This window comes from Inquilinus sp. OTU3971 (assembly GCF_038440215.1).
The window spans coordinates 1-55150 of sequence record NZ_JASATH010000019.1 but is presented as its reverse complement, the minus strand read 5'-3'; the positions used below and the strand labels follow the sequence as shown (position 1 = coordinate 55150).

53 protein-coding genes (1 of these 53 cut by a window edge) are annotated in these 55150 nt (G+C 69.8%); 27 read left to right on the top strand and 26 right to left on the bottom strand.

What is annotated here, in order from left to right:
• From oppB to AAHM41_RS07365, 5 genes are all read left to right on the top strand, one after another.
• On the top strand, positions 1-172 hold the final stretch of the coding sequence (gene oppB, locus AAHM41_RS07385; RefSeq protein ID WP_342235879.1) for an oligopeptide ABC transporter permease OppB. The gene continues 749 nt to the left of window position 1, outside the view; the window shows 172 of its 921 coding nt (coding positions 750-921); its start codon lies beyond the left edge, outside the window; its stop codon occupies positions 170-172.
• 10 nt (positions 173-182) lie between these two features.
• Complete coding sequence (locus AAHM41_RS07380) at positions 183-1100, top strand: ABC transporter permease subunit (protein WP_342235878.1); 918 nt, start codon at positions 183-185, stop codon at positions 1098-1100.
• Positions 1101-1119: 19 nt separating this feature from the next.
• A complete protein-coding gene (locus AAHM41_RS07375) occupies positions 1120-2232 on the top strand; it encodes an ABC transporter ATP-binding protein (RefSeq protein WP_342235877.1) in 1113 nt (370 codons plus the stop codon).
• Positions 2233-2240: 8 nt separating this feature from the next.
• Positions 2241-3281, top strand: a complete 1041-nt coding sequence (locus AAHM41_RS07370; protein WP_342235876.1) for an ABC transporter ATP-binding protein — start codon at positions 2241-2243, stop codon at positions 3279-3281.
• 360 nt (positions 3282-3641) lie between these two features.
• The gene (locus AAHM41_RS07365) at positions 3642-5105 is read left to right on the top strand and encodes a calcium-binding protein (protein ID WP_342235875.1); all 1464 of its coding nucleotides are present in this window, start codon (positions 3642-3644) and stop codon (positions 5103-5105) included.
• 70 nt (positions 5106-5175) lie between these two features.
• Here the strand turns inward: AAHM41_RS07365 and AAHM41_RS07360 are convergent, their stop codons facing one another.
• The 4 genes from AAHM41_RS07360 to AAHM41_RS07345 form a co-directional block, all read right to left on the bottom strand.
• Positions 5176-5748: a DJ-1/PfpI family protein gene (locus tag AAHM41_RS07360; RefSeq protein WP_342235874.1), complete on the bottom strand. Its 573-nt coding sequence runs from the start codon at positions 5746-5748 to the stop codon at positions 5176-5178.
• Positions 5749-6282: 534 nt separating this feature from the next.
• Positions 6283-6996 (bottom strand): DUF1345 domain-containing protein, encoded by a 714-nt coding sequence (locus tag AAHM41_RS07355; protein ID WP_342235873.1) that lies wholly within the window; start codon positions 6994-6996, stop codon positions 6283-6285.
• A gap of 27 nt (positions 6997-7023) precedes the next feature.
• A complete protein-coding gene (locus AAHM41_RS07350; protein WP_342235872.1) occupies positions 7024-8181 on the bottom strand; it encodes an aminotransferase in 1158 nt (385 codons plus the stop codon).
• 22 nt (positions 8182-8203) lie between these two features.
• A complete protein-coding gene (locus AAHM41_RS07345) occupies positions 8204-8830 on the bottom strand; it encodes a hypothetical protein (protein ID WP_342235871.1) in 627 nt (208 codons plus the stop codon).
• Between the two features lie 129 nt (positions 8831-8959).
• Here AAHM41_RS07345 and def point away from each other — a divergent pair, with 129 nt between their 5' ends.
• On the top strand, positions 8960-9472 hold the full coding sequence (def, locus tag AAHM41_RS07340) for a peptide deformylase (protein WP_342235870.1): 513 nt from the start codon (positions 8960-8962) through the stop codon (positions 9470-9472).
• Between the two features lie 154 nt (positions 9473-9626).
• On the opposite strand, the gene AAHM41_RS07335 is transcribed toward def, so the two are convergent.
• The 7 genes from AAHM41_RS07335 to AAHM41_RS07305 all read right to left on the bottom strand — a co-directional run bounded on the left by AAHM41_RS07335 (position 9627) and on the right by AAHM41_RS07305 (position 19980).
• Positions 9627-11624: a hypothetical protein gene (locus AAHM41_RS07335; protein WP_342235869.1), complete on the bottom strand. Its 1998-nt coding sequence runs from the start codon at positions 11622-11624 to the stop codon at positions 9627-9629.
• Between the two features lie 66 nt (positions 11625-11690).
• Positions 11691-12239 carry a thioesterase family protein gene (locus AAHM41_RS07330; protein ID WP_342235868.1) on the bottom strand — a complete coding sequence of 183 codons (549 nt, stop codon included), beginning with the start codon at positions 12237-12239 and terminating at the stop codon, positions 11691-11693.
• 23 nt (positions 12240-12262) lie between these two features.
• The gene (locus tag AAHM41_RS07325; protein ID WP_342235867.1) at positions 12263-14062 is read right to left on the bottom strand and encodes an acyl-CoA dehydrogenase C-terminal domain-containing protein; all 1800 of its coding nucleotides are present in this window, start codon (positions 14060-14062) and stop codon (positions 12263-12265) included.
• Positions 14063-14075: 13 nt separating this feature from the next.
• Positions 14076-16406 (bottom strand): 3-hydroxyacyl-CoA dehydrogenase/enoyl-CoA hydratase family protein, encoded by a 2331-nt coding sequence (locus tag AAHM41_RS07320; protein WP_342235866.1) that lies wholly within the window; start codon positions 16404-16406, stop codon positions 14076-14078.
• A 139-nt stretch (positions 16407-16545) separates the two neighbouring features.
• Positions 16546-17685 carry a thiolase family protein gene (locus tag AAHM41_RS07315; RefSeq protein WP_342235865.1) on the bottom strand — a complete coding sequence of 380 codons (1140 nt, stop codon included), beginning with the start codon at positions 17683-17685 and terminating at the stop codon, positions 16546-16548.
• A 60-nt stretch (positions 17686-17745) separates the two neighbouring features.
• The gene (locus AAHM41_RS07310) at positions 17746-18171 is read right to left on the bottom strand and encodes a MerR family transcriptional regulator (RefSeq protein ID WP_342235864.1); all 426 of its coding nucleotides are present in this window, start codon (positions 18169-18171) and stop codon (positions 17746-17748) included.
• Between the two features lie 87 nt (positions 18172-18258).
• Positions 18259-19980 carry a long-chain-fatty-acid--CoA ligase gene (locus AAHM41_RS07305; protein ID WP_342235863.1) on the bottom strand — a complete coding sequence of 574 codons (1722 nt, stop codon included), beginning with the start codon at positions 19978-19980 and terminating at the stop codon, positions 18259-18261.
• Between the two features lie 140 nt (positions 19981-20120).
• Here AAHM41_RS07305 and AAHM41_RS07300 point away from each other — a divergent pair, with 140 nt between their 5' ends.
• Both AAHM41_RS07300 and AAHM41_RS07295 read left to right on the top strand, forming a co-directional pair.
• A complete protein-coding gene (locus AAHM41_RS07300; RefSeq protein WP_342235862.1) occupies positions 20121-21929 on the top strand; it encodes an ABC transporter ATP-binding protein in 1809 nt (602 codons plus the stop codon).
• Between the two features lie 8 nt (positions 21930-21937).
• Positions 21938-22099 (top strand): hypothetical protein, encoded by a 162-nt coding sequence (locus tag AAHM41_RS07295; protein WP_342235861.1) that lies wholly within the window; start codon positions 21938-21940, stop codon positions 22097-22099.
• Positions 22100-22103: 4 nt separating this feature from the next.
• Here the strand turns inward: AAHM41_RS07295 and AAHM41_RS07290 are convergent, their stop codons facing one another.
• Positions 22104-23201 (bottom strand): alkene reductase, encoded by a 1098-nt coding sequence (locus AAHM41_RS07290; RefSeq protein ID WP_342235860.1) that lies wholly within the window; start codon positions 23199-23201, stop codon positions 22104-22106.
• 85 nt (positions 23202-23286) lie between these two features.
• Positions 23287-23859, bottom strand: coding sequence for a TetR/AcrR family transcriptional regulator (locus AAHM41_RS07285; protein ID WP_342235859.1), 573 nt, complete (start codon positions 23857-23859; stop codon positions 23287-23289).
• 116 nt (positions 23860-23975) lie between these two features.
• Here AAHM41_RS07285 and AAHM41_RS07280 point away from each other — a divergent pair, with 116 nt between their 5' ends.
• Complete coding sequence (locus tag AAHM41_RS07280; RefSeq protein WP_342235858.1) at positions 23976-24359, top strand: Hpt domain-containing protein; 384 nt, start codon at positions 23976-23978, stop codon at positions 24357-24359.
• On the opposite strand, the gene AAHM41_RS07275 is transcribed toward AAHM41_RS07280, so the two are convergent.
• Together AAHM41_RS07275 and AAHM41_RS07270 are read right to left on the bottom strand one after the other, a co-directional pair.
• Positions 24301-25131 carry a phosphate/phosphite/phosphonate ABC transporter substrate-binding protein gene (locus AAHM41_RS07275; RefSeq protein WP_342235857.1) on the bottom strand — a complete coding sequence of 277 codons (831 nt, stop codon included), beginning with the start codon at positions 25129-25131 and terminating at the stop codon, positions 24301-24303. The genes AAHM41_RS07280 and AAHM41_RS07275 overlap by 59 nt on opposite strands.
• Positions 25128-26039, bottom strand: a complete 912-nt coding sequence (locus AAHM41_RS07270) for a fatty acid desaturase (RefSeq protein WP_342235856.1) — start codon at positions 26037-26039, stop codon at positions 25128-25130. Before AAHM41_RS07270 ends, AAHM41_RS07275 begins: the two co-directional genes overlap by 4 nt.
• Positions 26040-26175: 136 nt before the next feature.
• Here AAHM41_RS07270 and AAHM41_RS07265 point away from each other — a divergent pair, with 136 nt between their 5' ends.
• The 5 genes from AAHM41_RS07265 to AAHM41_RS07245 all read left to right on the top strand — a co-directional run bounded on the left by AAHM41_RS07265 (position 26176) and on the right by AAHM41_RS07245 (position 29617).
• A complete protein-coding gene (locus AAHM41_RS07265) occupies positions 26176-27030 on the top strand; it encodes a helix-turn-helix domain-containing protein (protein ID WP_342235855.1) in 855 nt (284 codons plus the stop codon).
• A 75-nt stretch (positions 27031-27105) separates the two neighbouring features.
• Positions 27106-27351, top strand: coding sequence for a type II toxin-antitoxin system VapB family antitoxin (locus AAHM41_RS07260; RefSeq protein ID WP_342235854.1), 246 nt, complete (start codon positions 27106-27108; stop codon positions 27349-27351).
• Complete coding sequence (locus AAHM41_RS07255) at positions 27351-27779, top strand: type II toxin-antitoxin system VapC family toxin (RefSeq protein ID WP_342235853.1); 429 nt, start codon at positions 27351-27353, stop codon at positions 27777-27779. The genes AAHM41_RS07260 and AAHM41_RS07255 overlap by 1 nt, the downstream gene beginning before the upstream one ends.
• Before the next feature lie 112 nt (positions 27780-27891).
• Positions 27892-29103, top strand: coding sequence for an MFS transporter (locus AAHM41_RS07250; protein ID WP_342235852.1), 1212 nt, complete (start codon positions 27892-27894; stop codon positions 29101-29103).
• A gap of 40 nt (positions 29104-29143) precedes the next feature.
• A complete protein-coding gene (locus AAHM41_RS07245) occupies positions 29144-29617 on the top strand; it encodes an ASCH domain-containing protein (RefSeq protein WP_342235851.1) in 474 nt (157 codons plus the stop codon).
• 39 nt (positions 29618-29656) lie between these two features.
• Here AAHM41_RS07245 and AAHM41_RS07240 read toward each other — a convergent pair whose 3' ends face one another.
• Entirely contained in the window at positions 29657-31081 is a 1425-nt protein-coding gene (locus AAHM41_RS07240) for a sigma-54-dependent transcriptional regulator (protein ID WP_342235887.1), read from the bottom strand.
• Positions 31082-31206: 125 nt separating this feature from the next.
• Between AAHM41_RS07240 and AAHM41_RS07235 the strand changes: the two genes are divergently transcribed.
• The 3 genes from AAHM41_RS07235 (at position 31207) to AAHM41_RS07225 (ending at position 35636) form a co-directional block, all read left to right on the top strand.
• Positions 31207-32652: an aldehyde dehydrogenase family protein gene (locus AAHM41_RS07235; protein ID WP_342235850.1), complete on the top strand. Its 1446-nt coding sequence runs from the start codon at positions 31207-31209 to the stop codon at positions 32650-32652.
• A gap of 208 nt (positions 32653-32860) precedes the next feature.
• Complete coding sequence (locus tag AAHM41_RS07230) at positions 32861-33613, top strand: SDR family oxidoreductase (RefSeq protein WP_342235849.1); 753 nt, start codon at positions 32861-32863, stop codon at positions 33611-33613.
• Positions 33614-33749: 136 nt separating this feature from the next.
• Positions 33750-35636 carry a potassium transporter Kup gene (locus AAHM41_RS07225; protein ID WP_342235848.1) on the top strand — a complete coding sequence of 629 codons (1887 nt, stop codon included), beginning with the start codon at positions 33750-33752 and terminating at the stop codon, positions 35634-35636.
• 156 nt (positions 35637-35792) lie between these two features.
• Here AAHM41_RS07225 and AAHM41_RS07220 read toward each other — a convergent pair whose 3' ends face one another.
• From AAHM41_RS07220 to AAHM41_RS07210, 3 genes are all read right to left on the bottom strand, one after another.
• Positions 35793-37547: a TRAP transporter large permease gene (locus AAHM41_RS07220; protein ID WP_342235847.1), complete on the bottom strand. Its 1755-nt coding sequence runs from the start codon at positions 37545-37547 to the stop codon at positions 35793-35795.
• The gene (locus AAHM41_RS07215; protein ID WP_342235846.1) at positions 37544-38212 is read right to left on the bottom strand and encodes a TRAP transporter small permease subunit; all 669 of its coding nucleotides are present in this window, start codon (positions 38210-38212) and stop codon (positions 37544-37546) included. Before AAHM41_RS07215 ends, AAHM41_RS07220 begins: the two co-directional genes overlap by 4 nt.
• A gap of 83 nt (positions 38213-38295) precedes the next feature.
• Entirely contained in the window at positions 38296-39456 is a 1161-nt protein-coding gene (locus AAHM41_RS07210; RefSeq protein ID WP_342235845.1) for a TRAP transporter substrate-binding protein, read from the bottom strand.
• A gap of 259 nt (positions 39457-39715) precedes the next feature.
• On the opposite strand from AAHM41_RS07210, the gene AAHM41_RS07205 reads away from it, so the two are divergent.
• The 5 genes from AAHM41_RS07205 (at position 39716) to AAHM41_RS07185 (ending at position 44114) form a co-directional block, all read left to right on the top strand.
• A complete protein-coding gene (locus AAHM41_RS07205) occupies positions 39716-40420 on the top strand; it encodes a CoA transferase subunit A (RefSeq protein WP_342235844.1) in 705 nt (234 codons plus the stop codon).
• Between the two features lie 14 nt (positions 40421-40434).
• Positions 40435-41079: a CoA transferase subunit B gene (locus AAHM41_RS07200; protein ID WP_342235843.1), complete on the top strand. Its 645-nt coding sequence runs from the start codon at positions 40435-40437 to the stop codon at positions 41077-41079.
• 10 nt (positions 41080-41089) lie between these two features.
• Complete coding sequence (locus AAHM41_RS07195; RefSeq protein ID WP_342235842.1) at positions 41090-41992, top strand: polysaccharide deacetylase family protein; 903 nt, start codon at positions 41090-41092, stop codon at positions 41990-41992.
• Between the two features lie 66 nt (positions 41993-42058).
• Positions 42059-43222, top strand: a complete 1164-nt coding sequence (locus AAHM41_RS07190) for a GNAT family N-acetyltransferase (protein WP_342235841.1) — start codon at positions 42059-42061, stop codon at positions 43220-43222.
• Positions 43223-43286: 64 nt separating this feature from the next.
• On the top strand, positions 43287-44114 hold the full coding sequence (locus tag AAHM41_RS07185; protein ID WP_342235840.1) for a tellurite resistance TerB family protein: 828 nt from the start codon (positions 43287-43289) through the stop codon (positions 44112-44114).
• An 88-nt stretch (positions 44115-44202) separates the two neighbouring features.
• Here the strand turns inward: AAHM41_RS07185 and AAHM41_RS07180 are convergent, their stop codons facing one another.
• Positions 44203-45192 (bottom strand): 2-hydroxyacid dehydrogenase, encoded by a 990-nt coding sequence (locus AAHM41_RS07180; protein WP_342235839.1) that lies wholly within the window; start codon positions 45190-45192, stop codon positions 44203-44205.
• Positions 45193-45302: 110 nt separating this feature from the next.
• On the opposite strand from AAHM41_RS07180, the gene AAHM41_RS07175 reads away from it, so the two are divergent.
• From AAHM41_RS07175 to AAHM41_RS07165, 3 genes are read left to right on the top strand one after another with little or no spacing between them, the layout of a single operon-like run.
• Positions 45303-46073, top strand: coding sequence for a CDP-alcohol phosphatidyltransferase family protein (locus AAHM41_RS07175; RefSeq protein WP_342235838.1), 771 nt, complete (start codon positions 45303-45305; stop codon positions 46071-46073).
• Positions 46070-46816, top strand: a complete 747-nt coding sequence (locus AAHM41_RS07170) for an FkbM family methyltransferase (protein WP_342235837.1) — start codon at positions 46070-46072, stop codon at positions 46814-46816. Before AAHM41_RS07175 ends, AAHM41_RS07170 begins: the two co-directional genes overlap by 4 nt.
• Positions 46816-47568 carry a RibD family protein gene (locus AAHM41_RS07165; RefSeq protein WP_342235836.1) on the top strand — a complete coding sequence of 251 codons (753 nt, stop codon included), beginning with the start codon at positions 46816-46818 and terminating at the stop codon, positions 47566-47568. The genes AAHM41_RS07170 and AAHM41_RS07165 overlap by 1 nt, the downstream gene beginning before the upstream one ends.
• On the opposite strand, the gene AAHM41_RS07160 is transcribed toward AAHM41_RS07165, so the two are convergent.
• Genes AAHM41_RS07160 through AAHM41_RS07150 form a run of 3 tightly spaced genes read right to left on the bottom strand, consistent with a single transcriptional unit; the run spans position 47565 to position 49986 of the window.
• Complete coding sequence (locus AAHM41_RS07160; protein WP_342235835.1) at positions 47565-48608, bottom strand: glycosyltransferase family 4 protein; 1044 nt, start codon at positions 48606-48608, stop codon at positions 47565-47567. The genes AAHM41_RS07165 and AAHM41_RS07160 overlap by 4 nt on opposite strands.
• On the bottom strand, positions 48605-49009 hold the full coding sequence (locus AAHM41_RS07155; RefSeq protein WP_342235834.1) for a 6-pyruvoyl trahydropterin synthase family protein: 405 nt from the start codon (positions 49007-49009) through the stop codon (positions 48605-48607). The genes AAHM41_RS07160 and AAHM41_RS07155 overlap by 4 nt, the downstream gene beginning before the upstream one ends.
• Positions 49010-49011: 2 nt before the next feature.
• A complete protein-coding gene (locus AAHM41_RS07150) occupies positions 49012-49986 on the bottom strand; it encodes a zinc-dependent alcohol dehydrogenase (RefSeq protein WP_342235833.1) in 975 nt (324 codons plus the stop codon).
• A gap of 168 nt (positions 49987-50154) precedes the next feature.
• On the opposite strand from AAHM41_RS07150, the gene xylB reads away from it, so the two are divergent.
• Positions 50155-51624 (top strand): xylulokinase, encoded by a 1470-nt coding sequence (gene xylB, locus AAHM41_RS07145; protein ID WP_342235832.1) that lies wholly within the window; start codon positions 50155-50157, stop codon positions 51622-51624.
• Complete coding sequence (locus AAHM41_RS07140; RefSeq protein WP_342235831.1) at positions 51621-51809, top strand: hypothetical protein; 189 nt, start codon at positions 51621-51623, stop codon at positions 51807-51809. Before xylB ends, AAHM41_RS07140 begins: the two co-directional genes overlap by 4 nt.
• Positions 51810-51973: 164 nt before the next feature.
• Here the strand turns inward: AAHM41_RS07140 and AAHM41_RS07135 are convergent, their stop codons facing one another.
• The 3 genes from AAHM41_RS07135 to AAHM41_RS07125 form a co-directional block, all read right to left on the bottom strand.
• Complete coding sequence (locus AAHM41_RS07135; RefSeq protein ID WP_342235830.1) at positions 51974-52837, bottom strand: EamA family transporter; 864 nt, start codon at positions 52835-52837, stop codon at positions 51974-51976.
• 46 nt (positions 52838-52883) lie between these two features.
• Positions 52884-53525, bottom strand: a complete 642-nt coding sequence (locus AAHM41_RS07130) for a LysE family translocator (protein ID WP_342235829.1) — start codon at positions 53523-53525, stop codon at positions 52884-52886.
• A gap of 290 nt (positions 53526-53815) precedes the next feature.
• A complete protein-coding gene (locus AAHM41_RS07125; RefSeq protein WP_342235828.1) occupies positions 53816-55021 on the bottom strand; it encodes an ABC transporter substrate-binding protein in 1206 nt (401 codons plus the stop codon).
• Positions 55022-55150 lie beyond the last annotated feature (129 nt).

Here is a 55150-nt window from a genome sequence, read left to right as displayed (position 1 = left end):
GCAGATCTTCGGCATCCCCGGCATCGGCCGCTATTTCGTGCAGGCCTCGCTGAACCGCGACTACACGCTGGTGATGGGCACGGTGATCTTCTTCGCCGTGCTGATCATCCTGTTCAATCTCATGGTCGACCTGCTGTACGGCGCGCTCGACCCGCGCGTGCGCTACGATTGAGGACGCGGCGATGACCGACGCCACCATCGGAACCCTTCCGCCCCCCGCCGCCCAGCCGATCAAGGGCCGCAGCCTGTGGCAGGACGCCTGGCGGCGCCTGCGCGGCAACAAGGCGGCCATCGCCAGCGTGGCGATGCTCGCGATCATCGCGATCGCCTGCATCGTCGGGCCTTATCTCCTGCCCTGGGGGCTGGACGAGGTCGACTACACCGCCTTCACCGCGCCGCCGAGCTTCGCGGCCGCGGACGACGGCACGGCCGCGCATTATTTCGGCACCGAGGCCAACGGCCGCGACCTCTTGGTCCGCACCCTCTATGGCGGCCAGATCTCGCTGATGGTCGGCATCGTCGGCACCCTGGTCAGCCTGATCATCGGCGTGGCCTACGGCGCCACCTCCGGCTTCCTGGGCGGACGCGTCGACAGCATGATGATGCGCGTCGTCGACGTGCTGTATTCGCTGCCGTTCATGTTCTTCGTCATCCTGCTGATGGTGTTCTTCGGCCGACACATCTTCCTGATCTTCGTCGCCATCGGCGCGGTGAACTGGCTCGACATGGCGCGCATCGTCCGGGGCCAGACCCTGTCGATCAAGCGCAAGGAATACATCGAGGCGGCCCATGCCTGCGGCGTGTCGAGCTGGGGCATCATCCGCAAGCATGTGATCCCGAACACGCTCGGCCCCGTCATCGTCTACATGTCGCTGACCGTGCCGCAGGTGATCCTGCTGGAGAGCTTCCTGTCCTTCCTCGGCCTCGGGGTGCAGGAGCCGATGACGAGCTGGGGCGTGCTGATCTCCGAAGGCGCCCGCAGCATGACCATCGCCTGGTGGATGCTGGTGTTCCCGGCCGTGTTCCTGGCCGTCACCCTGTTCTGCCTCAACTTCATCGGCGACGGGCTGCGCGACGCCCTCGACCCGCGCGATCGCTGAGCCCCGAGGCCAACGCACAATGACCGCAACACTCGTGACCACCCCGACCCCGAGCGCCGGCACCGTGGCCTCCCCCGCCGCCCAGGCCGAGACCATCCTGGCGATCCGCAACCTCGTCACCCGCTTCCGGACCGGCGACGGCCTGGTCGCCGCGGTGAACGGCATCTCGCTCGACATCGCCGCCGGGGAAACCCTCGGCGTCGTCGGCGAGAGCGGCTCGGGCAAGAGCCAGCTGTTCATGTCGGTGATGGGCCTTTTGGCCTCGAACGGCAGCGCCACCGGCAGCGTCCAGTACCGCGGGCAGGAGATCCTGGGCCTGCCGCCGGCGAAGCTGAACCGCTTCCGCGGCTCGAAGATGTCGATGATCTTCCAGGATCCGATGACGTCGCTGAACCCCTATCTGCCGATCTCGCGGCAGATGACCGAGGTGCTGGTGCAGCACAAGGGGATGAACCAGGGCCAGGCGCTGAAGCGCTCGATCGAGATGCTGGACCTGGTCCGCATCCCGGAGGCCAAGCGCCGCATCGGCATGTATCCGCACGAATTCTCGGGCGGCATGCGCCAGCGCGTGATGATCGCCATGGCCCTGCTGTGCCAGCCCGACCTGCTGATCGCGGACGAGCCGACCACCGCGCTGGACGTCACCGTGCAGGCCCAGATCTTGGACCTGATGCGCGACCTGAAGCGCGAGTTCAACACCTCGATCGTGCTGATCACCCATGACCTCGGCGTCATCGCCGGCCTCGCCGACCGGGTGATGGTGATGTATGCCGGCAACGTGATCGAGACCGGGTCGGTGCGGGACATCTTCTACAACCCGCAGCATCCCTACACCGAGGGGCTGCTGCAGAGTATGCCGCGGCTGAATTCCGACCGGCACGCCGAGCTGCCGTCGATCGGCGGCCAGCCGCCGAACCTGCAGAACCTGCCGCCCGGCTGCAACTTCCAGCCGCGCTGCCGCTACGCCCATGCCCGCTGCGTGGCGGAAGAGCCGCTGCTGCGCCCCTGCGGCGGCGACCTCGAAGCCAGCGGCGTGCGGCGGGCCAAGGCCTGCCACCTGACCCAGCTGCCTTTGACCGAGGCCGATCGCGCGATCATCGATGCCGATCGCGCCGCCCGGACCCGTCATTGAGGCCCGCCATGACCGACACCCTCCCGCCGGACGGCAAGAAGACGATCCTGTCGGTGCGCGACCTGCGCGTGCATTTCTCGATGCCGAAGCGGCACATGTGGTCCAGCCACCGCGACAGCCTGAAGGCGGTCGACGGCATCAGCTTCGACCTCAAGGCCGGCGAGACCCTGGGCATCGTCGGCGAATCCGGCTGCGGCAAGTCGACCCTCGGGCGCGCCGTGCTGCAGCTGATCCCGCCGACCGCGGGCCAGGTGGTGTGGATGGGCGAGAACATCGCCAATCTCGACAGCCACGCGATGCGTGAGAAGCGGCAGGACCTGCAGATCATCTTCCAGGACCCGCTGGCCTCGCTGAACCCGCGCATGACCGTGGGCGAGATCATCGGCGAGCCGCTCGACGTGTTCGAGGGCAAGCTGAGCAAGAAGGAGCGCCGGGCCAAGGTCGAGGAGATCATGGGCCTGGTCGGGCTGCGGCCGGAGATGATCAACCGCTACCCGCACGAATTCTCCGGCGGCCAGGCGCAGCGCATCGGCATCGCCCGGGCGATGATCCTGAACCCGAAGCTGATCGTGTGCGACGAGCCGGTCTCGGCCCTCGACGTCTCGATCCAGAGCCAGATCGTCAACCTCTTGATGCGGCTGCAGCGCCAGTTCGGCCTGTCGCTGATCTTCATCAGCCACGACCTGTCGGTGGTGCGCCACATCAGCCACCGGATCATGGTGCTGTATCTCGGCAAGCTGGCCGAGATCGCCGACCGCGACGACATCTACGACAATCCGCGCCACCCCTACACCCAGGCGCTGATCTCGGCGGTGCCGCTGCCCGACCCGGATGCGGAGCGCAGCAAGAAGCGGATCGTGCTGACCGGCGACCTGCCGAGCCCGCTGAACCCGCCCACCGGCTGCTATTTCCGCACCCGCTGCCCGAAGGCGCAGGACCTGTGCGCCCAGGTGGCACCGCAGCTGATCGACGTCGGCAGCCCCGGCCACCAGGCCGCCTGCCACTTCTGGGACACCCCGACCCCGGCCCGGCGCGACGAGGCGGCGTAAGGAAGGAGACACTGTCTCGATCGGCCCCGCTGCGTCACGGCGGGCTGATCGGGGCAGTTCCCCACCGGAGAAATGTTCTCCTCCGAACGAGGCAGCGGCGCCGCATGGCCGCTCATGAGGCCTGCCCGCCATCGGCCGTTCGACGTAGCCGCGGTGAAGAATCGCGACAAAGCGTATTTTCCTAAAATGCTTTCGATCTAACGGACATTGCCCGATCAGGGCTTTGAGTGATCCCCCTGCACAGAATGGTATGTAGGGACTTATCCCTCGCTCGTGACATCAAGGACAATGCTCCGACGACGCCGCCCCGCCCTGCGCGCAACGGCCCGGAGGGGAGCGCAACTGCTCGGCGAGGACATGATGGCGGACTTCCCGACACCCGATGACGACGTGATCATCGGCACCGCAGGCCCGGACACGATCGATGCGCTGGCCGGAGACGACTCTGTCGAAGGGCTGGACGGCGACGATAGTCTGTCCGGAAATGACGGCAATGATTTCATGCTCGGCGGCGGCGGCAGGGACAGCATGCTGGGCGGCAATGGCGACGACTACCTGAATGGCGGCGATGGTGATGACCGTCTCTACGGCGAGGCCGGCAACGACACGCTGATCGGAGGGGCCGACAACGACCTCATCGATGGCGGTGACGGCAATGACTATTTGGAAGGCGGCCTCGGCGACGACATCATCTATGGCGGCCTGGGCGCCGACCAGATCTATGGCGGCGACGGGCTGGACATCATTATCGGCGGCGCCGGCGGCGACACGCTGGACGGCGGGGCGGGCACCGATCTGCTGAGCGGCTATGAAGGCGACGACCTCCTTCTGGGCGGGGCGGGCGACGATGTGCTCGGCGGCGGCCTCGACCAGGACGTCCTCTATGGCGGCGACGGCAAGGACTCCGTCGACGGCGGGGCGGGCGACGACGAGCTTCACGGCGATGCCGGCGACGACGGGCTTTCCGGCAGCACCGGCAACGACCGTCTGTTCGGTGAGGCCGGCAAGGACACCATCCTGGGCGGCGACGGCGCGGATACGATCGACGGCGGTGCCGACAACGACACCGTCGATGCCGGCGCCGGCTGCGACCAGATCGACGGCGGCGCGGGCAACGACACCATCCGCGGCGGCACCGGGACAGACACGCTGACCGGGGGCGACGGCAACGATACCCTCGTCGGGCAGAGCGGTGCCGATGTCATGACCGGCGGTGTCGGCAACGATGTCTACTATGTCGACGACCGCTGCGACGTCGTGAACGAAAAGCCCGGCGAAGGCAGCGACTGGGTCGTGACCTGTTTCTCGACCACCTTGGACAGCACGGTCCAGAACATCGAGAACCTGCAGTTCTACGGGCTGTGGGGCCTGACCGGGATCGGCAATGCCGGCGCCAACCGGATGGTCGGCAACGACGGCAACAATGCCCTGGCCGGGATGGCCGGCGACGATATCCTCGGCGGCGGCCTGGGGGCAGATCTGCTGGATGGCGGTGCCGGCAAGGATACCCTCACCGGCGGGTCGGGCGCGGATAACTTCCGCGTCATGAGCCCGGCAGAGTCCGCGGTCGGCGCCAGCCGCGACGTGATCACCGACTTCGTCTCCGGCGAGGACAGGATCGTCCTGTCCTATATCGATGCCAACACCGGCGTGTCGGGCAACCAGGCCTTCAGCTTCATCGGTGGCGCCACGTTCAGCGGCCATGCCGGCGAGTTGCGCTTCGCCGGCGGGATCGTCAGCGGCGACGTCAATGGCGACGGACTTGCCGATTTCGAGATCGGCGTGGCCGTGCCGGCGCTGAACGGCGCCGACTTCGTGCTCTGAGGCCGGCCCGAAAACGGAAAGGGCGCCGGAAAACCGGCGCCCTTCGAACCTGGGTCCTGGTCCCGGAGGATCAGGCGGCCGCGGCCAGCGAGGCGGCGACGGTCGTGAAGTGCTCGACCACCGAGCCCTTGAACGCGGCCATGTCGAGGTCGTCGCGGGCGGTGATCAGGTTGCCGTCGACCACGACGGTGTCGTCGACCAGCTTGGCGCCGGCGGCCTCGAGCGTCTCGCGAACGCTGTCATTGGCGACCACGGTGCGGCCCTGGGTCCGCTCGGACAGCGCCAGCAGCTGCGGCGCGACGCCGAGAGCGGCAATCGGCTTGCCGGCATCGGCGAAGCCGCGGAGGATGCGCTTGGTGTGCGGGTTGGCGGCCAGCTTGGCCACGCCGCGCTCACCGCCCGGGATCAGGACGGCGTCGAAATCCGCGGCCAGCGCGTTCGACAGCGGCACGTCGACGGCGAAGTAGTGACCCCACGCCTTCTCGTGCCAGCCATTGACCAGCCCCTGCTCGGTCGAGACGATCTTCAGGGTGGCGCCGGCGGCGAGCAGGGCCCGCTGCGGCTCGGTCATCTGGACTTCCTCGAACCCGTTCGACACGAGGATGGCGATCGTCTTGCCGGCGAGAGGCTTGTCGTTCTGCATGTATTATTCTCCCTTGCTGAAGCCGGTCCCGGCGGATCCCCTCCGGACCCACATGGTAGCCTTACGGACGCGCACGAGGCGCCGTCCTGCGCTGCAGGTCGCGTGTCGCGGGGCAGCGGCAAAACCATGCCGGGATGGTGATTGAATTCGATCGTAGAAGTGGCGGCAGGGACGTCGAAAGTCAATGCCGGAGACCCATCGCATGGGTGCATTGCACAATGCTGGGGCTCGGCCCGCTTCCGAAACCATCGGCCCGACGCAAAACCGCCGCCCTGGAGGGCGGCGGTCCGTGAGTTCAACGTCGGTGAGGCGCCGGTCTTGAATGCCGGCACTCGTGGATCACCGCGACGAAATGGTCGGTGTCAGGCCGGCAGACCGGAGGTTGCCGACATCGCCCGATCCGACGCACGTCCCATCAGGGCCGCCGCGGAGATCATGGTCACCGGAGCGCTAGACATCGGATCACCTCCTTTCGTTTGTTGCACCTGCGATAAAGGTCGGGCGAATGACCGATTCTGTCAAGGGCGGGATCGGTCAGTTCGCCAGGCCGGCCGCGATATTGACCGCGAGCGCCAGGATCACGGTGTTGAAAATGAAGGACAGCACGCCGTGGCCGAGGGTCAGCCGGCGCATATAGGAATCCGTCACCTGCACGTCCGAGACCTGGGCCGTCATGCCGACAACGAAGGAATAGTAGAGGAAATCCCACAATCCCGGCTCGTCATCGCCCGGGAATTCCAGCCCGCGCGCATCCCGGCGCTTGCCGCGCTCACCGCCGGCCTTGCCGTAGTAGAGATGGGCGTAGCGGAAGGCGAAGACGGTGTGCAGCGTGGCCCAGCCCAGCGCCACGCCGGCGACCGCCAGGACGAGATGCAGCGGCGCCGGCCCCTGAGCCTGGTTCAGCAGGCTAAAGATCGAGGCCACGCCGAGACCGGCCGCGATCATCGTGATCAGCACGATCAGCGGCAGGCCCTCATCGTCGATGTCGGCGCGGTGCCGGAAGGAGGCGGGCGTCGCATGCCGCGCCAGGACCGCGGTCCAGGCGAGGTACAGGCCGAAGAAGGCATCGCCGGCGACGACGACGGCGATCGGCCCGCGGGCGCTGCCGCCCAGGGCGAACCAGAGCGCCACGCCCAGCAGCACGCCGGCATAGAAGCGGGTGTGGTGCCGCAGATGGTTGCGGATCGGGCCGAACAGGGCAGCCTCCCTTCGCAGGATCGCTGCCGCGAGGAAGGCATTCCCGCGCACGGCTGTCCAGGCCGACTCGGCCCTCGTCTAGCCGAAGCGCCTGGCCAGCCGTGCCAGCGCTTCGTCGAGCACCGAATCCTGCTTGGCGAAGCAGAAGCGGGCGACGGTCGACAGCGGAGACTCGGCATAGAAGGCCGAGACCGGAATGGCGGCGACCCCGACCTCCTCGATCAGGTGCCGGCAGAAGGCCTGGTCATCGCCGTCGAAGCCGGTCGAGCCGATGTCGAGGTTGACGAAATAGGTACCGTCGCAGGGCAGCACCGCCAGCCCGAGCCGCGCGAGGCCGACGGCGAAGCGGTCGCGCTTGCCCTGCAGCTCGGCGACGAAGCCGTCATAATAGTCGTCGCCCTTGGCCAGGCCGTAAGCGACGGCGGCCTGCAGGTTGGGCGGCGTGGTGAAGGTCAGGAACTGGTGCGCCTTGCCGAGCAGCGTCGCCAGCGCCGGCGCAGCGGTGACGTAGCCGACCTTCCAGCCGGTCAGCGAGAAGGTCTTGCCGGCCGAGCCGATCTTCAGGCAGCGCTCGCGCATGCCGGGCCGGGCGATCAGCGGCTGGTGCCGCCGGCCGTCGAACACCAGATGCTCGTAGACCTCGTCGCAGATGACGGTGGCGTCGGAGCCTTCGACGAACTCGGCCAGGAGGTCGAGCTCGGCTTCCCCGAACACCTTGGCCGCCGGGTTCAGCGGGTTGTTGAACAGCACCGCCTTGGTCCGGGCTGAGAAGGCGCGGGCCAGTGCCGCCCGGTCGAAAGACCAGTCGGGCGGCGTCAGATGCACGAATTTCGGCACGCCGCCGGCCCGGCGGACCAACGGCAGATAGGCGTCGTAGAGCGGCTCGAACAGCACCACCTCGTCGCCCGGCTCGATCAGCGCGAACAGTGCCGCCGCCAGCGCCTCGGTGGCGCCGGAGGTGACCACGACCTCGCTGTCGGGGTCGACCTCGAGCCCGTAGAAGCGCTTGTCATGCGCCGCCACGGCCTGGCGCAGCTCGGGCAGGCCGAGCATCGGCGGGTACTGGTTCCAGCCGTCGGTGACGGCGGCGGCCGCAACCCGCAGCACATCCTCCGGCCCCTTCCCGTCCGGAAAGCCCTGGCCGAGGTTGACCGCGCCGTGCTGCCGCGCCAACCGGGACATGACCTCGAACACCGTGGTGCCGAGGCCGGAGAAGATGGCGTTTCCGGGCTTCATCCTGGGACTCGGGCCACCCGTGTCAGTGCCGGGTTGCCGGGGAGTCGTCGAACTCCTCGTCCTCCGGCCCCTCCTCGACCACGTCGAGCATCTCCTCGAACCGGTCGAGCAGGTCGGAATAGTCGCGGTTGGCCCGCAGGAACTTGCGGAACGCCTTGTCGTTGCGGATGTCCGCGTCGAACCAGGCGTCGGCGGCGCGCTGATGCTCCGGATGGGCCGAGAGGTGGTAGAAGGCGGCCTGCTCGACGGCGACGATCTCACGCTCGTCCAGCATTTCCAGCACCGCGCCGACATAGGTCGGCAGGCCGGTCAGGAAGGCAATCTCGTTGGCGGCGGCGGCCAACTCATCCTCGTCCAGCGGCTCGTCCGGCGCCTCGCCGGCGGCGGCCGCAGCGGCCTGGGCCGCCTCCTCCATCTTGCGGATCTCATCGCGCAGCGCGGCGAAGTCGCTGTCGTCGCCGATCAGCGCCTCGTTCGGCGTGCCGCCGATCGCCGCCTCGATCGCCAGCAGCGTGTCGAGCAGCTTGCGCTTGCGCACCACCCAATTGGCCCCGCTGCGGACGTCCTCGGCGATCGACCGCAGCCGCTCCTGCTCCTCCGGCGCCATGTCGGCGAGCAGCGATGTTTCGGGCTTGGCAATCGCGGTCACGGCTCTCGTCCTGTCTTCGTCCTGCGCCCCGGCGGCGCGGGCGCACCCTAACACAAGCCACTTGGCACAGCAGCCCCGCCGATGGCGAAGCTTGACCCCTGTCCGCCGCATGCCTATCTGGATCGCGCCATGGCCAAGCTCCCGATCCTGATCGCCCCTGATTCCCGTCTCAAGACCAAGGCGAAGCCGGTCGCCGCGGTGGATGACCGCATCCGCCAGCTGACCGACGACATGCTGGAGACGATGTATGCCGCGCCGGGCATCGGCCTCGCGGCGCCACAGATCGGCGTGCTGGAGCGGATCATCGTCATCGACGTCGCCGGCAAGGACGAGCCGCCGGCGCCGCTCCGCCTGATCAACCCGGAGATCACCTGGGCGTCGGAGGAGCTGCAGACCGCCGAGGAGGGCTGCCTGTCGCTGCCCGAGCAATGGGCCGAGGTGGTGCGGCCGGCCGAGGTGAAGATCCGCTACCTGGACGAGACCGGCGCGTCGCGGGAGGCGCACGCGACCGGCCTGCTGGCCACCTGCGTGCAGCACGAGATCGACCATCTGAACGGCGTGCTGTTCGTCGACCACATCTCGGCGCTGCGCCGGAACATGATCCTGCGCAAGGTCCAGAAGTGGAAGAAGGACCACGCCTGACGGCGGTGCCTCTCGCGGTCCCACATTCTTTTTCTGTCATTGCCGGGCTTGACCCGGCAATCCAGGGCCACGAAGAACCGCTCTGGCCGCCCCTGGATCCTCGGGTCAAGCCCGAAGATGACACAATGGGGCAGGCGCGCCCCCTCGCCCCTCCCTACTTCTCCTCCTCCGAATCCCAGTAGCTCGTCCCGCCGATGTTGAGCGTGTCCGGCGCGACAAGGTCGTCGCCGGGAACGCCGATGCGCAGCCGGGTGACCGTGCCGTCATCGGCCATGAGCTGCAGCGTATAGCCGTCGAGGCGGTAGCGCCCGGCCGAATCCCGCGACTTCAGCGCGCCCATGGCCGAGAAGCCGTTCTCGTTCGTGACGGCAGCGAAACCACCCCCCGCGACGCCGACCGAGCCGCCGTCCGGTCCCGTCCCTGCCATGCTCTGCATGAAGAAGCTGCCGCCCTGGTGGCGCTCGAAGGTGCCGTCGGGCCGGAAGACGAGGTCAATGCGTCGAGTGACGCCGCCCTGGAACACGTTGAGATAGTAATAGCTGCGGTCCAGCCGGGCGTCGGGCGGGAACGGCTTCAGCACCGTGAAGCTGGGCAGGTCCGCCTTCTCCCCCGCCGCCGCGGTCATCACATATTTGTCGCCTGGCCGCTCCCAGCGCGACCAGTCCTGCGGCGCCCGGCGGCGAACCTGGTCGGCGTCGAGATCGGTCGGGGGATAGTCGAACTCGTAGCGATAGGCGGTGCCGTCCTTCAGCAGCAGGAAGCTCTCCTCATTGCGGTCGGTGAACGTGCCGCCGGTCGGGTTCATGCCGACCTGGAATTGCTCGCGGAACAGCATCGCCTCGATCTGCCCTGCCGGGAGACCCTTGTCCGGCCCGGCATTCACCTCCGCCGCATCCGGCGGCCGGTACTCCAGCCCGCCGGCCTCCGGCAGGTCGGAGCGGGCGAGGCGCGACGGGTCGTCCAGCAGCCGGCAATCGGACAGCTTGAACACCTCGAAGGCATAGACCTGGCTGATCCGGCCGATGACGGTGACGTCCTTGTCCTTCGTCTGCTCGAAGCGCTTCTCTTCCACCTCGTCGGCGAAGTCGCAGCTGGCGGTCCAGATCGAGCGCTTCTCCGGCAGCCATTGCTGCAGCCGGTCGTCGCCGTCGGAATGACCGGCAAGGGCGATCGGCCCGAGCTGCTGCATCGCCGCGGTGACGGCGTCGTCCTTGTCGTCGTCCTTCGCGCCGGGCGTACGCCGGAACAGCTCCTTCGCCACGACCGAGAGCTGGGCGATCGAGAACAGCGTCTTCGGCTTCGGCGTCAGGCCGGTCTCGTCCGGGATGTTCGCCTTGGCGATGCCGCCGGAATCGTCGAGCAGCCGGCACTCGTCGAGCTTGATGACCTTGAAGTCGTAGACCCGGTCGATCCGGCCGGAGACGACGACGTCGTGGCCGATCTCGCGGCCGAACAGCGATTCCTCGGCATCGTCGGCGAACTCGCAGCTGACCGTCCACAGCGACTGCTGGTCGACCGTCCATTGCTGCAGCTCGTCGTCATCCACCACCCGGCCGGACACGGCGATCAGCCCGACCCGGCCCAGCACGGTGGAGACCCAGTCGGTCTGGTCGGTGTCGTCCTTGTCCTGCGGCGCCTGGCGCCAGGCTTCTGCCGCCAGGGCCGAAAGCTGGCCGACGGAATAGAGGGTCTTCGGCCTCGGTGCGGGGCCGAGGAAGGCCTCCAGCACGCCGCGGGCCGGTCCGGCCTTGGCGGCCAAGCTGAAGGTCCTGCCGCTGAACAGCGCCGGCAGGGCGCCGCAAAGCAGCGGCGTCTTCTGGATCATCGAATCGGCCTGGGACTGGAGCGCGGCCTCGAGCTTCGACCGGGCATCCGCGAAACCATCCCGCTGCGCCAGCGTGCGCTCCAGCAGCCGCTCCAGCCGGTCGGCGTCGTTCGCCTGGCGCCAGTCGGCCAGCGCCGCCGCATGGGAAGCGGCGCCGGGCGCGTCGGTCCGGTCGCAGCTGGCGACCACGGCGCGGGTCAGGCCGAGCGGCACGTAGAGCGTGGTGATCGCCTCGGCCAGCGCCTTAGGATCGGGCGAGCCGGCGGCCGGCGCGGGCGATGGGGCTGCAAGCGATGCGGCAATGACCAGGCCTGCCAGGAGTCTCATCCATCCCTCCCCCGTCGGAGTCGGGGGCCAGACTGGCCCGGCCTCGCGGCGGGAACAAGGCGAAGATCAGGCGGCGCGGGGCCCTTCGCGCAGGACCTCGCGCATCGCCTCCTCGCCGTCGCGCAGCGCCTGGACATAGGCCGGCAGCGCGGGCGACGGGCCCTGCCAGCCGAAGGCGGCGGCGATCTCCGCGGTCGGCACCGTACCGCCGCGGCGGCGGAACACGGCCTTGACCACGGCCTGGGCGGCGACGGCGCCGCTGGCATCCTCGAAGCCCTGCTCGAGATACAGCCACTTCTCGTCCCAGCCCAGCAGGCGGCTGCGCAGCCGGTAGCCGGCGAAGGCGGCGAGCGAGCGGCGGTAGCGGATGGTCGCCCCGCCCAGCACCGGCGCCCAGCGCCGGCGCCACAGCAGCCCGACCAGCCCGACCCGCAGCATCAGGTCGGTGCGGCCGAGATCCATCACCGTGAGGTACCGGCCGTTGTTCATGTGCAGGTTGAAATCGAGGTCGTTCGGCCAGACCCGGAACCGCACCACGCTGTCGTCGAACAGGGCCAGCCGGCGCCCGAGCAGCGCCGCGACCACGACCCGGATGAGGCGGAGATAGAGGTTCATCGCGGGATGGCCCGTCGCAGCGATCAGAACGCCTCGGCGTCCAGCGCCATCAGCGGCGCCTTGCCGGCCATGATCTGGATGAACAGCGACCCGGTCTCCGGCAGCATGCGCTGGATGAAGAAGCGCGCCGTCTTCAGCTTGGCATCGTAGAAGCCGGCGCGGTCGCCGGCCTTGGGCGCCTTCTCCAGCGCCACCTTGGCCATCCGCGCCCACATCCAGCCCAGCGCCACCAGGGCGAACAGCTTGAGGTAGTCGGACGAGGCGGCGCCGGCCTCCTCCGGGTCCTTCAGCCCCTTCTGCGCGATCCAGGCGGTGGCCTGCTGCAGCTTGCCGAACGCCTTGGCCAGCGGGCCGACGAACTCCAGCATCGCCTCGTCCTCCGCCTCCTCGCGGATGAAGGCGTCGACCGGGTGGAAGAAGCTGCGCAGCAGCCGGCCCATGTCCTGCGGCATCTTGCGGCCGACCAGGTCGAGCGCCTGAATGCCGTTGGCGCCCTCGTAGATCTGGGCGATGCGGGCGTCGCGGACGAACTGCTCCATCCCCCATTCGCGGATATAGCCGTGGCCGCCCAGCACCTGCTGCGACCGGATGGCGACCTCGAGCCCCATATCGGTGAAATAGGCTTTCAGGATCGGCGTCATCAGCGACACGAAGTCATCGGCGTTCTGCCGGACCGCCGGGTCGGGGTGCTTGGTGTACAGGTCGATGTTGATGCCGACCAGGTAGCCCAGCGCCCGCGCGCCCTCGACGAAGGCCTTGCCGGTCAGCAGGTTCTTGCGCACGTCGGGGTGGACGATGATCGGGTCGGCCGGCTGGTCCGGCGCCTTCGGGCCGGAGAGGGCGCGGCCCTGCAGCCGGTCCTTCGCGTAGGCCACGGCGTTCTGGTAGGCGACCTCGGCGATGCCGAGCCCCTGTATGGCGACGCCGAGCCGGGCGGTGTTCATCATCACGAACATCGCCCGCATGCCCTTGTGCCTCTCGCCGACCAGCCAGCCGGTGGCGCCGTCGAGATTCATCACGCAGGTGGACGAGGCCTTGATGCCCATCTTGTGCTCGATCGAGCCGCAGGCGATGCCGTTGCGCGGTCCGGCGACGACCGCCCCGCCCTCTTCCTTCGGCAGGAACTTCGGCACCACGAACAGGCTGATGCCCTTGATGCCTGGCGGAGCGTCGGGCAGGCGGGCCAGCACCAGGTGGATGATGTTCTCGGTCAGGTCGTGCTCGCCGGCCGAGATGAAGATCTTGGTGCCGGTGATGCTCCAGGCGCCGTCGGCCGCCGGTTCCGCCTTGGTGCGGATCAGGCCGAGATCGGTGCCGCAATGCGGCTCGGTCAGGCACATGGTGCCGGACCAGGTGCCGTCCGCCAGCTTCGGCAGATAGGTCGCCTTCTGCTGCTCGTCGCCGTAAGTCTCAAGCGCGTTGTAGGCGCCCTGCGACAGGCCGGGATACATGCCGAAGGACATGTTGGCGGAGGACAGCACCTCCTCGATCACGACGTTGACCGCCTTGGGCATGCCCTGGCCGCCATAGGCCGGGTCGGCGGACAGGCCGGTCCAGCCGCCTTCGATGAAGGTGCGGTAAGCCTCCCTGAACCCTTTCGGCGTGTAGACGACGCCGTTCTCGAAGCGGCAGCCCTCCTCGTCGCCGGGCTGGTTCAGCGGCGCCAGCTCGTTCTCGGCCAGGCGCGCCGCCTCCTCCAGGATGGCGTCGACGGTGTCGGGCGTCGCCTCCTCATAGCCGGGCAGCTTGGCGAGCTGGCCGACGTCCAAGAGCTCGTGCAGCACGAAGCGGATGTCGTCGAGCGGAACCTTGTAGCTGGGCATCTGTCGCTTCCTCTCAGTTCCGCAGCGGCTTGCCGGTGGCCAGCATGTGCTCGACCCGGGCGATGGTGCCGGGGGCCTGGACCAGCGCGGTGAAGGCCTCGCGCTCCAGCGCCAGCACATCGTCCTCGGTCAGCGTCTCGGTGATGTCGGTGTCGCCGCCGGACAGGACGGTCGCCAGCTTGTCGGAGACGACGACGTCATAGGGCGTCGCCTTGCCGGCGCGGGCCAGGTCGGCGACCGCCAGGGCCAGCGCGGTCCGCGCGGTCGGGCCCGGCAGCCGGATCTCCTCGGCCGGCTCCGGCGGCTGGTAGCCCTCGGCCAGCGCCAGGGCGCGGGCCTTGGCGTCGGCCAGCAGCCGGTCGCGGTTCATGGTGATGCCGTCCTGCGGCCGGAAATACAGCAGCTCCTTCGCCTCGAAGGCCGACTTCGCCACCTTGGCGGTGCCGATGGTCTCGAACACCTGCCCGATCGGCGGCATCGGCCCGCCCGGCCGCTTGGGCTGGCCATAGGCGCGCAGCAGCATCTCCTTGCAGCCGCCCCAGCCGGGGATGAGGCCGACGCCGACCTCGACCAGGCCGCAATAGGTCTCGGCATGGGCCTGGATCGCGGCCGAGTGCAGCAGGATCTCGCAGCCGCCGCCCAGCGCCATCCCGGACGGCGCCGCCACGGTCGGGAACGGCGCGAATTTCAGCGCCTTGTAGGCATCCTGGCCACCCTTCACCAGCGCCTCGATCTGTGGCCACAGGGCGATGTTGATGCCGAACAGGGCGAGGCCGAGATTGGCGCCGACCGAGAAGTTGGTGCCCTCGTTGTAGACCACCATCGCCTTGTACTTGGTCGCGGTGATGCGGATCGCCTCGGCCAGCAGGGCCATGGTCTGGTCGTCGAGGCTGTTCATCTTCGAGATGAATTCGAAGCAGGTGACGCCGTCGCCGATGTCCCACAGCGCCGCCGACCCGTTCTTCGCGATCGGCTTGGCGGTGCGCTTGATGTCGGCCAGCAGCAGCACGCCGTCCGGCCGCGTCACCCCGGCATAGTCGCCACCGGTGGTCAGGTATTGCAGCTTGCCGTCCTGGACCCGGTAGAAGCTGCGGCCCTGCGCGGCCTCGAGCAGGGCCGGCACCGGCTTGCCCTGGCTTTCCAGCCAGCCGATCAGCCAGTCGGCGCCAACCTGGTCGATCAGCTCGAACGGGCCGAAGCTCCAGTTGTAGCCGAGGCGCATCGCCTCATCGACCGCGACCACCGTGTCGGCGATCTGCGGCACCAGCCCGGCGGCGTAGGACAGGGTCTGGCCCAGCACCCGGGCGGCGTATTGGCCGGTCTTGTCGTCGAAGCCGACCAGCGCCTTCAGCCCGCCCTGGCGCGCCGCGTCGACGCCGTCCAGCGTCGGCTTGTCGGATTTCGCCCAGGCGCCGGTCTGGAGGTCGATGCTCTCCTTCACCCGGCTGCCGTCGGCGGCCTTGCTGAGACGGTAGAAGCCGCCCTTGCCCTTGCGGCCGGTATAGCCCTCGGCGATCAGCCTTTCGATGGCGGGCTCGACCCGGTAGATCTCGCGATACGGGTCGTCCTGCGGCAGGGTCGCCAGCAGGCTCTTGGCGATATGCGGCATCAGGTCGAGGCCGACCAGGTCGATCAGCCCGAACACGCCGGTCTTCGGCACACCCATCGGCCGGCCGACGACCGCATCCGCCTCCTCCACCGTCAGGCCGAGGTCGAAGGCGCCGTTGACCGCCGACTGGATCCAGTAGGTGCCGATCCGGTTGGCGATGAAGCCGGGTGTGTCCTTGCAGTCGACCACGCCCTTGCCGAGGCGGAGGTCGGCGAAGCCGCGGATGCCAGCAACCAGGGCCGGGTCGGTCTCCGGCCCCGTCACCAGCTCCAAGAGGCGCATGTAGCGCGGCGGGTTGAAGAAATGGGTGATCAGGAAGCTGCGCCGGAACGCGTCGGACCGGCCCTCGGTCAGGATCGCCAGCGGGATGGTCGAGGTGTTGGAGGACACCGCCGCCCCGGGCTTCGTCACCTTCTCGATCCGGGCGTAGAGATCCTGCTTGATCGCCGGGTCTTCCAGCACCGCCTCGACGATCCAGTCGCAGCCGGCCAGCTTGTCCAGGTCGTCCTCGGTGTTGCCCGGGGTGACCAGCTTCGCCGCCGCCTTCGACATGAAGGGCGCCGGGTCGGCATTGGCCATGCGCGCCAGCGCACCCTCGGCGACCGCGTTCCGGTTGGTCGCACCCTTCGGCACGATGTCGAGCAGCAGCACCGGCACGCCGGCATTGGCGAAGTGTGCGGCGATGCCGCTGCCCATCACCCCGGCGCCAATCACCGCGACTTGCTTGATGTCCATGGTTCAGCTCCCTGGTCGCCCTCCCTTCACCCCTGTCGTCATCCCCGCGAAAGCGGGGATCTCCCGAAGTGCTCGACGAGATTCCCGCTTTCGCGGGAATGACGGGAAAGGGTTTGGGGGCGCGGAAATCGTCAGTAGGTCAGGCCGCTTCGAGCACGGAGGCGATGCCCTGGCCGCCGCCGATGCACATGGTGGCGAGGGCGAGCTCCTTGCCCTCCCGCTTCAGGATCGACGCGGCCTTGCCGGTGATCCGGGCGCCCGAGGCACCGAGCGGGTGGCCGAGCGCGATGGCACCGCCGTCGATGTTGGTCTTGTCCCAGTCGAGCTCGAGGTCGCGGCCGACCGCCAGCGCCTGGGCGGCGAAGGCCTCGTTCAGCTCGACCACGTCGATGTCCTTGAGCGTCAGCCCGGCGCGCTGCAGCGCCTTGCGGCTGGCGCCGACCGGGCCGATGCCCATGATCTCCGGCGCGCAGCCCGACACCGCGATCGACTTGATCCGGGCCAGGATCGGCAGGCCGGCGGCCTTGGCGAAAGCCTCGCTGGTCACCAGCGTCGCCGAGGCGCCGTCGGTCAGCGGGCTGGAGGTGCCGGCGGTGACCGTGCCGTTCTGGTCGAAGGCCGGCTTCAGGCCGGACAGGCCTTCCTGGCTGGTGTCGGGGCGGATGGTGCCGTCGCGCTCGACCGTGCCGTCCTTCGTGGCGATCGGCACGACCTCGCCGGCGAAGCGGTTCTCGGCCCAGGCCGTCGCGGCACGCCGCTGCGAACGGATGGCGAAGTCCTGCTGGCTCTCGCGGGTGATCTGGTACTTCACCGCCAGGTTCTCGGCGGTCACGCCCATGTTGAAATAGGCCTGCGGCATCTCGGCCGCCAGCTTGGGGTTCGGCGCCGGGTTGAAGCCCATCATCGGCACCCGGGTCATGCTCTCGACCCCGGCGCAGAGGAAGGCCTCGCCCGCGCCCATCTGGATCGCGCCGGCCGCCTGGTGGATCGCCTGCATCGACGAGCCGCAGTAGCGGTTGACTGTGACGCCGCCGACCGACTGCGGCAGCCCGGCCAGGAACACGACCATGCGGGCCATGTTGAAACCCTGCTCGCCCTCCGGGAAGGCGCAGCCGAGGATCAGGTCCTCGATCGCCTCGGGGTCGACCTTGGTCTCGGCGACCAGCGCCTTGATCACGTCGGCGACCAGATCGTCGGGCCGGACCCGGCGCAGGTCGCCCTTGTTGGCGAAGTGATGCGGCGACCGCTTGAACCCGGCGATGACGACGCTCTTGTCCATGGTGGTCTCAGGCTCCTCAGAGTTTCTTGTCGCGGGCCGCGCCCGCGGATGGGCGGCGGCTCAGCCTTCCGGCAGCGCGCCTTCCCGCTTCAGGAAGCTGGTGATCTCGGCCTCGATGCCCTTCAGGTCCTCGATCGTCTGCTGGACGTCGACCAGCTGGGTCTCGAGGGCGGCGCGCCGGGACCGGGCGCGGCCGAGGAAGAAGGTCATCTGCTCGACCTGGCCGTGCTCGCGATCGTAGAGGTCGAGGAACTCCCTGATCTCGGCCAGGGAGAAGCCGAGCCGCTTGCCGCGGCAGATCAGCGCCAGACGGGCCCGGTCGCGATGGCTGTAGATGCGGGTCAGCCCGGCCCGTTCGGGCGACAGCAGGCCCTCATCCTCATAGAACCGGATGCTGCGCGGGGTGATGTCGAACGCAGCGGCGAGATCGCCGATCGAATAGCTGCGCTGCTCGACCTCCGCCTTCTCCCTGGTGTCCGCCTCCATGGCGCCGTGCCTCCGACCGCGTTGCTGCATGCCGTTTACGTAAACGTAAAGTACCGCAGCCGGAGATCCGGGTCAATCGGAAGTGGCTCAGGTGCCGGTGCGCGCGCCCTGCGTGGCCGCCTTGGCCGCCTCCTCCTCGAGGACCGTCTTGCGCGACAGCTTGCCGATCAGGGTCTTGGGCAGCGGCGTGTCGCGGAACTCGATCAGCTTCGGCATCTCGATCGGCGACAGCTTGTCCTTCAGGAACTCGACCAGGGCTTCGGCGGTCAGGCTCTGCCCCACGCGCAGCTTGATGTAGGCCTTCACCGTCTGGCCGCGATAGGCGTCCGGCAGGCCGGCGACGATGCATTCCTCGACCGCCGGGTGCAGGTAGATCGCCTCCTCGACATTGCGCGGATAGACGTTGAAGCCGGAGCACAGGATCATGTCCTTGATCCGGTCGACGATGAAGGTGTAGCCGTCCTCGTCCATGGTGCCGACGTCGCCGGTGTGCAGGCGGCCGTTGCGCAGCACCTCGGCCGTGTCCTCGGGCCGGTTCCAATAGCCCTTCATCACCTGCGGCCCGCGGATGCAGACCTCGCCGCGCTCGCCGGTCGGCATCACCGTGGTGCGGTCTTCCAGCGACACGATCTCGATGATCGTCTGCGGCAGCGGGAGGCCGATCGACCCTTCCTTGTTGACGCCGAACAGCGGGTTGCAGGTGGCGATCGGCGACGCTTCCGACAGGCCGTAGCCCTCGACCAGCTTGCAGCCGGTCGCCGCCTCGAAGGCGTGCTTGACCTCGACCGGCAGCGGCGCCCCGCCGGAGATGCAGCGCTTCAGCGAGGACAGGTCGTATTTCGCCCGCTTGGGGAAGTTGGCGATCGCGGTGTAGATGGTCGGCACCGCCGGGAACAGCGTCGGCTTCCTGTCGTGGATCGTCTTCATGACGGTCGCGAGCTCGAAGCGCGGCAGCATGATGATCTCCGCCCCCGCCCAGATCGCCAGGTTCATCGCCACGGTCATGGCGAAGACGTGGAAGAAGGGCAGCACCGCCAGCATCCGGTCCTGGCCCGGGGTCATGCCCTCGAACCAGCAGCCGGCCTGCACCGCGTTGGCGTAGAGATTGGCATGGGTCAGCATCGCCCCCTTGGGCGTTCCGGTGGTGCCGCCGGTGTATTGCAGCACCGCCAGGTCCTCCTCCGGCGCGATCGCGACCGGGGCGAAGCGCCCGTCGTTGCGCACCAGATCGGCCCAGCGCAGGTGGCGGCCGTCCTGCGGCACCTTCGCCACCTCGCGCCGCTTGACGATCGGGAACAGCAGGTTCTTCGGGAAGGGCAGGACGCCCGCCATCGGGCAGACCAGGATCCGCTTCAGCACGGTGCGGCCGACCAGCGGCAGCAGCTTGCCGTGCAGCTGCGCCAGGTCCAGCGTCACCATCAGCTCGGTGCCGCTGTCGTCGATCTTGGTGATCAGCTCGCGCTCGGCATAGAGCGGGTTGTAGTTGACCACCACGGCGCCGCATTTCAGCAGCGCGAAATAGCAGATCACATAGTAGGGGCAGTTCGGCAGGAACAGGCCGACCCGGTCGCCCTTGCCGACCCCGGCGGCGTGGAACCCCTTGGCCGCGCGGGCGACGAGGTCGCCGATCTGGCCGTAGCTGAGGGTCTTGTCCATGAAGGTGGAGCAGGGGCGATCGGCGAACCGCGCCACGGCGTCATCGAGGATGGCATAGAGAGGCCGCGGCTCGATCGGCCGGCTCCAGTCGATCTTGGGCGGGTACAGCTTGGCCCAGGCATTCGGGCGTTCCGAGGCATACGCCTCCGTCATTTCGGTCTCCCCACGGACTTTCTCGGGCCGCAGCGCGGCCTTATCGCATGATGGTGCCGATCAGCGGAACGGGCCGCAAGGTTGAAGCGGAGCCGGGGCCGTGGTTTAACGGCGCGCCCGATACCAGAATCCGGATCACCTTGGCCAAGCGCAGGGACAAGAAACCACAGCCGCGGCATGTGAGCGACCGCGAGATCGCCCAGCGGCTGCTGCGCAACTACATCCGGCCGCATTGGCCGAAGGTGGCGATGGCGCTGTTCTGCATGGCGCTGACCGCGGTCTCCACCGGGGCCTCGGCCTATGTGATGAAGCCGGTGATCGAGAAGATCTTCACCGAACGCGACGCCACCTGGCTGTGGCCGCTGGCCATCGCGGTGATGGCGATCTTCGTGGTCAAGGGCGTCGCCGGCTATGCCCAGGGTGTGATTCTGAACAATGTCGGCCGGCTGATCATCGCCGAGCTGCAGGTGCGGATGTTCCGCAACCGGGTGCGGGCCGACCTCGCCACCTTCCACGAGACCACCTCGGGCCGGATGGTCAGCCACTTCACCAACGACGTGCAGTCGATGTACGGCGCGGTGGCGACCGGCATCACCGGCATCGGCCGGGACCTGCTGTCGCTGATCGCGCTGGTCGGGGTGATGTTCTACACCGACCTGGAGCTGGCCGCGGTCACCTTCATCATCTTCCCGCTGACCGTGATCCCGGTGCTGCAGATCGGCAAGCGCATCCGCAAGATCACCGGCAAGACCTTCACCCAGTACGGCTCGCTGAACAACCATCTCGGCCAGGTCTTCCAGGGCATCCGCCACGTCAAGGCCTACAACGCCGAGGAGCGCGAGACCGGCCGCGCCGCCAAGATCATCAACGAGGTCTCGCGGCTGCGACAGAAGGCGATGCGGGTCAGCTCGGCCACCAGCCCGATCCTGGAGATCCTGTCGGGCGTGGCCATCGTCATCGTCATCCTGTACGGCGGCAACGAGGTCGTTTCCGGCTCGCGCACCACCGGCTCCTTCTTCGCCTTCATCGCCGCGCTGCTGATGGTCTACGACCCCCTGAGGCGGCTGGCCAACCTGCACAACACCCTGTCCTCCGGCTTCGCCGCGGCCGAACGGGTGTTCGAGACGATCGATTCGGTGCCGGCGATCCGCGACGCGCCGGACGCGATGGCGCTGACGCAGTGCCGGGGCCGCATCACCCTGGCCGACGTGCATTTCTCCTACAGCGCGAAGATCCCGGCGCTGCGCGGCGTCACGCTGGAGGTGCCGGCCGGCAAGACGGCGGCGCTGGTCGGGCCGTCCGGGGCCGGCAAGTCGACCATCCTGAACCTGATCCCGCGCTTCTACGACGCCACCCAGGGCACGGTCGCGATCGACGGCCACGACGTCCGCGGCTTGACCCTGCATTCGCTGCGCGACCACATGGCGCTGGTCAGCCAGGAAGTGACCCTGTTCGACGACACGGTGCGCGCCAACATCGCCTATTCCCGCCCCTCGGCGACGCAGGAGGAGGTCGAGGCCGCGGCCCAGGCGGCAGCGGCGCACGACTTCATCCAGCGCCTGCCCAAGGGTTACGACACCATGGTCGGGGAGCAGGGGGTGAAGCTGTCGGGCGGGCAGCGCCAACGCCTGTCGATCGCCCGGGCGATGCTGAAGAACGCGCCGATCCTGCTGCTGGACGAGGCGACCTCGGCGCTGGACACCGAAAGCGAGCGGCAGGTGCAGGCGGCGCTGACCCAGCTGATGGCCGGCCGCACCACGCTGATGATCGCGCACCGGCTGTCGACCGTGCGCAACGCCGACCTGATCTATGTGCTGGACCACGGCCGCGTGGCCGAGGTCGGCAGCCATGCGGAGCTGATCGCCAGCGGCGGCCTGTACGCCCGGCTGTGGGCGATGCAGACCGCCGATGACGAAGAGCTGGCCGCGTTGGCGGCCGACCCAGCCTGAGGATGCCGATGAGCGAGATCGAGAAGCTGCAGCAGCGCCTGCGCGGGATGCGCTGGTTCGCCGTCTGGGCCCTGATCTTCGGCCTCGGCATCGGCTTCTATGCCGGCTTCACCCTCGGCGTCGACACCGCCCGCGACGCCGCCGCGGTGACGGCGCCGAAGGCGGGATAAGCGATCAGGCCGCAGCCTTCTCGAGCGTCGGATAGTCGATGTAGCCGCGGGCGTCGCCGCCATAGAAGGTCGCCTGGTCCGGCGTGTTCAGCGGCGCGTCGCGGCGCAGCCGCTCGACCAGATCCGGGTTGGCGATGAACAGCTTGCCGAAGGCGACGAGGTCGGCACGGCCGCTCTCCACCGCCTCGATCGCCAGGCCGCGGTCATAGCCGTTGTTGGCGATGTAGCTGCCCTTGAACAGCCGGCGCAGCGCCTGGAGGTCGGCGCCGGGCGGCAGCTCGCGGGTGCCGCCGGTCTGGCCTTCGACCAGGTGCAGGAAGCCGATGCCGAGCCCGCTCAGCCCCTCGATCGCGTGGCCGAAGGTCGCCATCGGGTCGCTGTCGGCGATGTCGCCGAAATTGGAGAAGGGCGACAGACGGACGCCGACCCGGCCGGGCGTCCAGACCTCGGCCACCGCCTCCGCCACTTCGAGCAGCAGCCGCGCCCGGTTGGCGACCGGCCCGCCATAGACATCGGTCCGCTTGTTGGTGCCGTCGGCCAGGAACTGGTGCAGCAGATAACCGTTGGCGGCGTGGATCTCGACCGCGTCGAAGCCGGCCTCCTTGGCGTTGCGCGCGGCCTGGACGTAGTCGCCGACGATGCGCGGCAGCTCCGCCGTCTCCAGCGCCCGCGGCGTCGAGGGCGGGACGAAGCCCTCGCCGTCAAAGACCCGGCTGTCGGCCGCGATCGCCGACGGCCCGACCGGCGCCGCACGGCCCGGCTGCAGCACCGCGTGCGAGATCCGGCCGACATGCCAGAGCTGCGCCGCGATCCGGCCGCCGGCCTTGTGCACGGCGTCGGTCACCAGCCGCCAGCCGGCCACCTGCTCCGGGCTGTGGATGCCCGGGGTCCAGGCATAGCCCTTGCCCTCCGGCGAGATCTGCGTGCCCTCGGAGATCAAGAGGCCGGCCGAGGCGCGCTGCGCGTAGTATTCGGCGTTCAGCGCATGCGGCACGTCGCCATCGGGCCGCGCCCGGTTGCGCGTCAGCGGCGCCATCACGATCCGGTTCGGCAGCTCCAGGTCGCCGATCCGGGTCGGCGTGAACAGCTTCGGGACAGTCATAGGTCTCTCCAGTTGGATGCCAGATTCAGGACCGATCGGTCCAAAATCGAACGGAAAAGCACAGGGGCAGGATGAGGGGCCGGCCTTACCGCATCAGCGGCTCGGCGGCGGCCAGGAGGTCGTCGATCGCGGCGGGCGCGGTGCCCGCCTTGTGCATCACCGAGGCGCCGACCGCGATGGCCAGCAGGCCGCGGGCCCGAGCCGCCTCCGTCGCGGCATCGGCGCCGGACCGACGGGCCAGCAGCCCGGCCAGCAGCGCCTCCAGCCGCTCCAGGTGGTGGCGGCTCAGCCCCGCGACCTCGGGGTCGTGCGGCGCCAGCTCCACCGTGCAGTTGATCAGGAAGCAGCCGTCGCGGCTGCCGCCGCCATTGGCGATCGCAGCGACCGCGAGGCGCAGGGCGTGGCCGGCATCCGGCTCGGCCGCGACCCGCTTCTCCAGCTCAGCGAAGCGCTGGTCCCCGTAGCGCCGGATCGCCGCCACCAGCGTGTCGCGCTTGGAGCCGAAGCAGCCGTAGAAGCTGCTGCGGCTGAGATCCATCGCCCGGGTCAGGTCGTCCAGCGACGTCGCCTCGTAGCCCTGGCGCCAGAACAGGGCCATCGCCGCGTCGAGCGCGGTGTCCTTGTCGAATTCGCGGGGACGGCCGGGGTGGGAAACCATCGCCGAAATATGGACCGCCCGTTCCGGAATGCAAGATACCGCTGTGTCGCTTCGCACCCGCGCCTGGAACTCGCGGTCCCGCGACGCGATATGAGAGAGGGGTGGTGGAGGCACGGATGACCGGCAACGGTCCGCGATACCTGTTCGACCCGGCGGCGCTGGAGCGCAACCTGTCCGGGTTCGACGACGCCGCCCGCCGGGCGATGGTCGACGATCTGCTCGAGGAGCTGCGCGAACGCGCCGACGCGATCGCCGCCGCGGCGGGCGCCGGCGACCGCGAGGCCCTGGCGCTGGAGGCCTACGCCCTGCGCTCCTGCGCCGCGATCTGCGGCGCCAGTGCCCTGATCGACCTTGCCGGATCGCTCGGCGACAAGGGCGACAACCGGCCGGGCCGCCCGCTGGAATTGGCCAAGGTGGCCAAGGCCCGGGTGGCCGAGACCGTCAGGGCGCTGGAGCTGTGGCGGAGCGGCGAGATGGAGCGAAGACCGGAGGAGTGCTGACCGGCTGGGGCGGGATGGCGTCGTAATCGGCCTCGCCCAGGATCTCGATGCCCTCGATCAGCAGCGCCGCACGGGCCTCGGCCAGCGCCGGATCGGCCAGGACGCCGCGCAGGGCCGCCTGCAGCGCCTCGACCGTCGCGTCATCCGCGTCGCGGCGCGTCACCAGGGGCAGACCCGGCGCCTGCGCGGTGCGGCCGATCACGCGCAGCCCAGCGGTGGCGGCGGGGCGGTGGCGCTGCAGCAGCGCATAGGTGACGCAGTCGATCGCGGCGATGTCGGCCTCCCCGGCCGCCACCGCCGCCACGCTGTCGGCATGGGCGCCGGTGACCAGGGCGGCGCGGAAGAACCGCGGCTCAGGCAGCGCCGCGGCCAGGGCGACCCAGCCGGACAGGCTGTCCCAGCCGTTGACCGCGCAGATAGCGTCGCGGAAATCCGCCAGCCCGTCGCCCCGGGCGTCCGCGCGGACCACCAGCAGGCTGCAGTAGCGCGGGCCGTTGCAGCCCGGGGCGGCATAGCGGGGCGTCGCCACCAGCCGCAGCCGGTCGCGGTAAGTCTGGACATAGGGGTTGCCGCAGGCCTGGCTGAGCAGCAGCCCCGGGTCGGCCCACAGCTCGTGCACCGTCGGACCGCGGCTCAGGGCCGGTGGCGCCACGATGCCCGCAGCCGCCAGGCGCGCAGCGACCGCCGCCCACAGCGCATCGGTGGCCCAGCGCACCTCCGGCAGATCGTACATCGGCAGGCTGGCCGTGCCCGGCCCGGCCGTGGCCGTCACTTGGCGCGCCGCTTGGCGTCGAAATCGGGATGCACCGGCTCGTCGACCGGGCGGAACAGGTAGCGCTGGGCGATCTCGCCATAGCCGCGGTAGTGGCCGGCGCCGCGCGCGGCGACGCCGGCGGAATCATTGGCGGCGGCGAAGCGCGGCAGCCGGTACCAGGCCAGGCCGGGCCGGGCGTGATGCGCCACATGCAGGTTGTTGTTGAGGAACAGCAGCGAGAAGAACGGTCCGGAGGACACCACGGCGGTGCGCAGCCCTTCCGGCCCGGCGCGGTGCTCGGCGAAGGAGCGCAGCAGCGACACCGCGGTGCCGGCGTAGCAGGTGGCGACATAGAGGATCGGCGAGATGCCGAACCCGACCGAGACCACGGCCAGCACGGCGGCGGCGCCGGCCAGATGCGTCGCCCAGACGATGCGCGCCTTGCGGTCGCGGCGCAGCTTCGGCAGTTCCTCCGCCCACAGCCCGTACCAGGCCAGGGCCGGGCCGATCAGGAAGCGGCCCAGCAGCGTGCGGTTGAAGCGCAGCACCGCCCGCCCGGCCGGGCTGAGCGCCGACCAGTGGGCATCGGTGACGTAGTAGCTTTCCGGATCCTCGACCGGCGACGTCAGATGCGCGTCGCGATGATGGTGCAGGTGCAGGTCGCGATAGGTGGCATAGGGCAGCCACAGCGACAGGGGCAGCCAGCCGATCGCCGTGTTGATCCGGCGCGACCGGGTCGGGTGGCCGTGGATGGTCTCGTGCTGCAGCGACCCGTACCAGGCCAGCAGCACCGCGCCGATGGCGATGAAGAGAGGCGCCGGCAGCGCCGCGTGGAACCAGAGCAGTGCCGCCCAGCCGCAATAGACCGTGACGGCCACCGCCCAGGTCGGTCCTTCGAAGCTCGCCCGTCTCACCATGTCTGCCATCGATCCATCTCCTCGGATCCAGGCTGTCGTGAAACGGTCATGTCGGACAATGCGATAATGCGCACGAAACAACGCGATTGATGTATTCTCATCTAAGACGTTGCGAAACCGCACAATTTGTTTTGGAAACCCCGCAATGGCGCAATCCCGCCACGACATGATCGAGACCTTCCGCGCCCGGCTGGAGGAGATCATCGCGGCCTCCGGCCAGAGCCGCAGCGCCTTCGCCGCCGCGGTCGGGATGGACCGGTCGACCCTGTCGCAGATCCTGTCGCCGGCGAATGATCGGCTGCCGCGCGCCGAGACCCTGGCGGCGATCGCCGCCGCCCGCCAGGTCAGCATCGACTGGCTGCTGGGCTTGAGCCAGCGCGGCCCCCTTTCCGCCGACATCCTGCCGGAGCGGCTGGCGATCGAGCGCGACGCGCAATGGGCCGATGACGAGCGGCTGATCGCCTGGCACCGCGAGGCGATCGGCTACAAGATCCGCCATGTCGCGACCACCCTGCCCGACATCCTCAAGAACCGCGACGTGATCCGGCACGAGCTGGCGCATTTCGCCGGCGCCGGCCCGGAGCAGCGGATCGAGACCGCGGCCGCCCGCCTGGCCTATCAGCGCCGGCCGGAGACCGACATGGAGGCCTGCAACTCGATCCAGGCGATCGAGGGCTTCGCCCGCGGCGAGGGCATCTGGCATGACCTCGACAACGAGGTCCGGGCCCGCCAGCTCGACCACATGATCGCGCTGGTGGAGGAGTTGTACCCGACCTTCCGCTGGTTCTTCTACGACGGCCGGCAGCACTATTCCGTGCCGGTGACGGTGTTCGGGCCGCTCAGGGCCGTGATCTATCTCGGCGGCATGTACTTCCTGTTCAACTCGACCGAGCACATCCGCGCCCTGTCGGAACATTTCGACAGCCTGATCCGCGGCGCCATCGTCCAGCCGCCCGACGTGCCCAAGCTGCTGCGCCGGCTGCGGGCCCGGCTGGGATAAGGGTAAAAAACCGCACGGGACCCATGGTGTGGATATCTCCCAGGCGCTATATAGATAGCAGAAGGAGATATCCCAATGGCGCTGTTCATCCGCGATAGCGAGGTCGACGCACTTGCGGAAGAGGTCCGCAGGATCACCAAGGCAAAGACGAAGACCGAGGCGGTCCGCCAAGCCCTGCAGGCCCAGCTCGTCGCGGCACGCCGTGCCCTTCCGCTCAGGGATCGACTGGCACGCTCCCGAGCGCTCGCCGACGCGATGGGGCCGGGCGATCCCGACTTCGACATGAAGACCTATACCGATGAGATGTGGGGCGACGCCTGATGTTCGTGGACGCATCCGTCATCGTCGCGATTCTAGGGCGCGAGCCAGGCTACGAGGAAATCGAGAAGCGGCTGGCTACCGTCGACGGCCCCTTCTTCGTCTCACCTTTGGTCAAGTTCGAAGCCTCTGTCGGCCTTGCACGTCTCAAGACGAAGGCGAAAGCGGCGAACGCAAAACCGTCGCCTGATCTCCTGCGGCAAGCTCGAGATGCCATCGACGCCTTTGTCGAGGATCTCGGCGCCGAGGAGGTGGCGATCTCGCCCGAGATCGGGCGGCAGGCGCTCGAGGCAAGCGCGACCTATGGCAAAGCCGTCGGCCATGTCGCCGATCTCAACTTCGGCGACTGCTTCGCCTATGCCTGCGCCAAGACGCTCGGCTTGGCCTTGCTCTACAAGGGCGACGACTTCGCCCGCACCGATCTCGCCTAAGCCGCGCCGCTGCCTCAACGCTGCCATGTCGGACTTTTGTGCGCTGCAGCGGCGCCGGGCGTTCTATATCTGATTCTTCTCTGACCGATTCCGTTGCCCGAGAGGCGTCGCCATGGGCGAGCGCGCGCATCCTGCCGTCCCGGCGATCACGCCGGCGATGATGTTCCTGATGGCGGTCGCCTGCGGCGCCATCGTCGCCAACCTGTACTACGCCCAGCCGCTGATCGCGCTGATCGCGCCCTCGGTCGGGCTCGGCACCGTCGCCGCCAGCCTGGTCGTCACCCTGACCCAGATCGGCTACGGCGTCGGGCTGATCCTGCTGGTGCCGCTGGCCGACATGGTCGAGAACCGGCGGCTGGTCGTGCTGACCCTGTCCGGCACCGTGGTCGCCCTGCTGATCGCCGCCCTGGCGCCGAGCGCCGGGATCTTCCTGTTCGCGGCGCTGCTGATCGGCCTCAGCTCGGTGGCGGCGCAGGTCCTGATCCCGATGGCCGCGCACATGTCACCCGACGCGATCCGCGGCCGGGTCGTCGGCAACATCATGAGCGGCCTGCTGCTCGGCATCCTGCTGGCCCGGCCGGTCGCCAGCGTGGTGGCCGAGCTGTTCGGCTGGCGCGCCATCTTCTTCCTCTCCACCCTCCTGATGGCCGGCCTGCTGGCGGTGCTGGCCTGGCGCCTGCCGCAGTACCGGCCGGCGCCGGGCCCCAGCTACGGCCAGGTGCTGCGTTCGCTCGCCACCCTGTTCCGCCGCACGCCGATCCTGCAGCGCCGCGCCGCCTACCAGGCCGCGCTGTTCGCCGGCTTCAGCCTGTTCTGGACCGCGGTGCCGCTGGAGCTGGCCAGCCCGCGCTTCGGTTACAGCCAGGCCGGCATCGCCGTGTTCGCCCTGGTCGGCGCCGCCGGCGCCCTGGCCGCGCCGCTGGCCGGCCGCATCGCCGATCGCGGCTGGACCCGGCCAGCCACCTTCGGCGCCCTGGCCTCGGTCGCCGCCGCCTTCGCCATGGCCTGGGCCGGCGGCGCGGCCGGGTCGGTGGTGCTGCTGGCGGCCGCCGGCATCCTTCTCGACTTCGGGGTGCAGGCCAACATGGTGCTGGGCCAGCGCGCCATCTACGCCCTGGCGCCGGAGGCGCGCGGCCGGATGAACGGCCTCTATGTCGCCAGCGCCTTCGCCGGCGGCGCCATCGGCTCCGCCATCGCCAGCGGCACCTTCAGCTCGGGCGGCTGGTCGCTGGTCAGCTGGGTCGGCCTCGCCTTCCCCGCCGTGGCGCTGCTGCTGTATACGACCGAGCTGTTCTGCCGCCGGCCGGAACCGCGCCGCGCCTGAGCGCCGGCCTCGGGCCGGCCCCGCGCCGGAGGAGCCGACCGTGACCGACATCGCCGAGGCCTGGTGGCGGGACCTTCGCCGCGCCCGTCCCGAGCTCGGCCTGCCCGAGCGCTACGACCTCTGGCATTTCGGCGACAGCGAAGACCTGGCGCGCGAGCTGCTGGACCTGGTGCTGGCCGGCACCAAGACCGCCACCGCCGGGCTGGTCTGGGGCGCCGACGAGGCCGGCACGCCGAAGCCGGGCGGCCACAGCCTGATCACCGACTTCGCCGGCACGCCGCATTGCGTGCTGCAGACGGTGGAGGTGCGGGTGCTGCCCTTCGACCAGGTCGACGCCGCCTTCGCCCATGACGAGGGAGAGGGCGACCGCTCGCTGGCCTTCTGGCGCGACGCGCATTGGCGCTATTTCGGCCGCCGCTGCGCCGAGATCGGGCGTGAGCCTGCGCTCGACATGCCGGTGTTCTGCGAGCGCTTCCGCCTGGTCTATCCAGAAGCCTCGATCATCAAGACGTAGGTTGGGTTCGCAAGAGCGAACCCAACCTACGAAGCCTCCCTACCCCCGGCCCTCGGCTTCCCAGTTCAGCCGCTTGCGGTAGATCGTCGAGGCGCTGATGCCGAGCAGCGCCGCGGCCCGCGGCACATTGCCGTCGCAGGCCGCGATCGCGTCCTCGATCGCATCCTTCTCGATCATCCACAGCGGCCGGACCGACGATCCCTTGCCGTTCGGGACGCCCGGCGGCGGCTCGACCACCCGGCGGCTGGGCTGGGCCGCCGGGATCAGGGTCCGCACCGGCGACGGCAGCATCGACCGGGTCACCAGCGGCCCGTCATGCAGCACGACGATGTTGCGGATCACGTTCTGCAACTGGCGGACATTGCCCGGCCAGCCGTAGCGCTGCAGGTCCTCCGCGACCTCGAGGTCGAAATCGCTGAAGCTCTTGCCCTCCTCCGCCGCGTAGTCGTGCAGGAACTGGCGGGCGATCAGCAGCACGTCGTCCTCGCGCTCGCGCAGCGGCGGCAGGGTCACCGGGATCACCAGCAGGCGGTAGTACAGGTCCTCGCGGAACCGGCCCAGGCGCACCTCCTCGGCCGGGTCGCGGTTGGTGGCGCAGACGATGCGCAGATCGACCTTGCGCTCGCGGCTGCCGCCGACCGCCGTCACCTGCCCGGTCTGCAGGAAGCGCAGCAGCTTGGTCTGCAGCTCCGCCGGCAGCTCGCAGATCTCGTCCAGGAACAGGGTGCCGCCATCGGCCCGGACCGCGGCGCCTTCGCGGTCGGCCACGGCGCCGGTGAAGGCGCCCTTCACATGGCCGAAGATCTCCGATTCCATCAAATCGCGCGGGATGGCGCCGCAGTTCAGCGCGACGAAAGGATGGTCGTGCCGCGGGCTGCGGCGGTGCACGGCCTCGGCGCACAGCTCCTTGCCGGTGCCGCTCTCGCCGGTGACGAACACCGTGGCCTTCGACGCCGCCGCCGAATCGATGATCCGGTACACCGCCTGCATCGCCAGCGACCGGCCGATGAAGCCGTAGTAGCGGTCGCGGCCGAGATCCTCGCGCCAGGCTTCGACCTCGCGCTGCAGCCGCATCCGCTCCAGCGTGTTGCGGACGGTCACGGTCAGCCGGTCGCCGGGGAAGGGCTTGACCAGGAAATCGAAGGCGCCGAGCCGCATCGCCTCGACTGCGATGTTGACCGAGCCATGGGCGGTGATCACGATCGCCGCCACCGGGATCTGTTGGTCGCGGATATGCTGCAGGATCTCCATGCCGTTCATGTCCGGCAGGTTCAGATCGAGCAGCACGGTCGCATAGCGCCCCTGCGCCAGCGCCGCGAGCGCGTCGGCCCCGGTCTCGGCATGATCGACGGCGATGCCGGCCTTGGCCAAGGTCTCGATGTAGAGCCGCGCCAGCGCCGGCATGTCCTCGACCAGGAGCACGGCAGCGGGGTCGGCCGCCTGCGGTTCAGCGAGGGGCGCCATGGCGATATCGTGGCCCAGGGAGGCATCCATCTTCAACAATCGCCCGCAACAAGAATTCGTCTTAAACGCAACGACGTGCCGAGCCTCCCCGCCACGACGAACGGTCCAGAGACAGAAAGAAAGTCATGATAGGTCCGAAAACGATTCTGATCGATGGAATTTGGAGCGGCGCGAAGGATGGCCGCACCCTTCCGGTGATCGACCCGTCGACCGGGGCGGCGTTCGACAGCCTCGCCCGCGGCGGCGCGGCCGAGATCGACGCCGCGGTGCGGGCCGCGCGCCGCGCCTTCGACGACGGACCCTGGGGCCGGATGCCGGCGGTCGAGCGCGGCCGCGTCCTGGCCCGCATCGGCCGAGCCATCGAGGCGGATTTCGAGACGCTGTGGCGACTCGAGGCCGCCGATGCCGGCAAGCCGGTGAAGCAGGCCAAGGCCGACATCACCGCCTGCGCCCGCTATTTCGAGTTCTACGGCGGCGCGTGCGACAAGCACCACGGCACCACCCTGCCCTATCTCGACGGCTACACCGTGCTGACGGTGAAGGAGCCCTATGGCGTCACCGGCCACGTCATCCCGTGGAACTACCCGGCGCAGATCTTCGGCCGCACCATCGGCGGCGCCCTGGCCGCCGGCAATGCCTGCGTGCTGAAGCCGGCCGAGGACGCCTGCCTGACGCCGCTGCGCATCGCCCGGCTGGCGCTGGAGGCCGGGCTGCCGCCGGGGGCGCTGAACGTCGTCACTGGCCTCGGCGCCGAGGCCGGGGCGGCCCTGGCGGCGCATCCCGGACTCGACCACATCAGCTTCACCGGGTCGCCCGCCACCGGCGCCGCGATCCAGGCCGCCGCGGCGAAGTTCAACCGGCCGGTGACGATGGAGCTGGGCGGCAAGTCGCCGCAACTGGTGTTCGACGATGCCGACGCCGAGGCCGCTCTGCCCTTCGTCACCGCGGCGATCGTGCAGAATGCCGGCCAGACCTGTTCCGCCGGCAGCCGCCTGCTGCTGCAGGACGGCATCGCCGACGAATTCCTCTCGGCGCTGGTCGACCGCTTCAAGGCGCTGGAGACCGGCCCCTGGGACCGCGACCCGGATTGCGGCCCGCTGATCAGCGCCCGGCAGCAGGAGCGGGTGCGCGGCCATCTCGACCGCGCCCGGGCGGACGGGCTGCCGGTGCTGGCCGAGGGCCGCCTGTCCCCGAACGCCCCGGCCGGCGGCTTCTACCAGGTGCCGACCCTGATCGGCGACGTGCCGCCCGGCCATCCGCTGGCGCAGGAGGAGGTGTTCGGCCCGGTGCTGGCGGTGCTGCGCTTCCGCGATGAGGAGGAGGCGATCCGCCTGGCCAACGGCACCGAGTTCGGCCTGGTCGCCGGGGTCTGGACCCGCGACGGCGCCCGCCAGCTGCGCTGCGCCCGCCGGGTCCGGGCCGGCCAGGTCTTCGTCAACAACTACGGCGCCGGCGGCGGCGTCGAGCTGCCCTTCGGCGGCGTGAAGCGCTCCGGCTTCGGCCGCGAGAAGGCGATGGAGGGGCTGGACCATTTCAGCGTGACCAAGACCATCGCGATCCGGCACGGGTGAGGAAGGTTGCTGAGCCGGGCCGAAGATCCGCGCCCGGCTCATACCTCCTCGGCGGACATTCGCCTGCTGCCCCGGCCGCGCTGCCCCTATAGTCCGGCCATTCGACGTCCGGCGCATCGCCGGGGCAGACGGCGGGCCGGGCGCCAGGCATCGAGCGGCGCCTCTCCCGTGGCACGACCACCACACGACCAGGACAGAGGGACAGGGCATGCGGCTCGAAGGCAAGGTGGCCATCGTCACCGGCGCGGCGTCAGGCTTCGGCAAGGGCATCGCCGAGCGCTTCGTGCGGGAAGGCGCCAACGTGCTGATCGCCGATCTGTCGACGGAGGCCGGCGAGGCCGTGGCCGCGGCGCTGAACAAGGTGCGGCCGGATGCCGCCCGCTTCGTCCGCACCGACGTGTCGCGCGACGCCGACACCGCGGTCGCCATCGCCACCGCGGTCGAGGCCTTCGGCGGGCTCGACATCGTCGTCAACAATGCCGGCTACACCCATCGCAACAAGCCGATGGCCGAGGTCACCGAGGATGAGTTCGACCGCATCTTCGCGGTCAATGTGAAGGCGATCTTCCTGTCGGTGCGGCACGCCGCGCCGCATCTCTCGGCCAAGGGCGGCTCGATCCTCAACATCGCCTCGACCGCCGGCATCCGGCCGCGGCCCGGCCTGACCTGGTACAACGCCTCGAAGGGCGCGGTGATCACCGCCACCAAGTCGATGGCAGTCGAGCTGGCGCCGAAGATCCGGGTCAACTGCCTGTGTCCGGTGCTGGGGCAGACCGGCCTGACCTCGACCTTCCTCGGCGAGGACACGCCGGAGCGGCGGGCCCAGTTCCTGGCGACCATCCCGCTCGGCCGCATGAGCACGCCGGAGGACATCGCCAACGCCGCCCTCTACCTGTCCTCCGATGAGGCGTCGATGGTCACCGGCGTGGCGCTGGAAGTCGACGGCGGCCGCTGCATCTGAGCGAGGCCGATCGCAGCCGGGGCTTGCCTCGGCGCCGCGATCCCCGCACCCTCGGCACCGAGGGCAGCGAAGGGGCGATGGGTATGCCAGCAACGGCCGGGTTGTCGACGGCGCGCCATCCGACTAGGAAGGCGCGATGACGACCCTCGCAACCGACTCGCGCGACGGCCAATCGCTCGCCCCCAAGCTGCTCGGCGTCATCGGCGTCGTGTATGGCGACATCGGCACCAGCCCGCTCTACACCATCCGGGAGTGCTTCACCCATCCAGGGGCGCCCGGCGTCTCCGAGGGGGCGATGCTGGGCGTGCTGTCGCTGATCTTCTGGGCGACGACGCTGATCATCACGGTCAAATACGTTTCCTTCGTGATGCGCGCCGACAACCGCGGCGAGGGCGGCGTGCTGGCTCTGACGGCCCTGGCCTTCCGGTCGCGCCGCGGCAAGAGGTGGGGCCATTTCATCGTCCTCCTGGGCATCGTCGGCGCGGCGCTGTTCTATGGCGACGGCGTGATCACCCCGGCGATCTCGGTGCTCAGCGCGGTCGAGGGCCTGAGCATCGCGACCCCCCTGTTCGACCCCTACATCATCCCGCTGACACTGATCATCCTGACCCTGCTGTTCATGGTACAGGCCCATGGCACGGCCAAGGTCGGCTCGGCCTTCGGCCCGATCATGTGCCTGTGGTTCCTGGTCATCGGCGTGCTCGGCCTCATCCAGATCGTGAACCGCCCCGACGTGCTGGCGGCGATCTGGCCGAACCATGCGGTCGAGCTGTTCTACACCAGCCCCTGGGCCGCCATCGTCGTGCTCGGCTCGGTGGTGCTGGCGGTCACCGGCGGCGAGGCGCTCTACGCCGATATGGGCCATTTCGGCCGCGGCCCGATCCGCATCGCCTGGCTCGGCTTCGTCTGGCCGGCCCTGCTGCTGAACTATTTCGGCCAGGGCGCGCTGCTGATCGAGAACCCGGCCGCGATCGAATCGCCCTTCTACCTGCTGGCGCCCTCCTGGGGCCTGTACCCGATGGTGATCCTCGCCACCATGGCCACGGTGATCGCCTCCCAGGCCGTGATCTCCGGCGCCTTCTCGGTCAGCCAGCAGGCGGCCCAGCTCGGCTACATGCCGCGGCTGCAGGTGCGCCACACCTCGGCCGAGGAGAAGGGCCAGATCTACATCTCGCGGATCAACTGGTCGCTCTACGCCGCGGTGGTCATCCTGGTGGTCGGATTCGGCTCTTCCAGCGCCCTGGCCGGGGCCTACGGCATCGCCGTGACCGGCACCATGGCGGTGACCAGCGTGCTGGCCTATCTGGTCGCCCGCCACCGCTGGGGCTGGAGCCGCTGGACCGCGGCGCCGCTGTTCGCGGCGTTCCTGTTCATCGACCTCGCCTTCTTCGGCGCCAACACCATCAAGATCCTGCATGGCGGCTGGTTCCCGCTGGTGCTGGCAGTGGCGCTGACGACGCTGATGTGGGTCTGGCGCAAGGGCCGCGAGATCCTGTACCGGCGGCGCTACCGCGACGCCATCCCGCTGGCCACCTTCGTCGACGGCAAGATGTACAAGCGGGCGCACCGGGTGCCCGGCACCGGCATCTTCATGACCGGCAATGTCGGCGTCGTGCCCTTCGCCCTGCTGCACAACCTGAAGCACAACAAGATCATCCACGAGCGCGTGGTGCTGCTGAAGGTCGAGACCACAGACGAGCCGCGGGTCGACGACGACCAGCGCATCGAGATCAAGGATCTCGGCGACGGCTTCTACACGGTGATCGTGCGCTACGGCTTCCAGCAGCAGCCGGACATCCCGCGGGCGCTGGCCGCCTGCGCCGCCAAGGGCCTGGGCTTCAACATGGCCGACACCTCCTTCTTCATGAGCCGGGAGTATTTCGTGCCGTCGCCGCGGCCGGAGCTGCCGCCCTGGCAGGAGTGGCTGTTCATCCTGATGTCGAACAACGCGCTGAGCGCCACCGAGTTCTTCCGCATCCCGGCCAACCGCGCGGTCGAGCTGGGCTCGCATCTGGAGATCTGAGCGGGTGGTCTTTAAGCCAGCCCCTCCACCCCTTCCCCGTCATGGCGAGGAGCGCAGCGACGTGGCCATCCAGGGGCCGGTGCGAGCGACCCTGGATGGCCACGCCCCTTCGGGGCTCGCCATGACGAATTGAGTACAGGTCGGGCGAGACGGCCCTCAGTTGCCGTACAGATACTCCGGCAGCCACAGCACGATGCCGGGCCAGATGTACATCAGCACCATGCACAGGATCACGACCAGCATGTACGGCATCATGCCGGCGAAGATCTGGTTGAGGGTGACGTGCGGCGGCGCCACCCCCTTCAGGTAGAAGGCCGACATCGCCACCGGCGGCGACAGGAACGCCGCCTGCAGGTTGACGAAGACCAGCACGCCCCACAGCACCGGGTCGATGCTGAAATGCTTCAGCAGCGGCAGGAAGATCGGCACGAAGATGATGATGATCTCGGTCCATTCCAGCGGCCAGCCGAGCAGGAAGATGATCGCCTGCGACAGGATCATGAACTGGACCGGCGACAGGTCCATCGACAGCACCCAGCGCTCGATCAGCGCCTGCCCGCCCAGCAGCGCGAAGACGGCGGAGAACAGGGCCGAGCCGACGAACAGCCAGCACACCATGGCGGTGGTCTTGGCCGTCAGGAACACCGCCTCCTTGGTCCGCTTCCAGTTCAGGGTCCGGGCCTGCAGCGCCAGGAGGAAGGCGCCGGCGGCGCCGACCGCGGCGGATTCGGTCGCCGTGGTGATGCCGAACAGGATCACCGCCAGCACGAGGACGGTGAGGATGCCGAGCGGCATCACCGACGAGGCCAGCAGCTTCAGCATCTCGAAGCGCTCGGCGGTCATGCGCCGGTAATAGCGGAACAGCACCACGGCCGCGGCCAGGGCCACCAGGCCGAAGGCGATGGTGAAGCCGGTGCCCGGCCCGAGCTCCGCGCCGGTGGCCGGCGCCGCGGTGGCGACCGGTGCGCCGAGCTGCTCCAGCCCCTCCGGCACCGCCTCCGCCTCGGCCGATCCCTGCGGGTAGATCACGACGTACCACCAGGCCAGCGCGAGGGTCAGCGCCGTCAGCACCAGCGGCACCAGCGCGGTGCCGAAATTGCCGGCCAGGCGGCCATAGGTCAGGCGCCCCGTCCCGGTGTCGAGCGCGGTCGCCCGGGACGGCGAGACCAGGGCCTTGGCCAGCCCGACCAGCATGTTGCGCGAATAGGCGGCCTGGAAGGCCCGCATCCAGCCCGGCACCGGCACCCGGGTCTGGTCCTCCGGCAGCCGCGGCGCGACCTTCGGCTGCAGCAGCGCCCAGCCGATGATGTAGACGAGGTACAAGAGGGCCAGGAAGAAGCCCGGGAACATCGCCGCGGCGTAGAGCTTGACCACCGACTGCCCCGCCACCGCGGCGTAGACGATGATCATCACCGAGGGCGGGATCAGGATGCCGAGCGTGCCGCCGGCGGTGATCACACCGGAGGCGAGCCGGACGTCGTAGCCGGCGCGCAGCATCGGGTTGAGGGCGATCACCCCCATCAGCACCACCACGGCGCCGACCAGGCCGCTGGCGATGCCCCAGAAGGTGCAGACGATCAGCGTGGCGACGGCCAGCGAGGCCGGCACCCGGCGGGCGGAGAGCTGGATGCTGTAGAACATCTTGTCCACCAGCGCCCCGCGCTCCATCACATAGCCCATCAGCACGAACAGCGGGATCGACACCAGGACGTCGTTGGTCATCGCCCCGTAGGTGCGCTGGACCATCAGGTCGAACACCCGGTTGTCCCACCACGGCTCGGACGGGTCGAAGAAGGCGTAGAAGCCGAAGAACATGCCGAGGCCCATCAGCGTGAAGGCCGTCGGGAAGCCCATCATGATGACGACCACGATGAGCCCCAGCATCGCGAGTCCGAGCGCCCCGTCGCTCATGTCTGCAGATCTCCTCCCTGCCCGCGCTGGCGCGCCGTCTCGTCGATCTTCTGCGCCCGCTCGATCGCGTCGCGGCGCGTCGCCTCGTCCACATGCTCGCTCTGCGCCAGCTGCTCCTCGACGACGTCGATCTCGGTGACGTCCTTGAGCCGGCTGGGCCAGGTTCCGGTGCGCAGGCAGGCGACGCAGCGCAGGATCTCGGCCAGGCCCTGCAGCATCACCAGCGCCCCGGCCACCGGGATCACCGCCTTGAAGTGGTAGATCGGCGGCCCTTCCGCGGTGACGGTCGAATGCTCGTTGATCCGCCAGGACAGCTCCGCATAGCTGTACCCGGCATAGACCAGGGCGGCGATGCCGGGCAGGAAGAACATTATGTAGAGCACCAGGTCGAACGCCGCCTGGGTCCGCGGCCGCATCGAGCCATACAGGAAATCGCCGCGGACATGGCCGTTCTGGGCCAGGGTGTAGGCACCGGCCAGCATGAACAGGCTGCCGTAGAACATGTTGCTGGCGTCGAAGATCCAGGCCGTCGGCGCGTTCAGGATGTATCGCTTGAAGACCTCGACGCAGATCAGGGCCATCAGCCCGATGATCAGCCACGCCGCGGCCTTGCCGACCCAGGTGCTGACGCCGTCGACCAAGTGCAAAAGTCGCTGGAGGCTCATGCGGTGCAGCCGGCTGCCGGAGGGAAGATCGGGGCACGGCGCCGTCGGAACGCGTCCGGACGGCGCCGTGCCCGGCTGCGGTGTCAGAGCTTGCTCGCCGCCGCGTTCGCTCCGAAATAATGGTCGAAGGCCAGACGCCGGTTGACGACGGTGTCCTGCTCCCACCGCGTCGCCCGCTGGGCGAAGGCGATCTGCGATTGCAGGATCTCCTTGAACAGCGGGTTCTCCCCGGCCTTCTTCTTCACCACCTCGTCATAGACCTCGAGCTGCCGCTTCAGGATCGCTTCCGGCGTCTTGTAGAACTTGACGCCGTCCTGGCTCTGCAGCTCGCCGTAATCCTTCGAATAGCGGTCGATCGCCTTCCACTGCATGTCCTGCGACGCCGCCTCGGTCGCGTTGGCGATGATGGCCTTGATCTTGTCGGGCAGTGCGTCGTACTTGGTCTTGTTGAACAGGACCTCGAACTGCTCGGCGTTCTGGTGGTAGCTCTGCAGCATGCAGATCTTGGACACGTCGGGGAAGCCGAGCATCCGGTCCGAGGAGGCGTTGTTGAACTCGGCGGCGTCGAGCAGGCCGCGGTCCAGCGCCGCGACGATCTCGCCGCCCGGCAGTGCGTTGACCGCGGCACCGAGGGCGGTGAACACGTCGATCGAGATGCCGACGGTGCGGAACTTCAGGCCCTGCAGGTCTTCGACCTTGGCGATCGGCTTCTTGAACCAGCCCAGCGGCTGGGTCGGCATCGGCCCGTAAGGGAAGGAGACGACATTGGCGCCGATCGACTCGTACAGCTTCGCCAGCAGATCCTTGCCGCCGCCGTATTTGTGCCAGGCCATCAGCATGTTGGCGTCCATGGCGAAGCCGGGACCGGATCCCCAGAGCGCGAGCGCCGTCTGCTTGCCGTAATGGTAGACCAGCACGCCATGGCCGCCGTCGAGCGTGCCCTGCGACACCGCGTCGAGCAGGCCGAAGGCCGGCACCACGGCGCCGGCCGGCAGCACCTCGATGGCCAGGTCGCCGCCGGTCATGTCGTTGACCTTCTTGGCGAAGTCCTGCGCGAATTCGTGGAAGATGTCCTTCGAGGGCCAGGTGCTCTGCCAACGCATATGCACCGGCCCCTGCGCCTTGACGATCGCCGGCGCGGCGACGGTCGCCGCCGCGGCCACGGCCGCGCCGCTCAGGAACCGGCGGCGCGACCCTTTCGATGCCGCGACGGGCGGCGTGGACTCCCGATCATGGATGGTCATGAAAGCCTCCCCTGTTGGGCGCCTGGAACGCTTCGGCCGGCGTCCCTCGATGCGCAATAAAGTCCCAGCTTGTCACAGATGATGGCAAGAATCATCCGGCAGGATCGGCGTCACAGATTCGACCTTCGTCGCAGTCGCGGATTGCGCCTCCAGCCCCTGCCGCAAACCGGCCGCGGTGCGGCGCGGCCTCGATTGACTCCCGACCTCCGCCCCGCTTTAGTCCCTCGGCGCCCAGCGATGCCTGACGGGGAGTGACGGGATGAAGAAGGTCTATCCGGATGCCACGGCGGCGCTGGCCGGCGTGCTCCGCGACGGGATGATGGTGATGGCCGGCGGCTTCGGCCTGTGCGGCATCCCCGAGAAGCTGATCGACGCCATCGCCGCGAGCGGCGTCAAGGGCCTGACCGTGATCTCGAACAATTGCGGCATCGACGGCGTCGGCCTCGGCAAGCTGCTCGAGCGCGGCCAGATCAAGAAGATGATCTCGTCCTATGTCGGCGAGAACAAGCTGTTCGCCCAGCAGTACCTGTCCGGCCAGCTGGAGCTGGAGTTCAACCCGCAGGGCACGCTGGCCGAGCGCATCCGCGCCGGCGGCGCCGGCATCCCCGCCTTCTTCACCAAGACCGGCGTCGGCACCATCGTCGCCGACGGCAAGGAGGTGCGCGAGTTCGACGGCGCCGAATACGTCATGGAGCGCGGGCTGTTCGCCGACCTGGCCATCATCAAGGCCTGGAAGGGCGACACCGAGGGCAACCTGATCTACCGGATGACCGCCCGGAACTTCAATCCGATGATGGCCACCGCCGCCAAGGTGACGGTCGCCGAGGTCGAGGAACTGGTCGATGTCGGCGGTCTCGACCCGAACCAGATCCACACCCCCGGCATCTATGTGAAGCGCATCCTTCAGGGCCGGGACTACGAGAAGCGCATCGAGCAGCGCACCACCCGCCCGCGTGCGGCCTGAGCAGGAGACAGACCATGGCCTGGACCCGTGAGCAGATGGCCGCCCGCGCCGCGAAGGAGCTGGAGGACGGCTTCTACGTCAATCTCGGCATCGGCATCCCGACGCTGGTGGCGAACTACATCCCCGAGGGCATCACCGTGGCGCTGCAGAGCGAGAACGGCATGCTCGGCATGGGCCCCTTCCCCTATGAGGGCGAGGAGGACCCGGACCTGATCAACGCCGGCAAGCAGACGATCACCGAGCTGCCGCAGTCGAGCTATTTCAGCTCGGCCGATTCGTTCGCCATGATCCGCGGCGGCCATATCGACCTGTCGATCCTCGGCGCCATGCAGGTGTCGAAGGACGGCGACCTCGCCAATTGGATGATCCCCGGCAAGATGGTGAAGGGAATGGGCGGGGCGATGGACCTGGTCGCCGGCGTCAAGCGCGTCGTCGTGATCATGGAGCACAACGCCAAGGACGGCACGCCGAAGCTGCTCGACGCCTGCGACCTGCCGCTGACCGGCAAGGCCGTGGTCGACCTGGTGATCACCGAGCTCGGCGTGTTCGAGATCGGGCCGCAGGGCCTGACCCTGACCGAGGTCGCCGACGGCGTCACCGTCGAGGAGATCCGGGCCAAGACCGAGGCGCCCTTCGCCACCCGGCCCGGCCTCGTCTGATCCAGCCCCGATGACGGGCACGCCGCTGGCGGGGCATGACCGCTACGGCTACAGCGCGATCACCCGCCGGCCGGGCTATGCTTGGCCGGACGGGACGCGCCTCGCCGTCTATCTCGGCCTCAATCTCGAGCATTTCGCCTTCGGCGAGGGGCTGGGGGCGGAGCTGGCGCCGGGCGGGCCGCAGCCGGACGTGCTGAACTATGCTTGGCGCGACTACGGCAACCGGGTCGGCGCCTGGCGCCTGCTGGAGCTGTTCGACAGCCTGGCCCTGCCCTGCTCCGCCATCGTCAACGCGTCGATCTACGACCATTGCCCGGAGCTTCCGGCCGCCTTCCTGGCCCGCGGCGACGAGATTGTCGGCCACGGCCACAGCAACTCCGAACGCCAGGGCGTGCTGCCGGAGGCCGAGGAGGCAGCGCTGATCCGCCGCGCCACCGACGCCATCGCCCGCCATGCCGGGGCCTCGCCGAAAGGCTGGCTCGGCCCTTGGATCTCGCAGAGCCTCCGCACCCCTGACCTGCTGCACGAGGCTGGCTACGATTACCTGCTGGACTGGTGCCATGACGACCAGCCGGTGTGGATGCGCACCCGCGGCGGCCGGATCCTGTCGGTGCCCTATCCGCAGGAGCTGAACGACATCCCGGCGATCGTGGCGCGGAAGATGAACGCCGACGCTTTCGCCGACATGGTGATCGGCCAGTTCGACGAGATGCTGGAGCAGCAGGGGCACGGCCAGGCACTGGTGATGGGCGTGGCGCTGCACCCCTACATCGTCGGCCAGCCCTACCGGCTGCGCCAGCTGCGCCGCGCCCTCGCCCATATCGCCGCCCGGCGCAGCGAGGTCTGGATCACCACCGCCGGCGCCATCGCCGCCCACGCCGCCGCCCTGCCGCCCGGGACCGTGCCGGGCTGACGACGCTTGCCCACGGGCGGCGCCGGGACCAGATTAGGGCTTTCGCACATGCGAGAGACCGGCCCCATGCCCGACGGCACTCCCGAGGCAAGCCTCAAGCTCGTCGCCGACATCACCGCCATCGACCCCGCCGCCTGGGACGCCTGCGCCGGGCGGGACAACCCGTTCCTGTCGCACGCCTTCCTGTCGGCGCTGGAGCAGAGCGGGTCGGCCACCGCCGAGGCCGGCTGGCTGCCGCAGCACCTGGTGCTGGAGGAGCCGGACGGACGGCTGCTGGGCGCCGTGCCGCTGTACCTCAAGGGCCATTCCCAGGGCGAATACGTGTTCGACCACAGCTGGGCCCGGGCCTATGAGCAGGCGGGCGGCCACTACTATCCGAAGCTGCAATCGGCCGTGCCCTTCACCCCGGTCACCGGCCCGCGCCTGCTGGTCCGCCCGGGCGCCCCGGCGCAGACCGCCGACTTGCTGATCCACGGGCTGGAGCAGGCGGCGCTGGCCCACAAGGTCTCCTCGGTGCACGTCACCTTCCCGACCGAGGCCGACTGGGCGCGCTTCGGCGCGGCCGGCTGGCTGCAGCGGATCGGCGAGCAATATCACTGGGAGAATGACGGCTACACCGGCTTCGACGACTTCCTGGCCACGCTGAACAGCCGCCGCCGCAAGGACATCCGCAAGGAGCGGCAGCGCGCGGTCGAAGGCGGCATCCGACTGACCGTGCTGACCGGCGACGACCTGAAGCCGCGGCACTGGGACGCCTTCTTCCGCTTCTACCGCAACACCAGCGACCGGAAATGGGGCGACCCGTACCTGACCCGGGAATTCTTCGCCCGGATCGGCGAGACCATGGCCGACCGCATCGCCCTGGTGATGGCGGAGAAGGACGGCCGCTGGATCGCCGGCGCGCTGAACCTGATCGGCAGCGACACGATCTACGGCCGCAACTGGGGCTGCGACGGCCGCGACTACCCCTTCCTGCATTTCGAGGCCTGCTATTACCAGGCGATCGACTTCGCCATCGCCCGCGGCCTGAAGCGGGTCGAGGCCGGGGCGCAGGGCGAGCACAAGGTGATGCGCGGCTACCGCCCGGTGCGCACCTACAGCGCCCATTGGATCCGCGACCCCGGCTTCCGCCGCGCCGTGGCCGATTTCCTGGCCCGCGAGACCCGCGCGGTCGAGGCCGGCATCGAAGACCTCGCCGAGCACCTCCCCTTCCGGCAGGATTGCCCCTAGCCGCATCCCGGCATCACGAGGCGACGGCCGGCAGGCAGGGCCGGCGAACGGAGGGAGAGAGACGATGGATCTCGACAAGCTCTTGGGTGCGTTGGCGCAGAGCGGCATGGGCCGCTCCTCTGGCGGCGGGGCCGGCGGCGTCGATATCGGCGGCATCCTCAGCCAGGTGCTGGGCGGAGGCGGCATGGCCGCGGCCCCGGCGGGTCGATCGGGCGGCGGCCTGGGCGGGCTCGGCGGGCTGCTCGAGGGCCTGGGTGGCGGCGGCTCATCGGGCGGCGGGCTCGGCGATATTCTCGGCGGTCTCACAGGTGGCCGGAGCCGGGGCGGCGGCCTTGGTGGAGGCCTGGGCGGCGGGCTGATGGCGATCATCGCCACGGTCGCCATGCAGGCGCTGCAGAACCGCGGCGGAGGCGCCGCCGCGGCGCCGTCGGCGAGCATCGACGAAGCCCCCGCCATCACCCCCGTGCCCTCCCGGTCGGGCGGCGGCGGCTTCCTCGACATGGCCGATTCGGTCGGCGGCGGGACCCGGGCCGCGCCCTTGATCGGGCAGGACACCGCGCACCGCATCATCCGCACCATGATCGCGGCGGCGGCGGCCGATGGCACCATCGACGAGGCCGAGGCCACGGCGATCCAGGTCCATCTCGGCGAGGAGGACGAGGAGGAGCGCGCCTTCATCGAGCAGGAGCTGAGCAGCCCGGCGACGCCGGAGCAGCTGGTGGCGGGGGTAAGCGGCCCGCAGGAGGCGGCCCAGGTCTACACCGCGGCACTGCTGGCCGTGACCATGGATTCGCCGGAGGAGAGCCGCTTCCTGAAGCAGCTCGCTTTGGCGCTGCGCCTTGACGCCCAGACCATCGCCTCGCTGCACCAGACGGTGCGGCAGGGACAGTGATCGCAGGTTGGGTTCGCCCCTGGCGAACCCAACATTTCGAGGCCCGAGCGGTTGGGTTCGCATTCGCGAACCCAACCTTGCCGCCCTCCTAAAATTCCGTCTCCAGCACCCGGTCCGGCGGCACATGGCCGTCGACGAAGCTGCGGATGTTGACGATCACCTTCTGCCCCATGTCGATGCGGCCCTCGAGCGTGGCCGAGCCCATATGCGGCAGCAGCACCACGTTCGGCAGCTTCAAGAGCTTCGGATTGACGTTCGGCTCGCGCTCGAACACGTCGAGCCCGGCCCCCGCCAGCTCGCCCTGCTTCAGCATCTGCGCCAGCGCCGTCTCGTCGATCACCTCGCCGCGCGAGGTGTTCACGATCAGCGCGTCGCGGCGCAGCAGCTTCAGCCGCCGGGCCGACAGCAGGTGGAAGGTCGCCGGGGTGCGCGGGCAGTTGACCGAGACGATGTCCATCCGCGACAGCATCTGGTCCAGGCTGGGCCAGAAGGTGGCGTCCAGCTCGGCCTCCACCTCCGGATGCACCCGGTTGCGGTTGTGGTAGTGCACCGACAGGCCGAAGGCGCGGGCCCGGCGCGCCACGGCTTGGCCGATCCGGCCCATGCCGATGATACCGAGCCGCTTGCCGCCGAGCCGGGCGCCGAGCATGCCGGTCGGGCTCCAGCCGGTCCATTGCCCGCCGCGGACCAGCCGTTCCCCCTCCGCCAGCCGGCGGGCCACGGCCAGGATCAGGGCCATGGTCATGTCGGCCGTGTCCTCGGTCAGGACGCCGGGGGTGTTGGTCACGGTCAGCCCGCGCGCCCTGGCGGCGCCGAGGTCGATATGGTCGACGCCGGTGCCGAAGCTGGCGATCAGCTTCAGCTGCGGCCCGGACTTGGCCAGGAGGTTGGCGTCGATCCGGTCGGTCACCGTCGGCACCAGCACGTCGGCCTCGCCCATCGCGGCGATCATCTGCTCCCGGTCCAGCGCCACGTCGTCGTGGTTCAGCCGGGTCTCGAACAGCTCCATCATCCGGGTCTCGATGACATCCGGCAGCTTGCGCGTGACGATGACGAGCGGACGTTTTCTCTCGGCCATGGCGGAACCAGTCCCGGCAACCCCGTTCGCGCCATAGAGCAAGCCGGGCGGGCGATTGTCCAGAGCCGGACTGTGACCGAGGTCACCGTCCCGCCGAAGAGTCGCGTAGGATGATGGCGTCAACCGGCTGGTGGACGATGCGGGACGAGACCGATTTTCGCGGCGCGCTGCAGCGGCAGGCGCGATGGCCTTTGACGGCGGGGGCGCTGGCGCTCGCTGCCCTGGCGGTGCCGCTCGCCGTCGATCCCGCGCTCGGCGCCACTTTCGTGGCGCGGGCCGAGCTGCTGTATTGCGGCATCGCCACGCTGATCCTGGCCGGCCTGGCCGCCCATGCGCCGCATCGCCGCTTCGGTCCGGCCAACACGGTGACGCTGTCCCGGATCGTGCTGATCTGCCTGCTCGCCGCGCTGATGGGCACGGCGGCGCCGGACGAGGACTGCCTGTGGCTGATCGCCGGGTTCGCCACGCTGGCCCTGGCGCTGGACGGGGTCGACGGCTGGGCGGCCCGGCGCAGCGGCCTGGCCTCCCGCTTCGGCGCCCGATTCGACATGGAGGCCGACGCCTTCTTCGTCCTGGTCCTGTCCGTGCTGGTCTGGCAATGGGGCAAGGTCGGGATCTGGGTGCTGCTGATCGGGGCGATGCGCTACCTCTACGTGGCGGCTGGCGCCGCCTGGCCCTGGCTGCGCGGGACGGTGCCGGACAGCCATGCCCGCAAGGCGGTCTGCGTGATCCAGATCCTGGTGCTGATCGCCTGCCTGGCGCCGCCGATGCCGCGTTCGCTGGCCGAGATGCTGGCGGCGGGCGCGCTGGCGCTGCTGGGCTGGTCCTTCGGCCGCGACGCGGTCTGGCTGTGGCGGCAGCGGCGGCGGGTTCCCGCGTGAACGCCATCGCCCGCGCCGCCGGCATCGCCCGGTCCCTCGCCATCTATCGCGGCATCCCCGGGCGCTCCGCCCGCTTCCGGCGCTTCTTCTCGACCCTGATCCGCCCCGGCGAGCTGTGCTTCGACATCGGTGCCCATGTCGGCAACCGCAGCCTGTGCTGGGCCGGACTCGGCGCCCGGGTGGTGGCGGTCGAGCCGCAGCCCGATCTCGTCCGGCTGCTGCGCCACAGCTTCCGCTTCCATCCCGGCATCACCCTGGTCGAGAGCGCGGTCGGTGCCGCCCCCGGCACCGCCACCCTGCATCTCAGCAGCCGCACCCCGACCGTCGCCAGCCTGTCGCCCGACTGGATCGGGACGGTGTCGAAGGCGGAGAGCTTCGCCTCGATCCGCTGGGACCGGCAGGTCGAGGTGCCGGTGACGACGCTGGACGCGCTGATCGGCCGCTTCGGCACCCCCGCCTTCTGCAAGATCGATGTCGAGGGCTTCGAGGCCGAGGTGCTGGCCGGGCTGTCCCGGTCCCTTCCCCTCCTGTCGGTCGAATATGTCCCGGCGGCGTTGTCGGCCACCCTCGCCGCGCTGGACCGGATCGAGGCGCTGGGCCGCTGCCGCTTCCAGGTCTCGGTCGGCGAAACCGGGCGCTTCCTGTGGCCGAACTGGCGCAGCGGGCACGAATTGCGGGCCTGGCTGTTGACTCGATCGCCGGGGGACCGCTCCGGCGACATCTACGCGCTGGCCGAGGCATGATGGACACCGCCTGGATCTGGCTGCTCGACCGCCGCGCCGGCCGACCGGAGGCGCCGCTGCCGTCCGACACCGCGGCGCGCGACCGGATCGCGCTGCTGCGGCCCTTCGCCGAGGCCGAGGGCCGCTTCGCCCTGGCCCATCTCGGCCAGAGCATCGACGGCCACATCGCCACCGGCTGCGGCCAGTCGCAATACGTCACCGGCCCTTGCAACCTCGACCATCTGCACCGGCTGCGGGCGCTGGCCGACGCCGTGCTGGTCGGCGCCGGCACCGTCGCCCATGACGACCCGCGGCTGACCACGCGCCGGGTCGACGGGCCGAACCCGGTGCGGGTGGTGCTGGATCCCGGCCGCCGGCTCGACGCCGGCCACGGCCTGTTCACCGACGGCGCCGCCCCGACGCTGCTGCTCTGTGCCGCCGACCGCGCCGACCGGCCCGCCGGTGCGGCGGAGATCATCGGCCTCGACGACCCCTGCCCCGCCGCGGTGCTGGCGGCGCTGGCCGCGCGCGGATTACGGCGGGTGCTGATCGAGGGCGGCGGCACCACGGTGTCGCGCTTCCTCGCCGCCGGGGTGCTGGACCGGCTGCATGTCGCGGTGGCGCCGATCATCATCGGCTCCGGCAAGGGCGGCCTGCGGCTGCCGGAGATCGCCCATCTCGACCAGGCCCTGCGCCCGCCCTGCCGCACCTATGCCATGGGCGGCGACGTGCTGTTCGACTTCGACCTGCGCGGGACGGCCGGCCCGGCCTAGCCGACCAAACCCAGTTCATGCGCAAACGCCGCGGCCTGGGCCGGCCAGCCCGGCAGCCGGGCGCGCGCCGCCAGGCCGGCCACGCGCAGCCGCAACCGCGCCCCGGCATCGGTCAGCAGCCGGCGCAGCGCTTCGGTCAGCGCGTCGACATCGCCCGGCGGCACCAGGATGCCGGCATCGGGCGGCACCGTGTCCGGGATCGCGCCGCCGGTGGTGCTGACGATCGGCAGGCCGCGCGCCGAGGCCTCGGCCAGGGCCATGCCGTAGCCCTCGTGATGCGAGGGCAGCACGAACAGGTCGGACCGGTCGTAATGTTGCAGCAGCGTCGGCTCGTCGATCTCGCCGACGAAGCGGATGCGGCCGGACAGGCCGGCGTCCTCCACCGCCGCCAGCACCGCCCGGGCGTGCTCGGCATCGCGCTCCAGGCTGCCGGCACAGACCAGCCGCCAGGGCAGCGCGGCCAGGCGCTGCAGCGCGGCGACGAGGTCGAGATAGCCCTTGCGCGGCGTCAGCGTGGCGACGCAGAGCAGCACCGGCGCCGTCTCGCCCGATCCCTGGGCCGGCGGGGTCGGGTCGGTGCCCGGCAGCACCACGCCGATCCGCCCGGCCGCGACGCCGTAGCCGAAGAGGTCGCGAGCCGTGCCGGGGCTGGTGACGATCACCCGCCGAGCCGCCGCCAGCGCCTGGCGCTCGCTACTTTCCAGCGACTGGCGCTGCGCCTGGCTCAAGCCCTGCTCGAAGGCCAGCGGGTGATGGATCAGCGCCACCAGCCGCAGCCGGCCGGCCTCCGCCGCCATCTGCCGCGGCAGCACGCTGAAGGCCAGCCCGTCGACCACGGTCAGGGCGTTGTCCGGCAGGCGCTGCAGCACTGCGGCGGCCTCTGCCATCTCGGCCTCACTCGGAAAGGGGAAGCCATCCCCCAGCCGGTGCAGCGTCACCCGGCGGCCGAGTCCCCGCAGCCCCTCGACGATGCGCTTGTCGTAGATATAGCCGCCGGTGCGCGACTCCGGGTCGCCCGGCAGCAGGAACGCGATGCTCATCGCGCCAGCCGGCCCTCATAGGAGGCCCAGGCGACATGCGATTCGTGCAGGGTCACAACCAGGCTCTCGATCGCCGCCGCGCCGGCCCCGAGCTCGCCCGCCGCGATCCGGGCGGCGATGCGGTCGAAGATGGTGCGGGCCAGCACCTCGGTCGTGGTGTTCCATCCGGCGAAGGCCGCTTCCTCGTCCAGGTTGCGGTAGTTCAGCTCGTCCATCACCGTCTTCAGCGCGGTCGAGGCCAGGCCGATATCGACGACGATGCCGTCCTCGTCCAGCTCCGCCCGGCGGAAGGCCAGGTCGACCACATAGGTGGCGCCGTGCAGCTTCTGCGCCGGGCCGAACACGGCGCCGCGGAAGCTGTGGGCGATCATGAAATGGTCGCGGACCGAAACCGTGTACATGCTCATTCCTCCGGGTAGCGGATGCGCTGGCACAGCGCGCCGGCGGGGTCGGCCGCCAGCCGGGCCAGCACCTCGGGCAGGTCGTCGAAATCGCAGTCGCCGCTGAACAGCACGTCCAGCGCCGGGTCGAGCAGCAGTTCCAGCGCCTTGGCCATGCGCCGGGCGAAATCCCAGCGCGGCCGCTGCGCCGTCGCCACCATCCCGACCTGGGAGGAGCGCAGGACCAGGCGCCGGGAGTGGAAGGCCTCGCCCAGCGGCAGCAGCACCGGCGTGCCGCCGTACCAGCTGGCCTCGACCACCGTGGCCTCGACCCCGGCGAGGCCGAGCGCGGTCGCCGCCCCCTTCGGACTGCCGCTGGCATGGATCACCAGGTCCTGGTCGCCCGGCGCGTCCGGCGGCAGGGCGAAGCCGACCCCGAGCGCCGCGGCGACCGCCGCCCGGCCGGGATCGGTGTCGACCAGCGTCACCGTGCAGCCCGGGATCCGCCCGGCCAGCCGCGCCACCAGGCAGCCGACGACGCCGGCGCCGACCACGGCAATGCGGTCGCCCGGCCGCGCCGCCGAGTCCCAGATCACGTTCAGCGCCGTCTCCATATTCGCGGCCAGCACCGCCCGCTCCGGCGGCAGGCCCTCGGGCAGCGGCGTCACCGCCGCCGCCGGCACGACATAGGCGGTCTGGTGCGGGAACAGGCAGAACACGTCGCGGCCCAGCAGCGCCTCCGGCCCGGCCTCGACCGTGCCGACATTGATGTAGCCGTACTTCACCGGCCCGGGGAACACGCCGGCCTGGAACGGCGCCCGCATCGCCTGGTGCTGGCTGGGCGGCACCTTGCCCTGGAACACCAGCGCCTCGGTGCCGCGGCTGAGGGCGCCGAAGCGGGCGCGCACGCGCACCTCGCCGGGCCCCGGCTCGGGCAGGGTCTCGGTGCCGATCCGGGCCTGGCCCGGCTTGAGGATCCAGAGGGCGCGCGCATCCATGATGCCCCTGGAATAAGCCGCCGCGGCGCCCCTGGCCAGGGGCCAGCGCCGCGTGCCAGCCAGACGGGACGGGAAAAACCGGCTACCGCTGCAACACAGGGGCCGGCCTCGCGCATTGTCTCCGGCCGGCGGGTTCCGTAGCTTGGGGCCGCAATCGGGAGGATGGGCATGTTTCTCGGCATCGATCTCGGAACCTCGGGGGTCAAGGTGGTGCTGGTCGACGGCGACCAGCGCGTGGTCAACCAGGAGGCGGTGCCGCTCTCCGTCTCCCGCCCGCACCCGCTGTGGAGCGAGCAGGACCCCGAGGAGTGGTGGCGCGCCACCGACCAGGCCGTGGTCGCACTCAAGGCCCGGCACGCCCAGGCCCTGTCCGGCGTCCGCGGCATCGGCCTGTCCGGCCAGATGCACGGCGCCACGCTGCTGGACCAGGCCGACCGGCCGATTCGCCCGGCGATCCTGTGGAATGACGGCCGCGCCGCCGCCGAATGCGCCGAGCTGGAGCGGCGCGAGCCGCGGTCCCGCGCGATCACCGGCAACCTGGCCATGCCCGGCTTCACCGCGCCGAAGCTGCTGTGGGTGGCGGCGCACGAGCCCGACGCCTTCGCCCGCACCCGCCGGGTGCTGCTGCCGAAGGACTATCTCCGCCTGCGCATGACCGGCGCCGCGGCCTCGGAGATGTCGGACGCCGCCGGCACGCTGTGGCTCGATGTCGGCGCCCGGCGCTGGTCCGAGGCGATGCTGGCGGCCACCGGCCTGAAGCTGTCGGCGATGCCGGAGCTGTTCGAGGGCAGCCGGCCGACCGGCACGCTGCGGCCCGAGGTCGCCGCCGCCTGGGGCGTGCCGGCCGATGCGGTGGTGGCCGGCGGGGCCGGCGACAACGCGGCCGGGGCCGCCGGGGTCGGGGTGATCCGCCCGGGCGACGCCTTCCTGTCGCTCGGCACCTCGGGCGTGCTGTTCGTCGCCGATGCCGGATTCGCGCCGAACCCGGCCGAGGCCGTGCATGCCTTCTGCCACTGCCTGCCGGACACCTGGCACCGCATGTCGGTGATCCTCAGCGCCGCCTCGGCCCTGTCCTGGCTGGCCCGGCTCTTGGGCGGCACCGAGCCGGAGCTGCTGGCCGAGGCCGAGGTCGCCGATCCCGACATCGGCGACCTCTTGTTCCTGCCCTATCTCTCCGGCGAGCGCACGCCGCACAACGACCCGACGGCGACCGGCGTCTTCCTCGGCCTGACCCATGCCACCGGCCGGCCGCAGCTGGTCCGCGCCCTGCTGGAGGGCGTGGCCTTCGCCTTCGCCGACGGCCAGGCGGCGCTGACCGCGGCCGGCACCGCCATCGGCGAGGTGTCGGTGATCGGCGGCGGCGCCCGGTCTCCATTCTGGGGCCGGATCCTGGCGGCGGCGCTGAACCGGCCGCTGCACTACCCGGCCGGCGGCGAGCTGGGCCCCGCCTTCGGCGCCGCCCGGCTGGGCCGGCTGGCCGCCACCGGCGAGGCGCCCGAGGCCGTCTGCACCCGGCCGCAGACCGCCCATGTGGTCGAGCCGGACGCGGCGCTGGCGGAGCGCTATGCCGGCAAATACGAGCGCTTCCGGGCCTTGTACCCGATGCTGAAGCCGGCCTGGGCGGGGGTGAAGCTATGAAGAGATCAGCGAGCAACGGCGTGACCCCGGCTCAATACGACTCTTGGTTCCGCCAGAAGGTCGCCGAAGGCATTGCCGACGCCCGCGCTGGGCACGTCCTTTCAGGAGAGGACGTCGAGGCTGAATTCGCTGAACGGCGGGCCGCCACGCTGAGCGAGATCGGCAAGCAGGTGGCTCCCAAATAGTTTCGCTGTCCTGTTCCGGCCTGAGAGACCGTTTGGAAATGCGCTGGCGTGAGTCGGATGGCGGTGGTTTCGAGAACCGGAGCGCAGCGCGCATTGGTGCGTGAGCACCGGAAGCTTCGAGTCCGCCGTCAGACGGCCGCGCCAGTAGCATTTACAGGCGGTCTCTACTCTCCCGCCACCGCGCCGAGGCTGGCGACGACCACCAGGGCGATGCCGGCGAGCTGGGCCGGGCTGAGCGCCTGGCCGAGCACGGCGAAGCCGACCAGCGTGCCCAGCGCCGGCTCCGCGCTCATCAGGATGCCGAAGGCCCGGGTCGACATCCGCCGCAGGGCCATCATCTCCAGCGCGTAAGGCAGCAGCGGCACCAGGATGGCGAGGCCGATGGTGATGCCCAGCACCGGCAGCGGGATCTGCCCGCCATTCTCCGCCAGCCCCCAGGGGGTGGCGACCACCGCGGCGACGGCCAGGGACATGGTCAGCCCCTGCAGCCCCGTGAAGGCCTGGCCGACCCGCTTCATCAACAGGATGTACGTGGCCCAGCCGCAGGCGGCGCCGAGGGCGAAGAGGGCGCCGACGGGGTCGACCGTCCAGTCGGATCCGTCATGCACCAGCAGCACCACGCCGACCAGGGCGAGGACCGGCCAGACCGCATGCCAGGCGCGGCGCATGCCGAAGGCGGCAACGCCGAGCGGTCCGAGGAAGTCGATCGCCGTGGCCAGGCCCAGCGGGATGCGGATCACGGCCTGGAAGTAGCACAGCGTCATGCCGGCCATCGCCGCGCCCAGCAGGATCGCCCCGCGCCAATGCGGCCAGCTGTAGGACAGGATCCTTGGCCGGGTGATCAGGGCCAGCAGCAGCGCCGCCCAGGCGAGCCGCAGCCAGGTCGTGCCCATCGGGCCGAAGCTCTCCAGCGTCGGCGTCGACAAGGCGGCGCCGAGCTGGACCGAGGTCATCGAGCCCACCGCCATCAGGGATGCGACGGCGATCCCGGCGGTCGTGGCCGATGCATTGTTGGAATCGGTCGCCATGTTGCTCGAATCGGGCTGTCCGGTCGGGACGGCAGTATAGCGAAGCTCAGACCGGCCGCTTGTCGAAGGCAAGCCGCACGGCGAAGCCGGCCAGCAGGCTGCCCATCACCCAGCGCTGCACCTGCAGCCAGGTCGGCCGCGCCGCGAACCAGGCGGAGATGCCGCCGGCCGCCAGCACGATCAGCAGGTTGACGCTGAAGCTGATCGCCACCTGGGTGGCGCCCAGCACCACGCTCTGCGCCAGCACGTGGCCGCGCTCCGGGTCGATGAACTGCGGCAGCAGCGAGACGTAGAAGATCGCGATCTTCGGGTTCAGGAGCGCGGTCAGGAAGCCCATGGCGAACAGCTTGCGGGGCCGGTCGGGCTTGAGGTCGCGCCGCGGCCGCAGCGGCGAGCCGGCGCCGGGCCGCACCGAGGTCCAGGCCATCCACAGCAGGTAGCCGGCCCCGGCCAGCTTCACCGCCTCATAGGCCAGCGGCACGGCGAGCATCAGCGCGGTGAGGCCCACGGCGGAGGCCAGCATGTAGCAGAGCAAGCCGAGCACCACGCCGGCCAGCGAGATCGCCCCGGCCAGCCGGCCCTGCAGGATCGAGCGCGACAGCAGGTAGATCATGTTCGGCCCGGGGGTGCAGACCATGCCGAGCGCGATCAGGGCGAGGCCGGCCAGGCCGGTGGGGCTGACGATCATCGACGGGTTCCTCGGCAGAAGCGAAGCCGAGCATCGCGGCCCGCCTCGCCGCCGGGCAATCGAAACATTGCTCTCGGGGCAAGATTTGCCTCAGAGACCGTTTGGAAATGCGCTGGTGTGAGTCGGATGGCGGTGGTTTCGAGAACCGGAGCGCAGCGGACGTTTATCAATTCGGTGACAGTGCATGAATTCCGCAGCTCGATGAACTGGACTGCACCCCTGGATGCCCGGGTCGAGCCCCGGGCATGTCAGTCAAAGGAGACTTTGAGCGATCACGCCAGCGCCGGCCCTCACCCCTTCACCAGCGAGCAGCCGCCCTCGGCCTCGGGCCGGAAGGCCTTGTCGGCCGGGATGGTGGCGCGCAGATTGTACAGGTCCCAGTCGCCCTTGGACTCGGCCGGCGCCTTGACCTGGAACAGGTACATCGGGTGGATGTGGCGGCCGTCGGCGCGGATCCGGCCCTGGCCGAACAGCGGGTCGTCGCTGGGATTGGCCTTCATCCAGGCCATCACCGCCGCCGGGTCCTTGCCCTTGGTCGCCGAGACCGCCTTCAGGTAATGGGTCAGGCTGGCATAGACGCCGGCCTGGATCATGCTGGGCATCTGGCCGCCCATGCGCTCGGCGAAGCGCTGGGAGAAGGCGCGGGTGCCGTCATTCATGTCCCAGTAGAAGGCCTCGGTCAGCAGCAGCCCCTGCGCCGCCGGCAGGCCCAGCGTCTTGACGTCGCGGATCGTGGTCAGGAGGCCGGCCAGCTTCTGGCCGCCGGCCTGCAGCCCGAACTCCGCCGCCTGCTTGATCGCGTTGATGGTGTCGCCGCCGGCATTGGCGAAGGCCACCACCTTGGCGCCCGAGGCCTGGGCCTGCAGCAGGAAGGAGGCGAAGTCCTGCCCCGGGAACGGGTGGCGGACCGAGCCGGCGACGGTGCCGCCCTGGGCCTTGACCTGGGCGCTGGCGTCGCGCTCCAGCGCATGGCCGAAGGCGTAGTCGGCGGTGATGAAGAACCAGGTGTCGTCGCCCTGCGCGATCAGCGCGCTGGCGGTGCCGTGGGCCAGGGCCCAGGTGTCGTAGGTCCAGTGCACCGTGTTGGGCGAGCATTGCGCCCCGGTCAGGTCCGAGGTGCCGGCGCCGGAATTGAGGAAGACCTTGTTCTTGTCGCGGGTGATCTGGCTGACCGCGAAGGCGACCGAGGAGGTCGGCACGTCGAGGATCGCGTCGACGCCGTCCTGGTCGTACCATTGCCGGGCGATGTTCGAGCCGATATCGGGCTTGTTCTGGTGGTCGGCCGAGACGATCTCGACCGCCACCCCCTTGTCGACCGCGGCGTAGTCCTCCACCGCCATCCGCGCCGCCACCACCGAGCCTTCGCCAGTGATGTCGGCATAGACGCCGGAGCGGTCGTTCATCACCCCGACCTTGACCGCGGTCTGCGCCTGGGTCTCGCCAACGGACAGAAGGCCGGCCGCGACCAGGCCCAGCGCCAGGACATGAAGCTTCATCGTCTCCCCCCGAACTGGTGTTTTCGTTGCCGGAGATGATGACAGGAAGTCTGTCCGATCGACAAGCAAGCCGGGATTAGGGCCAGGGCAATCGCTTGAAGCGCCGGTGGCGGATAGGGCGCAGTCCGA

Bases quoted from the DNA above. Each gene is read 5' to 3' on its own strand.
- xylB (WP_342235832.1), top strand. From the start codon at position 50,155: ATGTTTCTCGGCATCGATCTCGGAACCTCGGGGGTCAAGGTGGTGCTG.
- AAHM41_RS07135 (WP_342235830.1), bottom strand. From the start codon at position 52,837: ATGGCGACCGATTCCAACAATGCATCGGCCACGACCGCCGGGATCGCC.
- AAHM41_RS07175 (WP_342235838.1), top strand. From the start codon at position 45,303: ATGATGGCGTCAACCGGCTGGTGGACGATGCGGGACGAGACCGATTTT.
- AAHM41_RS07215 (WP_342235846.1), bottom strand. From the start codon at position 38,212: ATGAGCCTCCAGCGACTTTTGCACTTGGTCGACGGCGTCAGCACCTGG.
- AAHM41_RS07205 (WP_342235844.1), top strand. From the start codon at position 39,716: ATGAAGAAGGTCTATCCGGATGCCACGGCGGCGCTGGCCGGCGTGCTC.
- AAHM41_RS07240 (WP_342235887.1), bottom strand. From the start codon at position 31,081: ATGGCGCCCCTCGCTGAACCGCAGGCGGCCGACCCCGCTGCCGTGCTC.
- AAHM41_RS07150 (WP_342235833.1), bottom strand. From the start codon at position 49,986: ATGGATGCGCGCGCCCTCTGGATCCTCAAGCCGGGCCAGGCCCGGATC.
- AAHM41_RS07360 (WP_342235874.1), bottom strand. From the start codon at position 5,748: ATGCAGAACGACAAGCCTCTCGCCGGCAAGACGATCGCCATCCTCGTG.
- AAHM41_RS07305 (WP_342235863.1), bottom strand. From the start codon at position 19,980: ATGACGGAGGCGTATGCCTCGGAACGCCCGAATGCCTGGGCCAAGCTG.
- AAHM41_RS07295 (WP_342235861.1), top strand. From the start codon at position 21,938: ATGAGCGAGATCGAGAAGCTGCAGCAGCGCCTGCGCGGGATGCGCTGG.
- AAHM41_RS07365 (WP_342235875.1), top strand. From the start codon at position 3,642: ATGGCGGACTTCCCGACACCCGATGACGACGTGATCATCGGCACCGCA.
- AAHM41_RS07195 (WP_342235842.1), top strand. From the start codon at position 41,090: ATGACGGGCACGCCGCTGGCGGGGCATGACCGCTACGGCTACAGCGCG.
- AAHM41_RS07230 (WP_342235849.1), top strand. From the start codon at position 32,861: ATGCGGCTCGAAGGCAAGGTGGCCATCGTCACCGGCGCGGCGTCAGGC.
- AAHM41_RS07225 (WP_342235848.1), top strand. From the start codon at position 33,750: ATGACGACCCTCGCAACCGACTCGCGCGACGGCCAATCGCTCGCCCCC.
- AAHM41_RS07185 (WP_342235840.1), top strand. From the start codon at position 43,287: ATGGATCTCGACAAGCTCTTGGGTGCGTTGGCGCAGAGCGGCATGGGC.
- AAHM41_RS07330 (WP_342235868.1), bottom strand. From the start codon at position 12,239: ATGAACCTCTATCTCCGCCTCATCCGGGTCGTGGTCGCGGCGCTGCTC.
- AAHM41_RS07285 (WP_342235859.1), bottom strand. From the start codon at position 23,859: ATGGTTTCCCACCCCGGCCGTCCCCGCGAATTCGACAAGGACACCGCG.
- AAHM41_RS07370 (WP_342235876.1), top strand. From the start codon at position 2,241: ATGACCGACACCCTCCCGCCGGACGGCAAGAAGACGATCCTGTCGGTG.
- AAHM41_RS07180 (WP_342235839.1), bottom strand. From the start codon at position 45,192: ATGGCCGAGAGAAAACGTCCGCTCGTCATCGTCACGCGCAAGCTGCCG.
- AAHM41_RS07320 (WP_342235866.1), bottom strand. From the start codon at position 16,406: ATGGACATCAAGCAAGTCGCGGTGATTGGCGCCGGGGTGATGGGCAGC.
- AAHM41_RS07130 (WP_342235829.1), bottom strand. From the start codon at position 53,525: ATGATCGTCAGCCCCACCGGCCTGGCCGGCCTCGCCCTGATCGCGCTC.
- AAHM41_RS07210 (WP_342235845.1), bottom strand. From the start codon at position 39,456: ATGACCATCCATGATCGGGAGTCCACGCCGCCCGTCGCGGCATCGAAA.
- AAHM41_RS07280 (WP_342235858.1), top strand. From the start codon at position 23,976: ATGACCGGCAACGGTCCGCGATACCTGTTCGACCCGGCGGCGCTGGAG.
- AAHM41_RS07380 (WP_342235878.1), top strand. From the start codon at position 183: ATGACCGACGCCACCATCGGAACCCTTCCGCCCCCCGCCGCCCAGCCG.
- AAHM41_RS07165 (WP_342235836.1), top strand. From the start codon at position 46,816: ATGGACACCGCCTGGATCTGGCTGCTCGACCGCCGCGCCGGCCGACCG.
- AAHM41_RS07260 (WP_342235854.1), top strand. From the start codon at position 27,106: ATGGCGCTGTTCATCCGCGATAGCGAGGTCGACGCACTTGCGGAAGAG.
- AAHM41_RS07350 (WP_342235872.1), bottom strand. From the start codon at position 8,181: ATGAAGCCCGGAAACGCCATCTTCTCCGGCCTCGGCACCACGGTGTTC.
- AAHM41_RS07255 (WP_342235853.1), top strand. From the start codon at position 27,351: ATGTTCGTGGACGCATCCGTCATCGTCGCGATTCTAGGGCGCGAGCCA.
- AAHM41_RS07270 (WP_342235856.1), bottom strand. From the start codon at position 26,039: ATGGCAGACATGGTGAGACGGGCGAGCTTCGAAGGACCGACCTGGGCG.
- AAHM41_RS07265 (WP_342235855.1), top strand. From the start codon at position 26,176: ATGGCGCAATCCCGCCACGACATGATCGAGACCTTCCGCGCCCGGCTG.
- AAHM41_RS07235 (WP_342235850.1), top strand. From the start codon at position 31,207: ATGATAGGTCCGAAAACGATTCTGATCGATGGAATTTGGAGCGGCGCG.
- AAHM41_RS07190 (WP_342235841.1), top strand. From the start codon at position 42,059: ATGCCCGACGGCACTCCCGAGGCAAGCCTCAAGCTCGTCGCCGACATC.
- AAHM41_RS07160 (WP_342235835.1), bottom strand. From the start codon at position 48,608: ATGAGCATCGCGTTCCTGCTGCCGGGCGACCCGGAGTCGCGCACCGGC.
- AAHM41_RS07250 (WP_342235852.1), top strand. From the start codon at position 27,892: ATGGGCGAGCGCGCGCATCCTGCCGTCCCGGCGATCACGCCGGCGATG.
- AAHM41_RS07325 (WP_342235867.1), bottom strand. From the start codon at position 14,062: ATGCCCAGCTACAAGGTTCCGCTCGACGACATCCGCTTCGTGCTGCAC.
- AAHM41_RS07290 (WP_342235860.1), bottom strand. From the start codon at position 23,201: ATGACTGTCCCGAAGCTGTTCACGCCGACCCGGATCGGCGACCTGGAG.
- AAHM41_RS07220 (WP_342235847.1), bottom strand. From the start codon at position 37,547: ATGAGCGACGGGGCGCTCGGACTCGCGATGCTGGGGCTCATCGTGGTC.
- AAHM41_RS07155 (WP_342235834.1), bottom strand. From the start codon at position 49,009: ATGTACACGGTTTCGGTCCGCGACCATTTCATGATCGCCCACAGCTTC.
- AAHM41_RS07335 (WP_342235869.1), bottom strand. From the start codon at position 11,624: ATGAGACTCCTGGCAGGCCTGGTCATTGCCGCATCGCTTGCAGCCCCA.
- AAHM41_RS07200 (WP_342235843.1), top strand. From the start codon at position 40,435: ATGGCCTGGACCCGTGAGCAGATGGCCGCCCGCGCCGCGAAGGAGCTG.
- AAHM41_RS07315 (WP_342235865.1), bottom strand. From the start codon at position 17,685: ATGGACAAGAGCGTCGTCATCGCCGGGTTCAAGCGGTCGCCGCATCAC.
- AAHM41_RS07125 (WP_342235828.1), bottom strand. From the start codon at position 55,021: ATGAAGCTTCATGTCCTGGCGCTGGGCCTGGTCGCGGCCGGCCTTCTG.
- def (WP_342235870.1), top strand. From the start codon at position 8,960: ATGGCCAAGCTCCCGATCCTGATCGCCCCTGATTCCCGTCTCAAGACC.
- AAHM41_RS07375 (WP_342235877.1), top strand. From the start codon at position 1,120: ATGACCGCAACACTCGTGACCACCCCGACCCCGAGCGCCGGCACCGTG.
- AAHM41_RS07140 (WP_342235831.1), top strand. From the start codon at position 51,621: ATGAAGAGATCAGCGAGCAACGGCGTGACCCCGGCTCAATACGACTCT.
- AAHM41_RS07310 (WP_342235864.1), bottom strand. From the start codon at position 18,171: ATGGAGGCGGACACCAGGGAGAAGGCGGAGGTCGAGCAGCGCAGCTAT.